Genomic DNA, 55390 nt, shown 5'->3' with positions numbered 1-55390 from the left:
TTCCTGCGAAGACGGTGCAAGGTGCAAGGACGCGGCACACGAAGGTTCCCCGCTGACCATGTCTTCGGGCCCGCCGGCGTGCTGCGGCTCCGCCGCGTGCATCTGGGGCCGCTGCCGCGTGCCATGTGATGAAACCAGTCGGAAAGCCGGATGCCGGAAATCGGCACGTCCGGTTTGATGAGCGGGGAGAGGAAACGGGACGTTGCCGCACGGCCCAAGTCACCGCGCCTCTCCTCGACTCTACTCGCTCCATCCGGGCTACGGCACTACGGCACTACGGCGAAGAAGAATATTACGGCGCCGGGATCGATAGCAGGCTGGAAATGCTGCGGCCGCGGATGTCGTAGACGCGGGCGAACACGACGTCGTCGCGCTTGATCTCGACCATGACCGGCGCGGTAAGGCCCTTACAGTAGAACTCGCCGAGCGTCATCGCGAAATCGGCCGCATTGGAATCCCAGCCGATGGTGAAGTCGGGCCCGAGCGCGACCTGGGCCGGCCGCTGCGGGCCGCACACCGCGACCTTCCATTTGCGATTGCCCGGCGCGACTTCCTGCCGCTCGATCAGCTGCTCGCGCAATTCGTCGGAGGCCTGCTTCAGCGCCAGGCCCCAATAGTCCAGCATGAAGCGATCGTCGGCGCCGCGCACGGTGCCGGCGATGTGGTTGAAGTGTGTGTACTGATAGGGATGCAGCCGGATCATCTCGGCGAGCGGCAGTGCAAGACCGAAGCAGAAGGTGGCGAGCACGACCGGCTGCCAGGTGCGGTGGGTGGCACGCAGGCGCTCCATGACCCAGCCGAAGGCGACGCCGCCGAGCACCGCCATCGGCGGAATCACGAAGACGAAATGGCGGATGCCGTTGTAGAGCGCCGGCCGTTTCACCATCGCGATCGCGAGCGGCAGGGTCGCTGCGAGCGTCAGCATCAGCAGGATGGTCTTGCGGCGCCCCGAGACGTCGGGTCGCGGCAGCAGTGCGAAGGTGCCGACCACGGCGCCGACCATCAGCACCAGCATCACCTCCGGAAGCTGAAGCGCGAACAGCGTCGGCAGATAGGACCAGGGCATGTCGGGCACGGACACGATCGCGCCGTCGAACATCTCCTTCCAGGGCTTTTCGAAGAAGTGCGAGAAGTAGGTCAAGGCCTCGAACGGATTGCCGGGCTCCATGATCGACCAGGGCCAGATCAGCCCCATCACGAGGTAGCCGAGCACGAGGCCGGGCAGCAGGATATAGACGACATGGGCGAAGCGGCGGACCGACTCGCGAAGGCCCTCGGTGCGCAGCTCCTCCAGGAACAGCGGGATGAAGCCGATCATGGCGTAGACCAGCGCGAGCCCGCCGAGAATGCGCGAGCCGATCGCCAGGCCGGCGCCGAGGCCGACGATCAGGATCGTGCGCGGCGAAGGCTGCGGATATTCCTCGGCGAGCCGGACAAGGCCCAGCATCAGGATGATCATGGCGACCGCGAAGGGGGCGTCCTTCGGATTCATGAACATGTGGCCGTAGAAGATCGGGCAGAGCGCGAGCAGCAGCAGCGCCGCGAGGCCTGCCAGCGGCCCGCCGACGCGGCGGCCGAGCCGCCAGGTCACGGCAAGGCCGATCACGCCGACGATGGCGCCGACCAGACGGCGCGTCTCGAACAGCTCGAGCGGAATGATCTTGTGCAGCAGGGCCGCGACCAGGTCGAAGCCGCCGCCATACATATAGAGGTTGGCGAAGGAGAGCGCCGCGGTGTCCTTGAAGCCGGAACCGAACATGCGCAGCAGCAGGTCGGCATATTCGGCGTGGGTGTAGTCGTCCCAGCCGAGCCCATAGTCACGGAAGGTCAAACCCGCGGTGACGGCGACCGCGGCCAGCACCAGCATGGCGAGATCGTCGCAAGTCCGTTCGATCGAGCGCCGCAGAGGCGTATCGATCGCCGAAGTCGTGATGGATGTCATGGCTATTGGTGACCCGGAAACCCCTCTTGGCCCTGCTGGTGCGCATGAGCCTCAACCCCGGTCTCCCTATAGCGCAGTTCCATTACCAAGTAATTGGGCATTATGGCTAAATTCCTGTGCGACGCAGCAAATCCGGGAAACTCCACAGCACGCCATAGCTAGCGGGCCGTAGCTGAAGGGAATGTGAATAAGTCACTGATATCCTTTCCTTTAGGAACGCTGCCTACAATTGGACGTTGGCGAGGAACACAGTATGACGGTATCGTAGCGTAACGGGTGTCGCGTGTGGGTGTGCGGCCGGGGGTTGGTTAGATGATCTTGGCATTGCTGATCGCGGGGATCGTCGCCGTTGTGGCGGGCCTCCTTGCGGTCCTTTTCGGCTACACCGTCAGGGATTTCAGCCTCGGCAGTACCCTCATAATCTCAGGCACGATCGGCGTCTGCTCCGGGATGTTACTGGTCGGCCTCCACGTCGTGGCGCTGGAGCTGAAGGGTATCGCTTGCCGGCTGGCCGGTTCGACGGCGCCATCGGACGTTCGGGTCCGGCCGGTACTGCCCTCGGGGCTCGCGATGCCTGGGCCGGGTGCGACCGAGCCCACGCCTGCTGCGGCGATGCAAGTCGAACCACCGCCGCCATCGACCGCCGCGCCGCCGCCGTGGCAGAGCGAAGCAGCCGCTCGCGAGCGGCCGCGCGGCGAGGTCCCAGCAGAGCCGGAAGCACCTCCGCCGGTGGCCGAAGTACCGCGCCGGCGCAATCTGCTGTTCGCCTCGACCTCGCGCAAGGAGCGCGAGCGCGCGCAGGCGAAAGGGATGGACGGCCTGCCGCCGCAACTGCCTGAAGAGTCCGGGGAGCCTGCTGCGCCGGAGGTCCCGCCTGCGAGCTTCGATGATGCCTGGCCGAAGCAGGACCGTGCCCGGCCATCGGAGCCGGCCGTGGCGCGGCGCCCGCCGCCGCGTACCCCCTCGACCTTCGAGCCCGCTCCGCCTCAGCCCGAACCGGAGCTACCGCCGGCCGAGCAGCCGCAGGTCACCGTGCTGAAATCCGGCGTTGTCGATGGCATGGCCTATTCGCTCTATTCCGACGGCTCGATCGAGGCGCAGATGCCCGAAGGCATGATGCGCTTTGCCTCGATCGACGAGCTGCGCGCCCATCTCGACCAGCGGTCTTGAGCAGCCCGCAGGCCAAGTAAAGCGTCGTCTTCGTACAGCTTCACCAGTCATCGGCTCATATTGGTCAGTCGTCACGGTTCAGCCGAACGTATTGTTGACACGGAATACTTTGGCGTCGTCAATCCGATGCGACAGACGCAAGGCGGAGAAAGGTCGGGTCCATGTCGGATGCCGGGGCTAAGAATTTCATCGAGCTGACGGCGAACATCGTGTCGGCCTACCTCAGCAACAATCCAACGCCGGCCGCCGAGATTTCGAACCTCATCAGCCAGGTGCATGGCGCGCTGGTGCGGGTCTCGTCGGGGCGCACGGAAGCGGCACCGCTCGAGCCGGCGAAACCGGCGGTTTCGCTAAAGAAGTCGATTGCGCCGGACTATCTGGTCTGTCTGGAAGACGGCAAGCGGTTCAAGTCGCTCAAGCGCCATTTGCGTACCCAGTACAACATGACGCCGGAACAATATCGCGAGAAGTGGGGCCTGCCGGCCGACTATCCCATGGTCGCGCCGAACTATGCGGTGGCGCGCTCGCAACTGGCGAAGAAGATGGGACTGGGACAGCAGCAGCGGAAGCGGAAGTAGTCGGGCCTTGTCATAAGCCGGCGTTCGGCAGGGTACAGGGTGGGCAAAGGCGCTCTTGCGCCGTGCCCACCAGCATTCATCGATCGCGCTCCGTGCGGTGGGCACGCTTCGCTTTGCCCACCCTACGCAGTGCTCACCAGGAGGTCTTCACGAAGCCTCCGCCAGCGCCTCTTTTGCGTCGGTCTTTATGCGCTCGACCATCGAGCGCAGGCCGTTGGAACGCTGTGGCGTCAGGTGGTCGCGAAAGCCGAACTCGTCGAACACCGCGAGGGCGTCGGTCGCGAGAATCTCCTGCGGCGTGCGGCCGGAATAGAGCGAGAGCACGATCGCCACCAGCCCGCGCACGATATGCGCGTCGCTGTCGCCGAGATATTTCAGGCGCGGCGCGCCGTTGCTGCGCTCGATGTGCTTGGCGAGCCAGACCTGGCTGACGCAGCCCTGCACCTTGTTTGCGGCGGAATGCTCGGCCTCGGGCATCGGTTCCAGGGTGCGGCCGAGCTCGATGACGTACCGGTAGCGGTCGTCCCACTCGTCCAGAAGCTCGAAATTGTCCCTGATTTCGTCGATTGTCGTCATGCTGGCCTGGGTTCCCGTTCAGACCAATATAGGGACGCAGGCGCGTGAAATCGATAGGGTTTGGGCCCTAATTCGCGCCCTGCGGGCCGCGCCATTCCAGCGCGAGGTCGTCCTGGGTCAGGGTATCGCGCGGCGTCTCGCTCGATGCGGTGTCGCCGTCGCCGGCCAACGCGATCGAGCCGGTGTGGTCGGGCGCCTTCTTGTCGTTCTTATCGGTCTTGTCGTTCTTGTCGTTGGTGATGTGCTCTTTCTTGTCGTTGATGATCTGGTAGATCTTGCGCGCGCCGTCCTGCGCGCGCTGGCCGATGATGGTCGCGGCCTGGCCGCCGACCTCGCAGGCCGCCGGCTGGCGCTTGCAGAACTGGCTCACGTCGGAGACGGCCGCGGTCGCAGCCTGCACTGCATCGGCGGCGCCGATCTGCGGCAGCTTGTCCGATTCAGGCGTCTTGTCCCGCGGCAGGAGCACCAGCACCAGCCCGAGCCAGAATGTGATGCGGAGCAGAAAGCGCATCTTGCGACCTGTTATGTTAGATCCCGCCGCGGCGATCCCCGCAGGCGTCCGACCTAGCAATCCTCGATAAATCGCAAGTGATTGCCTTCCGCTTAATTCGCGGAAAATTTGCGCAAAATTCTTTGCAATCGGCAGCCTTGTAAATTTTCGGTTGACGCGCCCGCCTGTGATCGTCCGCTCGCGCGCGTCTACCAATTCGAAACCATGACGCCGGGCGCGAAACCCTGTGTTCACCATCCCCGATGAAGACCTCGTCGAATTATCTAAAATGGTGCGTGATGGCGCGGGGGTTCGACGGCAGGCCGGACGGCCTTAGCACTCGTTTAAGGTCGCTCTGACACGGTGGCTCGACGATAAGGAGGCGTTCTGGCGCGTCTTCCAGACGATTGAGCCGAAGCGCGAGACCCGTGACAGTTTTGAGTATCATCCGCGATTGTCTCGATGCACTGCTGCATCCCTCCGCGCGTTACGATGCGCTGACGCGGGCGCGTCATCGTGCCTTCATGGCGCCGAGGCTGCTCGGAAGCCTGGCGGCGTTTGCCGCATTTCCGGTCTATCTTGCCATGCGCGGCGCGCCGAGCGCGATCGAGGTTGCCGCCTTCGCCTGGCTGATCGCGCCGATCCTGTTGTCCTGGTTCCTGTCGCGCACCGGCCGCTACGAAGGTGCGCATGTATTGTCGTCGCTGGCGCTCGCCGGCCTGATCATGGCGATCGCGGCCACGACCGGCGGGATCGAATCGTTCGCTGCGATCTGGCTGGTCGTGGTTCCATTGGAAGCCGCGCTGTCGGCCTCGCGCCGCGTCGCGGCCTTCGCCTCGCTGCTTGCGCTGTCCTGTGCGGGGATCCTGATCCTAGTCAGCCAGCTCGGCTGGTTGCCCGGCGACACCAGCGCCGCAGAACGCGGCGCGCTGATGGCGTTCGGCGTCGCGTCGGCGACGCTCTACGCCGCGGGCCTCGCCTTCGGTGCGGAGTCGCTTGCGCGCACCAGCGTTGCGCTGCTGTCGCGCGAAGAAGACCGCTATCGCCTGCTTGCGCGCAATATGAGCGACGTCATTTCGCGGCATCAGCGCAACGGCGCGGTCCAGTTCATCTCGCCTGCGGTCGAGAGCATGCTCGGCTTGCCCGTCGCCCGACTGCTCGGCCACGGTCTATTCGACCGCGTCCACGTCGCCGATCGCCCGGCTTATCTCACTGCGCTATCGGACGCTGCGCGCGGCGACGTTCGCAGCGTCGAATTCCGGCTGCGCCAGGAAAAGGCCGCTCCTGAGCGCGGTCAGGTCGACTTTATCTGGGTCGAGATGCGCTGCCGGCCGCTCGAGCTGGATCCGGGTCGCCAGAATCTTGACCAGCAGAATCTTGACCGGAAATTCGTGGGCGAGGTCGACGTCGTCGCCGTGATGCGCGACGTCACCGATCGCAAGCTTGGAGAGCAGGCTCTCGATCAGGCACGTAGCGCCGCGGAGTCGGCCGACGCTGCCAAGACGCGGTTCCTCGCCACCATGAGCCACGAGTTGCGCACGCCTCTCAACGCCATCATCGGCTTCTCCGAGATGATCGCGCAGGAGCAGACCTTGATGTTAGGGGCGGCTCAGCGCAAGGAATATGCCCAGCTCATCAACGATTCCGGCCAGCATCTGCTGTCCGTCGTCAACGGCATTCTCGACATGTCGAAGATGGAATCGGGCAATTTCGAGATTGCGTCGGAGCCGTTCGCGCCGCGCGCCTCGCTCATGCACTGCTGCAATCTGCTGGCGCTGAAGGCGCGGGAAAACGGCATCGATCTGATCACCGATGCGCCGCAGGATTTGCCAGTGATGACCGGCGATCCGCGCGCCTTCAAGCAGATCGTGCTCAACCTCGTTGCCAACGCCATCAAGTTCACCGAGCGCGGCGGTCTGGTCACCGTTAACGCGGCGGTATCGGGTTCGCAGCTCACGCTGCGCGTCAGCGACACCGGTGTCGGCATCGCGCCGGACGATCTCAAGCGTATCGGCGCCCCGTTCTTTCAGGCCGGCAAGACCTATCAGCGCCGCCACGAAGGCACCGGCCTCGGACTTTCCATCGTGAAGAATCTGGTGGCGTTGCATCTCGGCGAATTGACGGTACAAAGCAGGCTCGGCGAGGGCACTGCCGTCACCGTCAGACTGCCGCTCGTCTACACCCCGCCGGAGGCCAAGACGCCCGACAGGAAGGCGGCCGAAAACAAGATCGCTACGCTGACGACGGTGCTGCGTCAGGAACAAGACCAACTCCAAGACCAACCTGCGCTGGTGAAGAAAAGTGCCTAAGAAGTCTGCAAAGGATGAAGCTGCTCCGCGCCGCCGTGGCGCCAAGGCTGCGGTCATCGATGTCGAGACTGAGCGCAATCTGGTGATGCGGATCCTGCTGCACAGCCCCAAGGACACGCTGGCCGGGCTCGTCGCGGTTGCGGCCGTCAGCGCGATCGTCGCCAATGCGCTGTTCCTTCAGACCGGCCGGCATCCGGCGCCGATGTTCGGCACCGTGATCAATCTTCCCATGCCGTCGTCCGTTCCGCAGCCGAATCCCTTGCCACGCCCGCGCCCCGTCGGCGCCGATACGTCGCCGCTGGAGCCGAAGGCGACCGAGTTCCGCGTTGAGCCCAAACCTGCCGAGAGAGCGGCCGAGAAGGCCGTCGAGGCGACCGCGTCGACGCCGCGATCCGGCGATGCCATGACCAATCTGGTCAAGGCCACGACATCGCCCTCCGTCGCCGTGGCGCGTCCACCGGCGCCGATCCCCGTGCAGCAAAGCCCCGCTGCGCGGCGCATCTCCGGCGTGCAGCGCGCGCTGTCCGAATATGGCTATGGCCAGTTGAAGGTCACGGGCACGATGAGCGGCGAGACCCAGTCCGCGATCCAGAAGTTCGAGCGCGAGCACAAGATGCAGGTCACGGGTCAGGTATCCGATCGCCTGCTGCGCGAGCTCGGGGTCGCGATCGGCCATCCCGTCGAGTGATCGTCATTGGTGCGTGGAGGCTGGTGCCGATTGCAGCACTGGCCTATCGTCCGCCTCATGCGATTGAAATCAAACATTTGGGTCTCGGCCTATCTGCGCCGGTGCCAGACCGAAGGTGTGTTCGGCGCGGTGCGCCGTCGCGGCGCCGAAGAGGCGGGCGCGGTGTTCGTCAAGGTCTCGTTGCTCGACGGCCATGCGATGCTGTACGTGCCGGCGCCGCAGACCGTCTATGACGAGGGCCGGCCGGTCGATCGCTTCTTCGTGCCGGCCGCGCCGCAGCCGCTTCCTGAGCCTGCCGTCGAAGAGCGGCTGACCAAGGAAGTCCGCTTCGATCCGGATGCCTGGATCGTCGAAACCGAAGACCGCGCGGGACGGCATTTCCTCGAGCTGGCGAAGACCTGACTAGTGGTCTGATCCGTCCGTGCCCGTCCGCACCGCAGGCGCGGAGCCGGGCTGCACGCCCGGCCGCGGCTGGTGCGCGCTGACGCGCGCGCGCTGGCGTTCGCTGTCATGCAGCGACGGCTGGTATTTCGCGCGCGTCACGGCCAACGTCGAACCGCGCCAGGCGGCGAGCATGATCAGCGCGGAGCGCTCGCTGAGGCGATCATAGAGCCGCGACAGGCGGTACACGCTGTTCACGGACGTGCCGATCTCCGGCTTGAAGAACAACAGGATGCGCTGGAAGTTCGGGCTCGGCATGTCGAGCGCGCGGGCGGCGACCGCGAGCGCTTCGCCGCCGGGATCGTCGACGATCTCCGTTGCAACCCGCGAGGGCAGGATCAGGCTATCGCCGAGCTCGAAGGCAAAATTCTCGACATCGCCCGCGATAGACGCCATTTCCAGGATCTGGATTGCGCGCCTGGCGCGCACCGTCGGAATCCGCGGGGCTGCCTTAAGCGGCGTCTGCTCCAGATCTTGCAGGATCTGGGCGCGCTCGGATGGGCCGGCGCGGAAGAACAGGTCATGGATCTCGGCCGCGTCCTTCGGCTGCATCGCCATGTTCGAGGCCATGCGCCGCTCGGCCTCTGTGGGTGCGCGGAGCGGGGCGGGGGCGGGGGCAGGCGGTGTGGGAATCTCCCGCGCCAGCGGAACCCTGCGGCCCTCCAGGGCGGCCGTCAGCCCCAGCTTCTGCATGATCGGAGCGGGTGTGGATGGGTAGATCGCAAGCCGTGCCTTGACGGCGGCGCGCGTCGCGTCGTCGACCTGGTCGATCAGCCGGGTGGCAAGCTCGACGAACTGGCGTTGCTCGTCCTCGCTGTGGCTGCTCGCATGTACATAGAGGTCGGTCAGCACCCGCAGCAGGGTCGGACGGATGTCGACGCCCTCCCGACGGGAGAGGGTCATCAGCCCGTCGAATCCGGGAAACGGCGACTTGGTCATGGAGGCGTACGCAACTTGAAAGAGACTGTTGCCGCAGCCTATCGCACCTTCGTTTAAAGCCTCGTTAAGGAAAACGAGACGTGAAACGAGGCGCATCATTTGGGCCGTTGTCGTGCCGCAACGGGACTTTAGGGCGCGCCCGTGCGGTTACGGTCCGAGTGCGCATGTTTACACCCCGTTAACCATGAACTGATCTTAATGAGCCCATGTTGCAGAAGCGCGCTTGGTCGCGCGGCAATTGAAGAGAGCTGACATGGGGACCATCATTGAATTTCCGGTCGGTCGCCGGGTGGGCTCGTCGGGGGACGTCGCACCGCGCCCCGGAATGGGAACGATCCTGATCCTTCCCGCGATCCGTATCGAGCGCGAGGCGGACGAAACCAGTGGCGATCACGAGCCGGAAGCGGGCACAGCGCCGGGGCGCCGTCGTCGCCGCCGTTGACGTCCGGCTTTTTGCAATGCCGGGACCCATTCGCCAGATCCGGCCTTTCTTGTCGGCCATCCTGCTCGCGCTGTCAGGCGCGATGTTGGCTGCCTGTAGCGGCGGCGATTTCGGTCGCACCCGCGCCGACATGCGCAGCGACGACATGCATCGCTGGCTGGGGGCCGAGGTCACCGCCAGCGTCGGCCTGAAGCCGTCGCAATTCCAGCTCACCGACGAAGAGCGCCAGCTTCGCGACCTCGCCTATCCCTTGATCGAGCCGCCGCTGTCGCGGCCGGCCTGGAAAAGCGTGTTCGGCGACTACAAGGCCTTGCCGTCGCCCTGGCGCCAGAAGGTGGTGTTCGATCGCACCATGTACGGTCGCACGTTGATCGACGAGCCGCATCGCTCGCATTCTTCGCGCTATGCGCAGCTGATCGAGGACGTGCGCAACGACATCACCCGCTTCGAGCCGTTCTTCGGCTCAGCGATCCGCGTCATCGATCTCGACAAGAAGCGCAATGCCAGCATGGCGCGGGTCTCCGAGCTCTCGCCGAAGGAGAAGGCGGACGCGGTCGAGCGCATGCAGGAGAACTCGCTGATCGTGCAGTGGGTGCAGCAGTGCCTGGAGCAGCGCGTCGCGTCCTATCGCTGGGCCCTGGAGCGTCTGGTGATCCAGGCGCCCGACGGCATGGCCGCCGACGCCGATCGTCTCATCGGCGAACTCGCCGCCCAGACCGCCAACCCGCCGGTCGCGGCGCAGCCTGTCTACGGTCGCTCGGTCAGCGTTCGCGGCTGATTGCGCCCGTCTGCTATTGCCGCCTCGCCTGCGATAGATGGCATCGGCACCACCCCAGACGTCGGTCGTCCATTCCGGCCCTCCAGCGCGCACGCATGACCCATGCCTCAGCCCGCGACCAATCCTGAAACCAGCGCAGTGTGCGTCGACCCGGCGCATGAGCGTTGGCAACCGGTACCTGCCGCAGCCGCTAACTCTCTCGAGCATATTGTGATACCGCACTGATTGGTACTTGTCCTCCCAAGCCATAGGGATAGGATTATTTCGTTGCATCAAGTCATTTTGTCCAAAGGTCTTTCAAGATGAGCTTAGACGCCACAAATCCGTTTGAAACCCATCTGGAATTCACCCTGCCGCGGAAGCTGCTGGCACTTGCCATTCTGCTCGGAACGACCGGTTCAGCCGCCGCGCTGACCAAGGAGGCGGCGCTCGAGAACTGCCGGATGACGGTCGGCAAGCCGATCGTACAGGCATGCATGCGCGCCGGCGGCGGTCCAGCGGGAGGGGCCAATCTCGAAGCCTGCCGCGCCAAGGCTACGCCTCAGGTCAGGGCCTGCGTGATGGCGGCCCTCAACGCCGCCAACGGCCGCGCGAACGTCGCGGTCGAGCCTCCGAAGGAGGTGGCGCCCAAGCTGGATCCGGCGGCTGCTTTGCCGAAGGGCTTCGTCGCGCCGCCGCGCAGCATCGCCGACATCTCCGCTGTCCTCGACGGCGAGAAGCCCGACGAGAAGATGCTGGCAGAGCTGAGGTCGGACGCCGACGACGCGCCCACGGGGAAGGAATCGCGCCAGGACCTCGCGCAATTCTATTTCGATCGCGGCAATGCGCGCGCGCAGCTTGGCCGGCTCGCCGAATCCATCGCCGATGCGGACAAGGCCGTGGACGTGGGCCGCGGACTCGTCAGCGCGAACATGCTCGGGCGGATGATGCAGCTCCAGTCGCTGCAGCACTCCCTTGCGGGCGATCCGAAGCGTTCGCTCGAGATCATGCAAAGGCTGCTGCGCGAATCGGCCAGCATGCCGGGCGCCAAGGGATTGCAGTTCAATACCAACCGCGGGATCGCGTCCGTTCTCATCCAGATGGGCGACGTGGCGCAGGCCGAAGCGTATCTGCGCCGCAGCCTGACCGCGATTCAGGAAGCGCGCACCAGCGGTCATCCCAATTGGCGGTCGTCCTATGCCAAATTCGGCCAGAGCTGGGAAGGTGAGCTGGAGATTTCTCGTGCCCAGATCTTCGAGGCGCGCGGCCAGTTTGCCGAAGCCGAGGCGGCCTATCGCACCGCGGAGCTGCGCAAGCGGTCGAGCACGAAGGCCGTCCTCGACGCGGACAACCCGCCGGCGGAGACCATTCTGCTGCAAGCCATCGACGGCATCGTGCTGAATCAGGCCCGCATGAAGGCAAGGCAGGGGAGGCTTGCCGAAGCCGAGGTCGACGCGCGCCGTGCGCTGTTGTCGCGCCTGAAGGACACCGGCAAGTACAATCCCGTCACGCCGCGCTTCGTGATGGGGCTGGCGCGCATCCTGGTCGATCAAGGCCGTTACGACGAAGCCGAGAAGCTCGGCCGTGTCGCGCTGGAGATCAACAAGACGGTCGGTGTGCCCGAGGACTCGCAGGCGACCGTGCAATTGTTCTCGCAGCTTGCCGGCATTCTGACGCTTCAGCGCAAGAACGCTGAAGCGGGCGAGATGTTTGCGAGCATCGACAAGGCGATCGCCAAGTGGGAGCCGCAGCGCCGCCAGGCATTCGAGCTGAACCCGTCCCGCATCATGTCGCTCTACGGCGCCGGGCAATTGGACGCAGGCATCGCCGCCGCCGAGCAATTGGTGAAGAAGCAGATTGGCCGCGTCGGCGAGAACCATTTCGATACCGCTTCGGCACGCGGCACGCTGGCGGTCGGTCTGATGCGGGCGCGGCGCGATGCCGACGCGATCCGTGAATTCAAGGCGGCCATACCGGTGCTGATGGCGAGCGCCAACGAGAATGCCGATGACGAGAACACGAGCGTGGTGGCCGCGCGCAGTCAGCGGCTGCAGGCGATCGTCGAAAGTTACCTGCTGCTGCTCGGGCGTTCCGACGGAGCCGGCGGGATCGGCGAGGAAACCTTTGGCCTCGCCGATGCCATCCGCGGCCGGTCGGTGCAGCAGGCGCTTGCGGCCTCCAGCGCGCGTGCGGCCGCAAAGGACCCGGCGCTGGCCGAGCTCGTGCGCAAGGAGCAGGACCTGACCAAGCAGGTCAACGCCCAGCTCGGCACGCTCAACAACGTGCTCGCGCTGCCCTCTGCCGAACGCGACGAGAAGGGCGTTCAGCAGATCCAGGTACAGATCATGGCCCTGCGCCAAGAGCGTGACAAGGCGCGCCAGGAAATCAAGCATAAGTTTCCAACCTACGCGGATCTCGTCTCGCCGAAGCCCCCGAGCGTCGCCGAGATCCGCGCCACCCTCGGCGACAGCGAGGCGATGTTGTCCTTCTATTTCGGTCAGAGCGGCAGCTTCGTCTGGGCCGTGCCGAAGTCTGGACCGGTGGCATTCGCCGCGGTCAAGGCGAAGATCGGCGACATCGAGACCAAGATTCGCAAGCTGCGCGAGGCGCTGGAGCCGCAGGCCGCGATGATCTCCGATATTCCGCCGTTCGACCTCAAGCTCGGCTACGAATTGTACGAGCTGTTGCTGAGGCCGGTCGAGAGCGGATGGAAGCCGGCCAAGAACCTCATTGTCGTGACCAACGGCGCACTCGGCCTGTTGCCGCTGTCCTTGCTGCCGACGGCACCGGCGGAGGTGGCCGAGGACGAGGATCCACTGTTCATCGGCTATCGCAACGTTCCATGGCTGGCGCGAACCCATGCCGTGTCGACAGTCCCGTCGGCGGCGGCCCTGCGCACGCTGCGCCAACTGCCGCCGGGCAAGCCCGGCCGGGGCGATCTCGTGGCATTCGGCGATCCCTACTTTAACAGCGATCAGCAGGCCGAGGCGGAAGCCGTTGAGGCCAAGGTCCAGGTCGCCGACGCAAGCGCAAGCGTGATGCGCGGCGTGCCGCTGAAGCGGCGCAACAGTCCGAAGCTGGAAGGTGTGGACAGTGCCGAGCTCGGTCTGCTGCCCCGCCTTCCCGACACCGCGGATGAGTTGAAGTCGATCGCGCTAGCCCTGCAGGCGGATCCCTCGAAAGTGTTGTTTCTCGGCAAGAGCGCGACCGAGAGCGCCGTCAAGACCATGAATCTTTCCGGATTCAAGATCCTGGCCTTTGCGACCCACGGTCTCGTCCCCGGCGAACTGAATGGATTGACGCAGCCGGCGCTTGCCTTGTCATCCCCGGCGGTGACCGGAGAGAGCGGCGACGGCCTCCTGACCATGGAGGAGATTCTGAGTCTCAAGCTCGATGCCGACTGGGTGATCCTGTCGGCCTGCAACACCGGTGCAGGTGCTGGTGCTGGTGGCGAGGCGGCATCGGGGCTTGGCCGCGCGTTCTTCTACGCCGGAACGCGCGCGTTGCTGGTCACGAACTGGTCGGTGCATTCGCAATCGGCGCGGCAATTGGTGACCGACCTGTTCAAGCGCCAGGCGGATGATCCGAAGCTGTCGCGGAGCCAAGCGTTGCGCGAGGCTATGATGGCCCTTGTCGACGGCCCCGGTTATCTGGGCAGCGAAGGCAAGACCGAGTTTGCCTATGCGCATCCGCTGTTCTGGGCGCCGTACACCATCATCGGCGATGGCGGCGTACGTTGATTGCAGGTGAGGGTAGGTGAGGAATGGGTGAATTCATAATGAAGCGTCACATTCTGCTTGGGTTTATTGCTGCAGGTCTGCTGTTTTCGGGCGCATCGCGGGCGACGCCATTGATCACGGAGGAGGAGGCCAAATTGCCGCCGCCAAAGGGCGCGGTTGCGGCGGACCGGCGCGGCATCATGCGCGGCCCAAAGGTGGAGTTTGTCTCGCCGGGTGACTCCGTCAGCTCGCCTATGCGGCTGGTGTTGAAGTTCGAGTCGTATGGCGGGGCAAAGATTGATCCGGACTCGGTTAAGGTGCTGTTTCTTCGCACGCCGAATGTCGATCTCACTCCGCGGGTGAAGCCGTTTGTCCAGTCCGACGGCATCAACATGCAGGACGCGGAGTTGCCGCCCGGCGAATACACGGTTCGGGTCGATATCAAGGATAGCGACGGCCGGCCGGGCACGGCCATCTTCACCCTGAAGGTCGCGCCCAAGTGATGTGTCCGTACTGCCAATCCGTGAATGCGGATGGTGCGCTGGTCTGCGCGTCCTGCGCGCGCGACATCGCCGTCCCCGCGACGCTGATCGCGGAGTGCGACGATCTCCTGCGCAAGCGCGATGAGCTGCGTGACGAGCTGAAGCGGGCCAGAAGCGAGATCGAGGCCATCATGCTGCGCCGGAAGTCGCCCTGACGATGGAATGTCCGTTCTGCGCCGAGACGATCAAGGACGAAGCCATCGCGTGCAAGCACTGTTCGCGCGATTTAAGGGTCGTGCGCCCGACGCTGGTCGAGATCAACGGCATTGTTGCCGAGCTGGATAAACTGAGGCGCGATCTTGACCGGGCCAATGCCCGGCTGGAGCGATACAGGAACCCGCTGCGATATTTTGCAACGCATGCGGTTCTGTATGTCGTCATTCCGTCGATCCTGCTAACGCTCGCGCACATCCTCGTGACCATCACTTTCAACCTCTCCCCGATCCCGCTGCGGATTGCCTCGATTGCGGTGCCCCTGCTGTTCGGGTTCGTCGCCTATCCCCTGCATAGGGTTTCGGCGATGGGAGCGTTCCTGCTGGCGTTCCTGGCCGCGAGTGCCAGCATTCTGGCAATGCTGACGGTCACCGGGATCCACGATCGTGTCCCGATTCTGCCGACGGTGTGGGTTGAATGGCGCGAAGTGTTTGAATACGGATCGAGCATCCTGCTCGCTTTTGTCTCCGGAAACATTCTGGGCGTCCTGATCTTCCAGGTGCTGCCGCATGTGCTTGCGCAGGGAGGCAAGCCGAACGCGTTTGCCTTCAGGATGGCGCGCTTCCTTGGACAGCATGTCGGCGAAGAGCAATTGCGCCGCCGGGCGCGTTTGATCCAGGACCTCATGCAGACAGTGGGCCCGCTGGCCGGCATCGCCGCGACGGCCGTCGGCTCCATTTTCGCCGGCTTGAAGGGCTTGCTGGGATAGCTCCGTTCAGCGCCGTCGCCTGCTTCGGTCGGCCTTGCGTCGCGGCTTCTGTAACTTCGCGACAAAATCCTTCAGCGCGTCCGCCAGCGGCGCCGACGCGCGATAGGCAAGCCCGACCTCCCGCCTGACCTTGACCTCGATCTCGCGGACCGCGACGTCCGGATTGCCCTTCGCCACGCCTTCCGGAACGATGGCGATGCCGACGCCGGCCGAAACCAGCGCCATGGCCCAGTCCTCCGATTGCGCGATTGCCGCGGGCTGGCGGCGTTGCGCGGTGCGGCCGAAGAATTCGCTTCTCTCGCAATGACAGCGGTCGATCAAGGCAACGTCGGCGAGATCGGCGGCGCTGAGCTTGTCCTTGAGCGTGAGGGGGTGCGACGGCGGCAAGGCGGCGACATAGCGCTCGCTCCAGAGTGCGACGAAATGCTCATCTGCGCGCAGCATGCTCTTCGAGATGATCCGTGCATCGGCACGCTCGTCGCTGCCGACGAGGCGAAGCGCGATGTCCGCGCGCGCCGTCAGCGGCTTCAGCAGCGCGATCGTCCGGGGCACGTCGAGCGTACGCATCAAGCCGAGCGTCAGCGTGGTCTTCGTGCTAGGTTTCCGGAACAGGCTGCGCGCAGCATCGGCTTGGTCGATGATGCGGCGGACGAGGACGTGAAACTGCTCGGCCGAGGCGGTGGGCGCCACGCCCTTCTTGTGCCGGATGAACAGCGTCGTGCCGAGCTCGGCCTCCAGATTGGTGATCGCGGTGGAAATCGACGGCTGGGATACGAAGCATGCGCGCGCAGCCGCGGTGAGATTGCGCGCAACGTAGACGGCGGCGAAGTAGCGAAGCTCGCGGATGTCCATAGGTATGTCCTAGAGATATCATCAATAGTTGATAGTTTACCTATGGATAGGACGATGGCAAGAAGCCTTGCTGACAACGCGAGGATCTTCCATGAAAATCCATCATCTCAACACCGGCACGATGTGTCCCATGGGCCGCCGCCTGGTGAACGGCACCGGCGGCCTGTTCCAGCGCGCGCGCGCATGGTCTGCCACTGCCTGTTGATCGAAACCGGTGAGGGGCTTGCGCTGGTCGATACCGGCATCGGCCTGGGCGATATCGCAGCGCCCGACCGGCTGGGACGGCGCTGGCTGAGGCAGACTGCGCCAAAGCTCGATCCATCCGAGACAGCGGTCCAGCAGGTGAAGGCGCTCGGCTATTCGCCCGCCGACGTGCGCCACGTGCTGTTGACGCATCTCGACCGCGATCACGCCGGCGGTGTGCCCGACTTCCCACATGCCGCGGTCCATGTGCATCGCGCCGAATACGACATGGCGGTGCTGCGCAAGCCGGCACCGCCCCAAGGCCGCTATGTCACGGGGCAATGGCAGCACGGGCCCGGCTGGAATTTCTACGACGAGGCCGGCGAAGACTGGTTCGGCTTCAAGGGCGTTCGTGCGCTCGGTGACAAGGAAGCGGACGTCCTGATGATCCCACTCGCCGGGCACACGCTCGGCCACTGTGGCATCGCGGTGCGCTCAAACGACGGATGGCTGCTGCATGCCGGCGACAGCTATTTCCATCACGGCCAGCTCGAGGCATCGCCGCGCATGCCGTTGGTGCTCGGCTATTTCCAGCGCCGCGCCGACATGGACCGGAAGGCGCGGATCGCCAATCAGGAACGGTTGCGCGCGCTGAAGCTCGGCCACGGCGACCGCGTGACGATCTTCAACAGCCATGATCCCGTCGACTACGAGAACTGCCGGTGCGGGGAGCATTAGGTCGAAGGACCGATGCACGGACAACGTGAGCCTATCGGGCTTCGATCACCTCGCCGTCCTCCTTCACGAACCGCCCGATTGGATTGCTCAGGAGATCGATGACGGCCTCGGAAGGACGGCACAAACGCGTGCCCTTTGGCGTCACCACAATCGGACGGTTGATCAGAATCGGATGCGCCATCATGGCGTCGAGAAGCTCGTCGTCCGTCCGCTTGGGGTCGTCGAGCCCGAGCTCCTTGTACGGTGTCCGCTTCTCGCGCAACAGCTCGCGGATCGTGGTTCCCATCGCGGCCACCAGTTGCTTGAGCGTTTCGCGCGATGGCGGCGTCTTGAGATATTCGATGACAACAGGCTCGACGCCGCTCTGCCGGATCATGGCGAGTGTGTTGCGCGAGGTTCCGCAATCCGGATTGTGGTAGATCGTCACGGTCATGTTTGTGTCTCCGCGATTGGGACGGGGCCGCGCGCCCGGGGACGTCCGAGCAGCCAAGTCATCAACAGCATGCCGGCCAGCGCACCGCAGAGCTCCGCGACAATGAATCCGGGCAAATCACCGGGGCGAATACCTGCAAAAGTGTCCGTCAGGGACCTTGCGATTGCGACGGCAGGATTGGCAAACGAGGTCGAGGCCGTAAACCAGTAGGCCGCTGTGATGTAAAGGCCGACCAGCCAGGGGACGGCCGTCCTCTGAAAGCGAATGCCGGCCAGGATCGTCGCAACCAGCCCAAAGGCAGCGACCGCCTCGGCAAACCATTGTGGTCCTCCGGTCCGAACCTTCGTCGAGAAGTCGAGCAGCGGCAGTCCGAACATCAGGTGCGCAGCCATTGTTCCGGCGATGCCTCCAGCGATCTGCGCGATCACGTAAAGCGCGGCCTCGTTCACCGGCAGCTCGCGCTTGCCGGTGAAGACCAGCGTGACCGCCGGATTGAAATGCGCGCCGGAGATCGGACCGAGCACGGTGATCAGTACGACCAGGATGGCCCCGGTCGGCAAGGTATTGCAGAGCAGCGCAAGCGCGACGTCCCTGGTCAGCGTTTCCGCCATGATGCCAGAGCCGACAACGGTGGCGACGAGAATACCCGTGCCGAGCGCTTCGGCCGCAAGGCGCCGCGAAAGGTCGAACGTGTCCATCACCCGGCCTTCGGCGTTGAATGTGTTGCGCCCTCGGAGCGGCCAATCTCGCGCAGCTTGGTACCAAGCGAAAGTTTATCGATACTCCTCAGCGGGAGGTTCACAAAAGTATCAATCCGATTCTTGAGATAGCGGAATGCAGTGACGAACGCCGCCTGTTTTTCCAGATCGGTGCCTTCGGCGGCGGCAGGGTCCTCGATACCCCAATGTGCGGTCATCGGCTGTCCCGGCCAGATGGGGCAGGCCTCACCGGCGGCATTGTCACAAACGGTGAAGACGAAATCCATCACCGGCGCATCGGGAGCAGCGAACTCGAGCCAGCTCTTCGAGCGCATTCCGTCAACCGGGTAGTCCATGCTTTCGAGCGTGCGCAGCGCCAGCGGGTGTACTGCGCCTTTCGGAGTGCTGCCGGCGGAGAAGGCCTGATAGCGACCGGCGCCGTCCTTCCGCAGGATCGACTCGGCGAGGATCGAGCGGGCCGAATTGCCCGTACACAGGAACAGGACATTGTAGATCTGGTCAGGCACGATTTAGCTCCTTTCGTTTTGGCAAGCAGCAGGCTTGCAGGCTTTCGACGACCGGCTCGCAAACGTCCGGCCGGCCGCCGCAGCAATCCCGAAGCAGGAACACCGCAACGTCCCGGAATTCGGCGAGGTTGGCGCGATAGACGATGGACCGGCTTTGCCGCTCGGAAGTCACGAGGCGCGCGCGCGTCAAGATCGACAGATGCGCCGAAAGCGTATTCGCCGGGACCTCCAGCTGGCGTGCAAGATCTCCGGCCGCGACGCCGTCGGGCTCATGTCTGACCAGCGTCCGGAAAGCCTCCAGCCGGGTCGGTTGAGACAGGGCCGCGAGGGCGAGGACAGCTTCTTCGGTTTCCATATATCCAGATTTATGGAAATAATGGGGTACGTCAATCGAAATTTCGGAGTGGCCAAGTTTGCCCTGGATTTAATACGATACTCATATGCAAACCCACTCGATTATTACGTGCCCGGTCTGTCATCACGCTTCGGCCGAAACCATGCCGACTGACGCTTGTCAGTTCTTCTACGATTGCAAAGCCTGCGGGACACGCCTCAAGCCCAAGAGTGGCGATTGCTGCGTCTATTGCTCGTACGGATCGATCCCTTGTCCGTCGATCCAGCAGCACGGAAAGTGTTGTTAGGACGGCTTGAGTTTAGTCGATATTTCCAATATTCTAGAAATACGGTTGACAACGGAAGTGACCCGGCGCATGGTGTCGGTCATGAAGATCGATGACGCAGCATCACGCCTGGAAGCCCTGGGTAACCGGACGCGGCTCCAGATTTATCGGGCTCTGGTTCGGGCTGGCCGGCTCGGCATGCCCGTAGGTCGCCTGCAGGACAAGCTGAAGATCCCGGCATCAACGCTCTCGCATCACATCAAGACTTTGGTCTCGGTCGGGCTTGTCAGTCAGGTTCGCGAATCCACGACGCTGATCTGCCACGCGAACTTCGATGCGATGCGGGGCCTGGTCGATTTCCTAGTGGCGGAGTGCTGCGCGGACGAAGCCGAATGTGGGGATAAGCGAACGGCGGCCTGATTCTTTCGGGCTAGTTTATTCGATAGTTCTAGAAAGAAAGGAGAAGTAAGATGGCTGATGAAAAGACGGTTGCGATCATCGGGGCAGGTCCCGTCGGCCTTGCCGCCGCCGCGCACGTGCTCGAACGCGGGATGTCGCCCATCGTGCTGGAGGCTGGGCCAGAAGCCGGACACGCGGTCCGCCAGTGGCAGCACGTCCAGCTGTTCTCGCCATGGGAATACAATGTCGACAAAGCCGCGGCGCGCCTGCTCGCGCCCACGGGATGGAATTCGCCGGACCCGCAGTCCTATCCAACCGGCGGCGAACTGCTCGAGCGATATCTGACGCCGCTCGCGACGCGGACGCCGCTGCGCGAGACGATCCGCACGTCGAGCCGCGTCACGGCGATCAGCCGCGTCGGTTTCGACAAGGCGAAGACGAAAGGGCGCGAGCAAGCACTCTTTGAAATCCGCTACCAGAACGGCAAGGGCCCCGAAGTCCTGCGCGCGGATGCCGTTATCGATGTGTCCGGCACCTGGTTTTCGCCCAATCCCGCCGGCGGCAACGGCTTGCCGGCGATCGGCGAGCAAGAGCGCGCTGACCGCGTCGCCTACGGTATGCCGGACGTGAGGGGCGCGGATCGTGCGAGATATGCAGGGAAGATCGTTGCCGTGCTCGGTGCCGGCCACTCCGCGGTGGGCACGCTCATCGAACTCGTGCATCTCGCCGATGAGGTGCCGGGCACGCAGCCGATCTGGCTGTTGCGCGGCGCCGATCCCGTGAAGGCCTTCGGCGGCGGCCGCAACGACAAGCTGGCCGCACGTGGCGAATTGGGCTCCGCCTTCGCCGCGCTCGTCGCCGCCGGAAAAATCAGGGTAGAGACCAAATTCGCCGTCTCGCTCCTTTCGCAATCCGAAGGCCGCCTGAGACTCGCGGCCGGCTCTTGCTGCGGTGCGCGAAGCGTGATCGTGGACGAATTGATCGTTGCGACGGGTTTTCGCCCCGACTTTTCGTTCCTGTCGGAACTGCGCCTGCGGCTTGATCCGGCGATCGACGCGCCAGTCGCCCTGGCGCCTCTCATCGATCCCAACGAGCACAGCTGCGGCACGGTTCGCCCGCACGGTGCGCGCGAGCTCGCGCATGATGAGCCCGGGTTCTACCTGGCCGGCATGAAATCGTACGGTCGCGCGCCGACCTTTCTCATGATAACCGGCTATGAGCAGGTCCGCTCGATCGCGGCCGATATCGCCGGCGACAAGCTGGCCGCGGCAAGAGTTGAACTCGTGCTGCCGGAGACCGGCGTCTGCACGCGCGGTGGCGTCGAGTTCGCTGTCGCGTCGGGATGTTGCGGCGGGTCAGCAAAGGAGGAAGCGTCGGCCTGCTGCGCTGCCGACGAAACGGCGAAGGCGTCAGGCGCTTCGGGGTGTGGCTGTTCATGAAGCAAGTCTTCGCGCGCCGAGCCACAGGCCCGCTCGGCACCGTCGTCGCACTCGGCACCACGCAAACCATTGCGTGGGCGTCGAGCTACTATCTTCCGGCCATCCTCGCTGTGCCGATTGCGCGGGATCTCGATCTCGCGCCGACTTACGTGTTCGGGGCACTCTCAGCTGCGCTCGTTCTCTCGGGGCTTCTTGGCCCGCGTGTCGGTCATGCGATCGACAGGTTTGGGGGACGCAGTCTGCTGGCGATCTCAAATGCCGTCTTTGCGACAGGCTTACTGTTGCTGTCCGCTGCTCACGGCGTGACGGTGCTGATCGCGGCGTGGATGATGCTCGGGATCGGGATGGGCATGGGTCTTTATGAGACGGCATTCGCGACGCTCGCCCGCATCCACGGCACCGGCGCTCGTAAATCGATCACCGGCATTACCTTAATTGCCGGCTTCGCGAGCACTCTCGGCTGGCCGCTCACGACTTGGTTGGATGCCGAGTACGGCTGGCGTGTGGCCTGCCCGATCTGGGCAGCGATCCACATCTGCTTCGCGCTGCCGCTCAATCTTTCGTTGCCGCGTGCGATGCCGCTGGAACAGGATTCTCAATCCGCTTCAGGCGCGAGCCGATTTGCCGAGCGCCGAAACGAGACCTTTGCGATGGGCGTGCTCGCCTACATGTTTGCGGGGGCAAGCTTCGTCAGTTCTGGAGTTTCGGCAATCCTGCCCTCGATGCTGGTGGCGTTTGGAGCGACGCCCGCTCAAGCTCTGCTCGCAGCAACATTGGTCGGTCCTGCCCAGGTCGGCGCTCGTCTTATCGAAGCCGGATGGCTCGGCCGGTTTCATCCGCTTCTCTCGGCGCGGCTGGCGGCTCTGATGAATCCGATCGGTGTTGTCGCGCTGATCGCAGGTGGCTCTTTCTTCGCGCCGGTCTACGCCGTCCTCTACGGAGCGGGCAACGGCATCATCACAATTGCGCGTGGCACCCTGCCGTTGGTATTGTTTGGACCCCTCGGATTCGGAAAGCGCGTCGGCATGATTTCGCTCCCGTCTCGACTAACCGGTGCCGTCGCGCCGTTGACACTGGGACTGATGGTGGAGCACATCGGCAGCGCTGCGCTGTGGATCAGCGCGCTAGCCTCGGTTTCCGCATTCTTTGCGCTGATGCTGCTTCGTACAGACCGGGCAAGGCCTCCGCAGGCGTCGCCTCGCATCGAGGACGGATAGAGCAACCACCGAAATCATAGTTAAAAAATGGCTTTCGGGTCCACTTTGTGCCTGTGACACCGCGGCAAACGTCAGCTCACGGATGCTTGACCGGGATCAAGGACTGTATCCGGGGCCGGGATATGCTAATCAGGCTCTGTCCCGGTCCGAGAGGTAAGTAGTTAACGATGCGGTTCGTCCGTACCATCCTGGCATTCGCGATCGCCGTCTCGCTGGCGATGCTGCCGGTCGGCACGTCGGCTGCGGGCCTCGCGATGGCGCCAGATGACATGCAGACGGGCATGCACATGAGCGGCGACGCCGCCATGTCGATGGATGAGTGCTGCCCGCACGACATGAAGGGAACGAGCCCCCCCGCCGGCAGCCATAAATGCGGAATGGGTTTTTGCTGCGCCGGCGGGACGCTCGCGCTCGACGACGTCAGGGCCCTTGATTTCGTGTTTCTCGCCATTCCCGCGAGCAAGGTCGCCATTCCCGCCGATCAGGTCGTCTCCGTCCGCGGCGGCAGTCCTCCCTTCCGACCTCCTCGAGTCTGATCTCGCAAGACGCGACGCGCGCAGCACATCTGCGTGCGACGACGACTGACGTGCGCGCTGACGGCGCCACGGCCGAGAACAGATCATGAGGAAAAATCGATGCTTTCGAAACTGAGCACCGCGGCTGTTGCCGCCACCCTTTCGCTTGTCGCTTCCGCCGCCATGGCGGGCGCCGGCGACTATGCCTTCGAGCCCGTCAATCCGGACCTGAAGAAAGGCAACGACGTCACGCTGTCCGTTCGCCTGACCAACAAGCAGACCGGCAAGCCGGTGCCGGATGCGGTCATCTTCAAGACGCGCGTGGACATGGCTCCGGACGGCATGGCCGAGATGGAGTCCGCGGTCGCCCCGCTGCCGTCGAAGGAGCCCGGCGTCTACGCGTTCAAGACCGATTTGCCGATGGCTGGCCGCTATCAGGTCACGTTGTCGGCGAAGGTGCAGGGCGAATCCGAGACCGTCCTCGGCAAGGTGATCGTCAAGGCGACCAAGTGATCGACCAAGTGATCGTTCGGGCGCCCGACGGCGCCCGACATCCCCCTTTCACATGGACGCGCTCCCGGGCGCGCGGATACACGCCATGAAAACGCTGCGTCTCCTGATGGCGCTCACACTGGGCGGCGCCCTGGCTCTGGGCGCCACCTGGCACTTGAACGGCGGTCGCTGGCCGGCTCATGCCGAGGCAATTACGGCTGCGGCAGCCGCGGACCGAACGCCGCTCTACTACCGCGATCCCAGCGGCGCGCCGCTGTGGTCGGCCGATCCGAAGACGGACGAGCGCGGCCGCGATTACCTGCCGGTCTACGACGACGACCAAATGGCCCCGCAGCCTGCGAAGCCGAAGCAGCAGGCCGCCTCGTCGCGCAAGATCCTGTACTACCGCAATCCGATGGGCCTGCCCGATACCTCGTCGGTCCCGAAGAAGGACGCGATGGGGATGGACTACGTCGCGGTGTACGAAGGCGACCACGCAGACGACGGCACCGTGAAGCTTTCGCCCGGCAAGATCCAGCGCACCGGAGTGAAATCCGAGCCCGTCGAGCGTCGCAGCATCCGCGTCGCCGTGAAGGCGCCCGGTACGATCCAGCTCGACGAGCGGCGTGTATCCGTGATCGCCATGCGAGCCGAAAGCTTCGTCCAGAAGGTCGCCGACGTGACCACCGGGAGCCGCGTCAAGGCGGGCCAGCCTCTGATGGAGATCTACAGTTCGGCCGTCACATCCGCCGCCGCCGAGTATCTTGCAACGATTACCTCCAGGACCGTCGGCGGCCTCGAGCTTTACGGCCGGGGCTCTCGGCAACGGCTGGTCAATCTCGACGTTCCGGAGCCGGTCATCGCGGAGATGGAGAAGACGCGGGCCGCACCCGTCACCGTCCGCTGGTCGGCGCCACGCGACGGTATCGTGCTCGAGCGCAACGCGATCGAGGGCATGCGAGCCAACCCAGGCGACGTGCTGTTCCGCATCGCGGACACTTCGGTGGTCTGGGCGCTCGTCGACATCGCCGAACGCGATCTCGGCAACATCGCGGTTGGCCAGGCTGTGGCGGTCCGCGCGCGCAGCTTTTCCGGCCGAACCTTCACGGGAAAGATCGCCGTCGTCTATCCGCAGGTGAACCGTGACACGCGGACCGTTCGCGTCCGCATCGAATTGTCAAATCCGGACGCGGCGCTGCTGCCGGATATGTATGTCGATGCCGAGATCGACACCGCCGATTCGGCACCGGTGCTGGCCGTGCCCGACAGTTCGGTGCTCGACACCGGCACGCGCCAGGCCGTGCTGGTCGACAAGGGAGAAGGGCGCTTCGAGCCGCGGGAGGTGAAGCTCGGCCGGCGGGGCGGCGGCTACATCGAGATTCGGGAGGGCCTTGCGAATGGCGAGGCGGTGGTCACCTCGGCCAATTTCCTGATCGACGCGGAAAGCAATTTGAAAGCCGCGCTAAAGGGCTTCGCGGCCGCGGCGCCGCAGGCTTCCGACGCCGCCCAAGCGATGGGAGAGCACAAATGATCGCCCGCATCATCGCCTGGTCGGCTCGCAACCTGCTGCTGGTGCTGTTCGGTACCGGTTTTGCGGCCGCGGCAGGCCTCTACGCGCTGATCCACCTTCCGCTCGATGCGATCCCGGACCTGTCGGACACGCAGGTGATCGTCTACACGGAGTACCCCGGCCAGGCGCCGCAGGTGATCGAGGATCAGGTCACCTATCCCTTAACCACGGCCATGCTGACGGTGCCGAAGTCCAAGGTCGTGCGCGGGTTCTCGTTCTTCGGGGTCTCGTTCGTCTACGTGATCTTCGAGGACGGCACCGACATCTACTGGGCGCGCTCGCGCGTCATGGAATTCCTCAACAGCGCGACTTCGCGGCTTCCCACCGGCGTGACGCCGACCATCGGTCCGGACGCCACCGGGGTCGGCTGGGTTTACCAATACGCGGTGGTCTCCAAGGAATTGAACCTCGCCGACACCCGCACCATCCAGGACTGGAATCTCAAATTCGCGCTCGCCAAGGCCGAAGGCGTTGCCGAGGTCGCCAGCATCGGCGGTTTCGTCAAGCAGTACAACGTCATCCTCGACCCGCAGCGGATGCGCGACCGCGGCATCAGCATGCAAAAAATCCGCGAGTCCATCCGTGCCAGCAACGCCGACGTCGGCGGGCGAACGGTGGAGTTGTCGGAGTTCGAGTACGTCATCCGCGGCAAGGGCTACATCAAAGGCATCAACGATCTCGGCAACATCGTGCTGAAGACCAGCAACGGCACGCCCGTGCTGCTGCGCGACGTCGCCCGGGTGGAGCTCGGTCCCGACGAGCGGCGGGGCATTGCGGAACTGAACGGCGAGGGCGAGGTCGCGAGCGGAATCGTGCTGCAGCGGTTCGGCCTCAACGCGCTCGACGTGATCGAGAACGTCAAGAAGCGGTTCGCGGAGATCGCGAGCAGTCTGCCCAAGTCGGTCGAGATCGTACCGGTCTATGACCGCTCGAACCTGATCTATGCGGCCATCGATACGCTTAAGCACACGCTGGTCGAAGAGAGCATCGTCGTCGGGCTGGTCTGCATCATCTTCCTGTTGCATGTCCGCAGCGCGCTGGTCGCGATCCTGATGCTGCCGGTGGGCGTGCTGATGGCGTTCGGGGCCATGAAGCTGCTCGGGCTCGGGTCCAACATCATGAGCCTCGGAGGGATCGCGATCGCCATCGGCGCCATGGTGGATGCGGCGATTGTCATGATCGAAAACGCCCACAAGCATCTCGAGCGTGCCAAGCCCGATCAGTCCCGCGTCCAGGTTCTGATAGGCGCCGCCTCGGAGGTCGGCCCGGCACTGTTCTTCAGCCTGCTGATCATCACGGTGTCGTTCATGCCGATCTTCACGCTGGAATCGCAGGAGGGACGGCTGTTCAGCCCCCTGGCGTTCACGAAGACCTTCTCGATGGCCGCTGCGGCCCTGCTGTCCGTCACGCTGGTGCCGGCGCTCATGGTGATCTTCGTCCGCGGCAGGATCGTCCCCGAGCGCAACAACTTCGTCAACCGCTTCCTGATCTGGATCTACCGTCCCGTGATCAAGGGCGTGCTGCGCGCCAAGACGCTGGTGATCCTCATCTCCGTTGCCGTACTCGCCGTCTCGATCTGGCCGGCTCGCCAGCTCGGTACCGAGTTCATGCCGTCGTTGAACGAGGGAACACTGCTCTACATGCCGACGACCCTGCCGGGCATCTCGGTGACGAAGGCGGCCGAGCTGATGCAGATCCAGGACCGGATCATCAAGTCGTTCCCCGAAGTCGCATCCGTCTACGGAAAGGCGGGGCGGGCAGCCACGGCAACCGACCCGGCGCCGACGGAAATGTTCGAGACGGTCGTCAATCTCAAGCCAAAGGATCATTGGCGCCCCGGCGTCACCATCGACAGCCTTGTCGCGGAGATGGACAAGGCGCTGCAATTCCCGGGCGTCTCCAACGCCTGGACCATGCCGATCAAGGCGCGCATCGACATGCTGTCGACCGGCATCCGCACCCCGATCGGCGTCAAGATGATGGGCACGGACCTGGTCGAGATCGATCGGCTGGCCAGGCAGATCGAGCGGGTGGTCAAGTCCGTCCCGGGCACGTCTTCGGCTTACGCCGAGCGCGGCATCGGCGGTTACTATCTCGAGATCGTCCCGGACCGCGAGGCGCTGGCGCGTTATGGCGTTCTGATCCAGGACGTCCAGGACACCATCGCAGCGGCTCTTGGCGGCCAGACCGTGACCACGACGGTTGAAGGCCGGCAGCGGTTCACGGTGAACATGCGTTATCCGCGCGATCTGCGCGACAATCCGAAGGCTATCGCCAGCGATATCCTGGTGCCGATGCCGGCGGGCGGCGCCGTGCCCCTCGGAGAGCTCGCCACGGTCGAGCCGGCGCGGGGACCGACCTCCATCCGGACGGAGAATGGTCAGCTTGCGACCTACATCTACGTCGACATTCGCGATCGCGACATCGGCAGCTACGTTGCGGACGCGCAGGCCGCGGTCACCCAGAGCGTCCAGTTTCCCGCCGGCTACTACGTCGTCTGGAGCGGCCAATACGAATATATGCAGCGCGCAGCAGCCCGCTTGAAGATCGTGGTTCCGGTGACGCTCACGATCATCTTCCTGCTGCTCTATCTGAACTTCAGGGCGATAACCGAGACCCTGATCGTGATGCTGTCGCTGCCGTTCGCGTTGATCGGCGGCATCTGGATGATGTGGGCGCTCGGCTTCAATCTGTCTGTCGCCGTCGCTGTCGGATTCATTGCGCTCGCCGGCGTCGCCGCCGAGACCGGCGTCGTGATGCTGATCTACCTTGAGCAAGCCCTTGCCGAGCTGAAAGCGAAACGAACTGCGGTGGGTCGGCCCCTCACGCGCCAGGACCTGCACGATGCCATCATGGAAGGTGCGGTCGAGCGCGTCCGGCCCAAGATGATGACGGTAGTTGCCATCATGGCAGGCCTGCTGCCGATCATGTGGAGCACCGGCACCGGGTCGGAGATCATGCAGCGCATCGCCGTGCCGATGATCGGCGGGATGATGTCATCGACGCTGCTGACCCTGATCGTGATCCCGGCGTTCTTCGGGCTGGTGAAGGGCTTCGGATTGCCGCGTGACGACCGCTGGCCTCAGCCGCCGGCGAGCAAGCCGATCAAACGTCTCAAACCAATTCCGGAGCCAGCCGAATGAGGTGAACCATGATGCAAGACATGATGCCGGGGATGATGTGGGGAATGGGACTTCTGTGGCTGCTTGCGATCGTCGTCCTGGTCCTCGCAGCCGCAGCGCTGATCAAATATCTTCGCTCCTGACGCACGGAGGCCAAAAATGAAGAGACTTGTCGTCATCGTGCTCGCCGCAACGGCCTTGCTGTCGCCCACGTTCGCGGAAGGCGATCGGTCGCGAGGTCGGCAGGAGTTCCGGGCGTGTGCTCCATGCCACTCGCTCCAGCCCGACCGCAACATGACCGGCCCCAGCCTTGCTGGTGTTTGGGGGCGCAAGGCCGGCTCACTGCCGAGCTTCGAGCGCTACTCCGACGCGCTGAAGTCGTCGGGAATCATTTGGGATGACCGCTCGCTCGACGGATGGCTCACCGATCCGCATGCGATGGTGCCGGGCAACGACATGCCGTTCGAAGGCATCAAGGATTCCCACGCCCGCGCCGACCTCTTGGCCTTTCTCAGGGAAGCCACCAAGCCGGGCGCGCAACAGACGGCTCAGCAGGGCGGCATGAAAGGCATGGGTGACGGTGGCATGATGGGTGGGATGATGGGCGGCGGGCATGATCCCAGCCTCAAGGGCCTCGAACCGGCCAAACAGGTGAAGGCGATCACCTATTGTCATGACACCTATCGCGTCACCACCGCAGACGGCAAGACGCGCGCTTTCTGGGAACGCAATCTGCGCTTCAGGACCGACTCCAGCCAGGACGGACCGGAGAAAGGGGCGCCCGCCATCATGCCGGCCGGCATGATGGGAGATCGCGCCTCGGTGATATTCGCCGACCCGGACGAAATCGCCAAGCTCATCGCCAGACAGTGCTAGGCGACTCGCCCGGCGATTTCTCACGAACACCGCCAAGGGCGAGAGACTTCGCCTGGTTTGAAGAGCTTCGGTAATGAACAGCCCTGAACTGGAATTGAAGGCGCTGATGTTGGCCGGCCTGCTTGGAGATGCCGCGGCCCATCGTATGCTGCTGAACCGCCTCAGCCGTCATCTGCGGGGCTACTACAAGCGACACCTGATCCGGAGCGGACGGGGAGCGGAGGAGGCGGAAGACCTCACGCAAGAGGCGCTGCTTGCCATTCACCTCAAGAGGCATACTTTCGATGTCGAGCAGCCGTTCACGCCATGGGTCCATGCGGTCGCGCGGTATAAGCTGGTGGATCACCTTCGGCGCAACCGGTTTTCGGTGGCAAGCGTTCCCATCGGCGACCATCGGGATCTGATGGCAACGGACGACGAGGCCTCGATCGAGAGTACGCATGACGTGGGGCGGCTACTCGACAGCTTGCCGGAAGTGACCCGCCTGACGATCGCGGCTGTGAAACTCGAAGGTAGGAGCGTGGCTGAAACGGCAGCTCGGTACCGCATTTTGGAATCCAACGTGAAGATCACCATCCATCGCGGATTGAAGGCGCTGGCGGCGCTCATCGGCAGAGAGACGCGCACATGAGGATCGAAGATCTGATCGACGCTCTCGCACGCAGCGCTCGACCAGTCGACCGGACGATTGTTGGGCGCAGGTTCAGCGCTGCCTTGCTGATCGGCGGAGCTTTCACCGTCTGCATCGCACTCGCTTTGCTCGGGATGCGCCCCGACCTCGCGACGTCGGCTGCCGTGGGTTTCGTTGCCGCCAAGCTGATGTTCGGTGCCGCCATCTTTGTGGTCGCGGCATTCTATCTGATACGGGTCGCCCGGCCCGGAGGCGAGGCAAGGATATCCTTTGTCGCGATGAGCGCGCCGTTTCTTGCGGCGGTGACGATCGCCTCAACCGTTTTGGCAAGGGCGCCGGCCGGCCGTTGGGACCGGATGGTGTTGGGAGACGAATGGGCCGAGTGCCTTGTGTCCATACCTCTGATCGCGATAGTGCCGCTCGCGGTCGTGATCTGGGCTACCCGTAGGGCGGCCCCCACCGATCTCGTTCGAGCGGGTGCGTTCGCGGGCCTGGTCGCCGGCAGCATCAGTGCGATGGCTTACGCGCTGCACTGCACCGACGACTCCCTGCCGTTCGTGACAGTCTGGTACGGGGGCACAATCGCGCTGTGCACGTTGGCAGGCGCGCTCCTGGGGCCTCGATTGCTGAGATGGTGACGCCGCGGCCGTCAAGTCCGCGTGATCTTGTAACCGATACCGCAAAAGGCACGAACTCCATCATGAAGCACATCAAGTGCGATTTCGAAAATGGAGCCGGACCATGTTGAAGAAAATGATTGCGACAACGTCGCTTCTGCTGCCGCTTATTGTCGCTGCAGGCGCGGCGCAGGCGGGTGCGACGATCAGCGACAAGAGCTATTGGCCAAACGAGGTCAGGAGGTCCGAAGCGTTCGCGACGCGCCCGAACCCTAATACGGCTTTCGCGTACGAAGCGTACGCACCGGATTTCGCGCGCCCAACGACATTCTCCGGGGTAGATGCCCGGCGATATCAGGGTGGACCTAAAGGGCGCTAAGCAGTTCTCCTAGTCCGCCGTGAGCGGGACTGCGGCCGTTACATGCCGCTGGCGCCGTGGCGCTACACCTCGCGGCGCTGATGAGTTTGACCGGATGATGCAAGCGAAGTTCGAATCTAGAACCATGGGAGCCGTGCGGCGTTGTCGTTCGACCGGGAAAGGGGAGTGATCTGCGGATTACGGTGCCGACGATCGGGGGCATGATGTCTTCGACGCTGATCGTGATTCTGATGATCTTCTGGGAATGCAATCTCCGCTTGAAAACGGATTCCGGCAGGGACCGGTCCGCAGACTGGCGCGCCGGCTCTGGCCCCCGCCAGTATGCTGGGCGACCGCGCGGACGTGATCTTTGCCGCACCCGAACAGATCAGCAAGACTATTGAGCGGCGATGCTAGGAGATGCGCGCATGGGCTTTTACAACGACGTCATTTTTCCGCGGCTTTGCGACCTTGCGATGCGCAACAAGGAACTTGCGCCCTACCGGCAGCGCGCGGCCGGTGCGGCACAGGGCCGGGTGCTCGAGATCGGCATCGGGTCCGGCCGCAACCTGCCGTTCTACGGGGCCACGGTGGAGCAGGTTGTGGGGCTTGAACCCGGTCCAAAGCTTATCGAGATGGCGCGACACGCTCCACATCCGGAAACTCCAATTGAGTTTGTCGAAGCGTCGGCCGAGGCGATTCCGATCGAGGACCGCAGCATCGACACGGTTGTGACCACCTGGACGATGTGCAGCATTCCGGATGTCGATCGCGCGATGACAGAGGCGCGGCGTGTGCTGAAACCGGGAGGGAAGCTGGTGTTCGTCGAGCACGGCCGCGCGCCCGAACCGCGCGTGCGCTGGTGGCAGGATCTCCTGACCCCCGCGTGGACGCGCATCTCGGGCGGTTGTCATCTCAATCGGGACATTGCTGACGTCTTGACCAGGAACGGCTTTCGCATCGACGAGATGCGCACCGGCTATATGAATGGGCTGAAGCCCATGACCTTTATGTACGAGGGACAAGCGAGCGCTCGTTGAGGCCCGTGGCGCTCTGACATCAAGAGATCCAAAGATGAATGCCGATGGCAACGACCGCGCATGTGACAGCGAAACGAAAGGAAGCCGAAGATGAAGGGACGCGCACATTTGATGACCCGCCGGTCGCTTGTAGGGCTGATGGCCGCGGCGGTCCTTGCCAGGCCTGCGGTTGCGGCGCAGGCCGAAGAAGCCACCTTCACGGTGCACAAGGATCCGAACTGCGGCTGTTGCACCGGCTGGGTGCAGCATCTCCGAGACGCAGGATTTGCCGTAGAGGTGGAGGAGACTGCCGATCTCGACGCCGTTCGGAGCCGTCTCGGCATCCCGCCGGATTTGGTCGCGTGTCACACGGCGGAGGTCGCGGGTTATCTCGTCGAAGGGCACGTGCCGGCTGCGGCTGTGCGGCGCCTCCTGTCGGAGCGTCCCATTGCAAAGGGGCTCGCCGTGCCCGGCATGCCGGTCGGATCGCCGGGGATGGAAGGCGGCAAGCCGCAGCCCTACGCGGTCGTGCTGTTCGTTGCTGACGGTCATCAAAGGACATTCATGCGCTTTATCGGCTCGCAGGCGATCGGTTGAGAGCCCTTGATGAAGGAGCGCTCCAAGACTCCGCCTACCGCCGGGCAGATTGCCGCAGCGTGAGGTGCATGGAGGAGCGTCTACGCCGGAAGCGCTGATCGTCGAGCTGGAACAACACGGGCATGATGTGGCTCTGGGCCAGATCGGAGCCGTGATGACGACCGAAGCGTTTAAGTGGACTTTTCAGTGGGAATTCGATCGAGGCGTAACCGATGTCGATGATCGGTGAGAAGGCGAGCGCCTCCCATCACGGCAGCGAGAGTTCCCAATCCCGTCCCACCGGCGATCAAAAACATGATCAGGAGCTGATACTTGACAGCATCGATCGGTTCGACGCCCGCAAGGATTTGACCGGTCATCATCCCCGGCAAAGAGACAAGGCCGATCGCAGCCATCGCATTGATGGTCGGCATCAGCCCGCTCCGCATTGCATCCCTCACGACGGGCAGCAGCGCCTGATGGCGGGTACCGCCAAGAGCAAGGCAAGCTTCGACGGCGGCCCTCTCACGCACCAAGCCATTTGTCAGCACGTCCAAGCCCAGGCTTATTCCTGTCATGGTGTTGCCCAGGATCATACCCAACAATGGCAGCGCATAGCGCGGATGATACCAAGGATCCGGGCGAAGCTCCGTCATAAGCGAAAAAATCGTAACGGTACCGGCCGCGAGCAGCGTGCATCCGGCCCCCAAGCCGTAGCTCCAAATACCTGGTAGGCGCCGCTTTTGCCGTGCGACGATTTCCCGTGATGCGAAGAGAACCATGATGACGGCTGCGAAGCAGTCCAGAGCAGCGAGACTGCCGCAATCAGGAACGTCAATACGTATCCAACGAGCACCAGCTGAAGCACCATCCGCACGGTCGCGATGGCCAGTTGTTTTTCAAGCTTGAGGCGGAGAGCAAGCGAGAGAGCGCCGTCCATGACAACAAGGAGCGCGGGCAGGGCTAAGTCACCGTATGCCAGTTGGATGTAGGTCACGGCCGATTTTCCTCGATGCTGCCATCGGCGCTCATCATTAATACCCGTGACCCTACACGGCTGGCCTGGGCGCTATCGTGGGTGCTCCAAACGACACTCGTTCCGTTCGACATGCGTTCGACGATCAAGGATTCCACGGCCGCAGTCGATGCCGAATCGAGGGCCGAAGTTGGCTCGTCCAGCAGAAGCACCCGCGATTGCAGCATCAGCGCCCGCACGAGCCCCAACCGTTGTCTCTCTCCGGTCGAAAGTCTTTGGACCGGCCGAGGACCGCAACTGCACGGCAACCCCAATCTTGTGACCAGCGGTAAGGCGTCGTCCCAGCCGCTGAAGTGATCTTGCACGATGTCTGACCACCAGCCCGGCTCGGTAGCAAGGTAGGTCACTCGCTTTCGCCAGGCGGGGGCGGGCATCGCTTCCCTGAGCGTTCCGTCCAGTTTGACCACTCCTTCGTTCGGATCGAGATCTGCGATGGAGCGAAGCAGCAGGGTCTTGCCGACGCCGGAAGGGCCCTGCAGGGCGACGCATTCGCCGTCCTGCAAGTCGAATGAGACGCAGATGTGCAACCGCTTGAGCCCGCTGACCGTCAGCATGATGTCAAAGCTTACACTGCAGCCGATAGGCGACCTGCCGGGCAATCTCTGCCGGCGCCTGGTCCGGGAAAGGAAACACGGAGCTGACATTGATCTCGCCAAGTACGTAGCTGTCGCTCCCATCGGCCTGGACGGGGCCAAGCATGAAGTCGGCGTCCCAGATCATCGGCAGGTCATGTCGCGGAATGTCCAGCAACGACGTTAGCTGGGGCGTCCACTCGTCTTCCATCAGCCGGCGCAGCCGCTGGAAGCGCGAGTCTGCGTTCGACGTGTAGAGCCGGGGTCCGGCCTCGGAACGTGCGGCCGGCGAGTCAACCAGGGCTTTGACTTTGTGATGGCCAAAGCCGGCACAGCGATCGCCTGCCATATAGCAGCGCATGACGCCTTCGCTCAAGCGAGGCTGGAATGGCTGATCGACCACGCTGTCATTTTGGAAATACTCGGCGCAGCGACGGAGAAAATGATCGAGCGTCAGTTCCTCGGACCCATCCTTGGTCGCGTCCAGCACCCTTATCATCGGGGAAGTCGGCAGCCTCTCGACCTTCCAGACGCCCTGGCCACCGTTGCCCCGGTTACGCTTGATCACGCGCGGACCGGTGGCGAGCCGTGTCGGCAACTCGGCGCGCATGGCCTCGGCGGTTTGATATAAAACCGTGTCGCATCCCCACCCCATCGAGCGGGTACGATAGAGTACCTCCTTGGTGCCCATCTTGTGAATGACGTCCGGATGAGCGCTGACCCACACGCCCCGTGCGGCGACGTCGCGCAGCACGGCGTCGAGACTGGCGCGATTTCGCCCGTCTTGAATTGGGTTAACCCAGACGAGCACGCCGTCCACCGCGAGCAATTGTTCGCGGACCTCCTCGGCGAAGCTTTCGTCGTAGATGACCGGGTGGGCTTCGATGCCGACGGCGGCGAGGGCTTCGAAGACGTGCACGAAGCGGCTGTTCTGCGCGGTCGCATCCCGGCGCGCGGCAGCGTCGCCTCGCGAGAGAATGGCCACGGAAGGTCGGGAAGAGGGCTGTCGTTCGGTGTCCATGCGCAAGCTCCACGAGTGGCATGCTGCGCAGAGCTTGGACCGAGGCCTCACGGGGAGTCTGCTTTGTCCCCACGCGAGGAACAATAATGGGGCCGCCCGCGAGTTTCAAGACGGCGGCGCGGTTCCGTCGGAGCGGTGAACTCTTCGTGACGCGCGCTGGCGACTTCGGTAGGCCGCCCAAAGCACACGCTGGTTGACAGCTCCCGCCCTCGGGTTTTTATTTGGGGTTCGGGGATGTGCGATCTCCCCGTGAGGCGACATGCCCAAGCATCGCGTCCTGATCACCAAGGGCGCAGCATGTCTTCATACAGCCCCGATTTCATCCGGCAGATTGTCTCCGTCTTTCCGCACGGCGCCCGCGCCGATCGAATTGATGCGCGCGCTTTGTTGCGCCTCGTGGGCATCGAGTCCGGGCAAGATCGTGAAACGGACTCACCTGGGGCAGAGGACATAACCAGGAGAACGATCATGCGAACACGAACTACCTTCCGCACCGTTCTATTGCTTGTGACCGCGGCCGGGCTGTCGAGCGCACACGCCCTGACTCAAGAGGAACTCGTTACCAGGATTCAGGCGGCCGGCTACTCGCAGGTCAGCGACATCAAGTCGACCGCCGAGGGCACGACGGCCAAAGCCGTGAAGGACGGCAAGGAGGTGCGGCTCGTCGTCGACAGCAGCGGCCAGATCAAGGAGCGAAAGTGAGACGCCGGCTGCTGAGGACCCCAAATTGAAGAAGGGAGTAGATCCATGAGAAAGACAATCTCGGCGTTGATAGGCATCGGCGCGTGCTTCTGCGCGACCAGCGCAAGCGTTCAGATCGTGGATTGGCGAGCGTTCACCGGACTCTTCGTCGCGACCGCTCACGCGCAGGATGCCGATTGGCAGAAGATCGATGAAACGCTGGGCCGCAAGGCGGCCGTGACCGGCGACGTCCACCGCTATGGCTTTCCCCGCACCGACCTCACGGTGACGCTTGACGGGGTGACCATCAAGCCGGCACTCGCGCTGGGCGGCTGGGTCGCATTCAAGCCCGCGCATGGCGGCGTCATGGCGATGGGCGACCTGGTGCTGCTCGAATCGGAAATCAATCCGGTCATGCTGAAGATGATCGCGAGCGGGCTCGATATCACCGCCGTTCACAATCATCTGCTCGGCGCCAGCCCGGCAACGTTCTACATGCACGTGGCCGGGCACGGCGATCCGGTCAAGGTCGCGACCGCCATCAAAGATGGGCTTGCCGAAAGCAAGACGCCGATGTCGGCGGCGGCTCCGGCGGCCCCTCCGCCCGCCGTCGATCTCGACACTGCGCAACTCGACCAGATCATCGGCGCCAAGGGGCAGGCCAACGGCGGCGTCTATCAGTTCAACGTTCCCCGCCGCGATCCGGTGACCGAGGAAGGGATGCAGTTGGGCCCCGCAGGTCCGCTGGGCGTCGCAACCGGCATCAATTTTCAACCGACCGGCGGGGGCAAAGCGGCTATCACCGGCGATTTCGTCATGACCGGCGACGAGGTGAACCCCGTGATCAAGGCACTGCGATCGCATGGCATCAGCGTGACGGCCCTCCATAGCCACATGCTGGATGAACAGCCGCGTCTCTTCTTCATGCATTTCTGGGCCAACGACGACGCCATCAAGCTTGCCAACGGCTTGCGGGCCGCACTCGACAAGACGGCCAGCACGAAGAGCTGAGGCGAGGTGGCTGGGGTTGTTCTGAAGAGGTTTGTTTCGCTGCCGAAGCGGCGGCGTCGTCGAGTGCGGCAAGCCGCAAGTCGCTTCCACCATCTGAACGTCGACGAAGGACAGCCGATGATCTGTACCGCCCCAGCCTTTCCGTCGCGACCTTCTGCCTGGGCGAGGCTCGCGCTGATGTCGATGCTGGCCTTGTCAACGGGAGGTAACGCGATGGCCGAGACCCTGAATTTCGACAGCGCTGCCGCCGGAACATCGCCTGAAGGGTGGACTTTGACGATGACCGGCAAGGGAGAACCGAAATGGACCGTCGAGGCCGAACCCACGGCGCCGAGCAAGCCGAACGTTCTCAAGCAGTCCGGACGGGCGACTTTTCCGGTGGCCATCAAGCGCGACACCTCCATCCGCGACGGCTTCGTCGAGGTGAAATTCAAGGCCGTGGCCGGGTCGCAGGATCGCGCCGCGGGAATCGTCTGGCGCGCGAAGGATGCCAACAATTACTACGTGGTCCGGGCTAACGCGCTGGAGGACAACGTCGTGCTGTACAAGACAATCAACGGCATTCGAACGTCGGTGGGGATCGTGGGTCGCAGAGGCGGCTATGGCGTCAGCGCGCGGGTGCCGTCCGGGCAATGGCACGTGCTGCGTTGCGACTTCGCAGGAAGTCGGTTCAAGGTGACCTATGACGGAAAGCAAATATTCGAGGTGGAGGACACCACGATTGCGCAAGCGGGCATGATCGGCCTGTGGACCAAGGCGGATAGCGTGACCCTGTTCGACGATCTGACATATGGTGAGATCAAATAGGCGTAGATCGCAGCGGTCACCTCTCGCTGCTATGGCTGCGGAGGATAGCGGTCGAACGTCGGCAGTTCGTGCGCATGCTCCATCCAGCGAAGTCGCTCGGCGACCTGGATGTGCATCGTCGCCGGTACGGCATCGGGATCGTCGTAGGTCGCGCTCTGGATGTCGATGACTCCGGGCAACATGTTGGCATTGACGTAGAACAGGCCGGTTCCACAGTCGCCGCAAAAGTGCCGCCGGCCATCTTCGGAGGAGCGATACACCTTGGGCTCGCCCTTGGTCACCTTGACGGCATCATCGGCGTACATCGTCCAGCCCACCACCGGGGCGCCGGCGTGAAGTCTGCAATCGCGGCAGTGGCACAGCGCGTGCACGATGGCTTCGCCATCGGCTTGATAACGGATTGCGCCGCAGTGACAACCGCCGGTGATGGTGCTCATGCGTTCCTCCCGCTTGACGGCAAGTTTCGCAGATCGATAACTCCAGAGATTTGCGGCTTCAACGCCGCACATCGATTTGCGATTGCGTCCCACTGTCGCGTGACAACTCCCGCCATCGCCGCCCCGGAACAGTCGCTTGGTTTGTGAACCGCTTCGCGGCACACTGGCAGAGGAAATCGATAGTTCCGGCGGATCGATGGTCCAGATGAAGCATCGCGCCGGGGCTTCGCCTGGAGCGGCGGCCTGTTCGGCGCCATCTTCATTGCACTCGGGATATTCCTGGTCCCTCAGCTCGGCGCGGCGACCTTCTTCGCGCCCCTGATCGCCGGTCAGATGCTCGGTTCGATCGCATTCGACCATTTCGGCTTGTTGGATGTTCCCGTTCACCCGATCAGCGCCATCAGGGTCGCCGGGGCCGCCCTGCTCGTGGGCGGGGTGGTCCTGATCCGGATGTAGAACGCGGGACACGCGATTTCCCGTCATTCGAAGAGCGCGGTGCCAAGGTGGACCATCAAGGCCGAAAGATCAGAGATTCTCAGATGCGTCGCTTCCTCCATCTTCGTCCTCCTGGAGGATGGTTTCCGACAGCAGCGCAGCGGCTTTCTGGAGTGGAGCTATAAACCGGTCCAGTTCGGCGAAGCTTACGCGTGCCACCGGAACGGAGACACCGAGGCACGCGATCAGCTCGCGATCCGGAGACAGGATCGGAACGGCGCAGCCAACGACGCCCCTCACATATTCTTCATTGGTCTTGGCCCAGCCGCGCTTGCGGGTCTGATCGAGGACCTTCATCAGGCTGTCGACGTCGACGATCGTCGTGTCGGTATATTTGGTGAGAGCGAGTGCGTGGCACAGCTTCTCACGCGCCCGCTCTGGCAGCCGGCTCATGTAGATCTTGCCGGTTGACGTGCAGTGGAGCGGCGCGGCTTCACCCGGATTGAACTGCAGACCTTGCGGTTGCGACACGCGGACGCTGTCGACATAGGCAACGACATTGTCGCGCACGACGCCGATCTCGCACTGCTCGCCGATTTCCGCGGCGACGGCGCGAAGCACGGCATGCCGGCGCGCGGTACGAAAGGCTGCGCCGATGACCTTGGCCGACAGCGTGACCAGTTGATTGCCGACCACGTAGCGCTTCGTTCCGAGCGCCTTCTGAAGAAGCCCACGCTGCTCGAGATTCCCGATGAGCCGATGTGCTGTCGGCAGCGGCAGAGCGAGCGCGTTGGCGATTTCCGCGACCGAGACCGCTCTGATCTGACTGGCGACGTGGCCAACAATCGCGAATGCGCGGTCGAGGGGGCCTTCGGTCTTAGTCTGCGGCATCTGCTTCTCTCCGCCTGCCTAGCATGGTTACATAATTATCATTTTTCGGAACAAAAAGTACAATAATATGAAATTTAGGTTGGATACGCTGGCGTGTTGCCCATATCGTTGGCGTCGCTGAGAGATGAGCAGGATTTGTGCAGCGCGCATCGAGCCCGGCGGACGCGCGCAATCAGGAGAGTGGGATGTCTCGACACTATGACGTGGACGCCGTGCGGAAGGAGTTTCCGGCTGTCGAGCGGATCACTTATCTCGACTCCGGCTTCCAGACGCCCCTCTCGCGTCCCGTCAAAGCGGCGATCGACCTTTTCCTCCGCGAAGGTCTCGATACGGCCGGTCCAAAGAGCGTATGGCTCGATCGCGTCGAGCAAACCCGCGAAAAACTGGCGCGGCTGCTGGGTGCAGCGGCCGATGAAATCGCGTTCACCAAGAACACCTCGGAAAGCATGAACATCGCCGCCAACGCGCTGCCTTTGCGCGCCGGCGACAAGGTCCTGATGATCCACGGCGATCATCCGAACAACGCCTATGCGTTCCTCAATCTGCAGCGGAAGGGCGTTGCGGTCGAGTTCGTGCCGATGACGGAAGTCGTGAATGCCGAGAGCATTCGTCCGCACATCGATCCGAGGACCCGGGCGATCTCGATGTCGCTGGTGACTTTCCACGCCGGTCATCGATTTGACGTCGAAAGCATCGGCGCCTTGTGCCGGGAGCAGGAACTCTATTTCGTCGTCGATGTGATGCAGGCGATTGGCGTCGTGCCGATCGATGTGAAGGCCGCGCGAGCGACCTTCATCGGATCGGGCAGCCACAAGGGATTGCTCGTGCCGCAGGGGTTGGGGCTGCTGTATTGGGATAAATCCAGGACCGAGCTGGAGCCCGCCTATCTCGCCGCTTCGAGCCTTGCAGAGATCCCGGCCGATCTCATCGCGCGCCCTGACCAACTCGCGCTAGCGACGAGCGCGCGCCGCTTCGAGCTTGGCAACTTCAACCTTCCGGCGATCCACGCGCTCGGCGCCTCGCTCGACATGATCGAAGCGCTAGGCGTGCAGAACATCCAGAATCATTGCCTCGATCTCGGCGATCATCTCATCGCGCAGCTCGATGCACTGGACATTCGCCTCGTCGGTCCCCGCGACCGGCAGCACCGTGCGCCGCACATCTACGTCGTCGCACTCCCGGCCGCCGAGTGGCTTGGCCATTTCGAGCAGAATGGTGTGCGCGTGTCGCCGGAGCGGGATGGCATTCGCGTGTCGTTCGCGATGTTCAACAATTTCGCGGATGTCGATCGCCTGATCGATGTCATCAAGCGGCGCGGAGTAAAGCCATCGTCGAGGGCCGCCTAGGCTGTCCATCAGAGGAGATATCCATGATGAAGTTTGCGCGCGTATTGGGCGTTCTGTCCGGCCTCGCGGCCATCGGCGCCGTTGCGGGGCCATCGACTGCGGCCGACAGTCCGACGCTCGCCAAGATCAAATCGAGCGGAGCCATCACCATTGGCTATCGCGAGGCCTCAATTCCGTTCTCGTATCTTGGTCCTGACCAAAAGCCGATCGGCTTTTCGCTGGACCTCTGCGCCGAGATCGTCGAGCGCATCAAGGCAGACCTCAATCTGCCCAATCTCGCCGTCAACTACACGCCGGTGAACTCGTCCAACCGGATTCCGCTTATTCAAAGCGGCACCGTCGATATCGAATGCGGCGGTACGGCAAACGACAGGAAGCGGCAGGAGCAGGTCTCGTTTTCGGTCGCAACCTTCGTCAGCCAGCCGCGCTGGCTGATCAAGGCGGACAGCGGCCTGGAGACGGCTGGCGATCTGAAGGGCAAGACAATCGTCGTGACCCAGGGCTCCAATGCCGTTGGCTTTGCGCAAGCGGTGAATGCGAAGGGGCAACTCGGTTTCAATATCGTCCAGGCGAAAGACCATGCCGAATCTTTCCTGATGCTGAATACCGGCCGTGCGGCCGCCTTCATGGAGGACGATATCCTGCTTGCCGGCCTCAAGGCCGCAGCTCCAAATCCGAACGCGCTGATATTTCTCCCCGAAGGTTACGCCAAGATCTATTACGGCCTGATGTTCACGAAGGGCGATGCCGGTTTCAAGGCGCTCGTCGACGACGTTCTTTCCAAACAGATGGCCTCGGGCCAGTTCGAAAAGACCTACACGAAATGGTTCACCCGGCCGATTCCGCCCAAGGGCGAGAATCTCGCGTTCCCGCTCACAGACGAGCTCATGGGACGGATCGCGCATCCCAGCGACGCAGTCGATTAAAACGATGCTTGAGAGTTGTTCCGCAAGCTGATCCTCCGTCATTTGGAGCCCAAGGTTCGCGATGTTCGCAGTGCTTCTTGAGCAAACGGCCGATGGCCAGCGCTACATCGACTGGCTTCTGTCGGGCCTCGGCTGGACCCTGGCCCTGGCTTTCTTCGGCTGGTGGATTGCTTTTGCCATCGGGGTTGTCATCGGGGTCGGCCGGACCGTACAGAACCGGATCGTTGCAGCGCTTGCGCGCGTGTATGTGGAGATATTCCGCAACATTCCGGTCCTTGCGCAGATGTTTCTCTGGTACTTCGTCTTGCCGGAGATTGTTCCGCCTGCGCTCGGAAACGCCATCAAGCAGATCCCGCCGCCCTGGGGATCATTCTTCCCGGCGCTCGTGTGCTTGGGCCTCTACACCGCTGCCCGGATCGCCGAGCAGATCCGGGCCGGGATCGAGGCCCTGCCGAAGGGCCAAACCGAGGCGGCAAGCGCGCTCGGGCTCACCGGATATCTGACCTATCGCCATATCGTCCTGCCGCAGGCGTTGCGCTTGATCTTGCCAAGCCTGACCAGCGAGGTGATGGGCATCTACAAGAATACCTCCGTTGCGCTCACGATCGGGTTGATGGAGCTCACCGCTCAGGCTCGCCAGATCAGTGAGGCGACTTTCCAGACCTTTACGGCGTTCGGCGCCGCGACACTGATTTATCTCGCGCTGGCGCTGATCGCCTACCAGGGGATGGCGATGATCGACAGGGCGGTGCGGATTCCGGGCGCCGCACGGGCAGCGGATGCGATCGAGCCGGGCATGGCCGATGACATGCAACAGGTCGGCGCTTTGCCTGAGACGATGGAGGTCGCGAAATGAACAGCCTCGATTTCTCGATTGTTCTGCAGGCGTGGCCCTATCTCTGGTCCGGTTTGCTGTTTTCGCTGGCGCTGACCGCAGTGGCTTTCGTCGTCGGCATGATCCTCGGCACCTGCTTTGCGCTCTTGCAGCAATTCGAGGTGCCCGTGATCGGGAAGATTGTGCGCGGCTACATCGCCTTGATCCGCTCGATTCCCCTCATCCTCGTCCTGTTCTGGTTTTTCTTCCTGGTACCGATCGTGCTTGGCCATCTCGCCGGCAATGGCCGTCCGATTCCGATCGGCGCCACCTGGACGGCCTTCATCACTTTCGGCCTGTTCGAGGCGGCCTACTATTCGGAGATCATTCGCGTCGGATTGCGCGCCGTGAACCGGGGACAGTTCGAGGCGTGCCAGGCCCTCGCATTGTCCACCTTCGAGACGTATCGGAGCGTGATCCTGCCGCAGGTGCTCCGCGTGGCCAGCCCGATCATCCTGAGCCAGACCATCATCCTGTTCCAGGACACCTCGCTGGTCTACGTGCTTTCGCTGACTGACCTGCTCGGTGCAGCCTCGAAACTTGCGCAGCTCAACGGCCGTCTCGTCGAGATGTACCTCGTGGTTGTCGTGGTCTACCTCGCCATCAGTTCGGCGGCATCCCAATGCGTCGCGTTGTTGCGCAAGCGCTATGCGATCGCCGGAGTGCGCTGATAGGGGCTCGTACGAGAAGCGCCGTCCTTGGAGATGAAGATGCATCAAAAGACTGCCGTGACCAAGACGAACCGATCCTTGCCCATCGTCGCTGTGGAGGGCGTGGTGAAGCGGTTCGGACGTTTCACCGCCCTCAGCGACATCAATCTCAGTGTTACGATGGGCGAGAAGATCGTGCTTTGCGGGCCCTCCGGCTCGGGCAAGTCGACGCTGATCCGCTGCATCAATCATATCGAGAAGCACGATGGCGGCCGGATCGTCGTCGATGGCGTTGAGCTGACGAACCGGATGGGCGACATCAACAGCGTCCGCCGCGAGGTCGGCATGGTGTTCCAAAGCTTCAATCTGTTTCCGCACCTCACGGTCGCCGAGAACTGCATGCTGGCGCCGATGAAGGTGCGCGATCTGGCCCGCGCGGAGGCACACGAGCGTGCGATCGGGTATCTGCGAAAGGTGCGCATTCATGATCAGGCGAATAAATATCCGGGGCAGCTTTCAGGAGGGCAGCAGCAGCGCGTTGCCATCGCGCGCGCCCTCTGCATGAAGCCGAAGATCATGCTGTTCGACGAGCCGACCTCTGCGCTTGATCCGGAGATGGTCAACGAGGTGCTCGAGACCATGGTGGAACTCGCGCGGGATGGGATGACCATGGTCTGCGTCACGCACGAAATGGGCTTTGCCCGCGAAGTCGCGGATCGGGTGATCTTCATGGATCGTGGGTCCATCGTCGAGGAAGCCGACCCCGAGACCTTCTTCCGCGCGCCCAACACTGAACGAGCGAAAGCCTTTCTGAGCCAGATCATCCACTAGGAAAGGCGTCCGTGTATGGTTTCACTGGTGGCATTGCTGACTGCGGCGGACGACAGCGATACTTCGATCATGGCAATCTGTGCTCCGACATGAAAAAACCCGCGGCGGATTGCTCCGCGCGGGTGTCACGAACTTTCGATGTTGCCACTCTGCCAGTGTTTTGCCCGACGAGTCAAAGGCGCATGCGCGCGGTCGATCTGTATCGCCGACCGAACAGCGTTAGTCGAATGATTCCAATGCCTCGGCTACTGTGCATGGGGTTGTTTTGCAGCTTTTTGTTTCAGGCCGCAAAAACGTTCCGCATCACCGCCGGCCGCGCGGAGCTTCGGCCTTGGCCGGCGGCTCGGTCTGCGGCGCGCAGGTCGCAGCTGCCAGCGAGCCTTGCGCCTGCTGCATCAGGCCCGGCTCGGGGGCGAGCGCTTTCATCACGATCAGGCCCGTGGTGCTCGGGGAGTCGATGATCAGGCGGTCGGCCGCGGTGACTTCTTCGTCCTCGGGCAGCTCGTTGTGCTGCGCCTCCGTCATCAGGTCGAGCTCGATCACCTTCCTGCCCGCCGAGCGGTCGTTGATCGCGTAATAGGCGATCTCGTTGCGGGTGTAGAACGACACCGAGGTGTAGGCCTGGCTGACGGGCACGGTGAGCTTGATCGGCCCGCTCGACAGATCGTAGCGGCAGATCGCCAGCGCAAAAGCCGGATCCATGAACGGCATCGGCGAGGTGTTGGGATCGGCAAGCGGAAGCTGGGTGACGCCGTTAAGCTTGGTCATCGGCGTCAGCCGCGAATAGGCGTCCTGCGTCGCGATGCGCGGCAGCGCCAGCACGCTGACGAGATGGACCACGAGGCCGAGGACAATGCCGGCAACGATGGTGAACAGCAGCCGGATCATGAGCAGCCCACCGTCGTGATCGTCGGCATCGGCGCATCGCGCTGGGTGCGCGTCGCAACGCCCACCGGCGTGTCGTAGAGCCGAAGCATCAAGGCGTAGCGCTCGATGCCGCCGGTCGGCAGCCAGTTGCCGGCGCGCGAGCGCGAGGCGATGCGGATCTCGAACGAGCCGTCGGACTGGCGGACGATCTCCTGGCTGGTGAAGCCGTAGCGCTGCAGCGAATTGGCGACGAGGTGTCCCTTGCGGTCATAGAGCGTCAGCGTCCAGAACCGCGCCGGCGGCGTCACGCCGGAGACGAGGACATCGCAGCGGCCGTCGAGCGCCTTCCTCTTGTCGTCGGCGGTCGCAGTGAAGGCAACGCCGTCGCCGGTGCCGATCGGCAGCTCGCCGTTGCGCACGATGGTGGCGCGCGAATAGGGATCGACGTCCGCGGTGCCGGTGCGCGGACGGGCCTTCCAGGGGCCGATCGTCAGCGTGCCGATCTCGGTACCGCGCGTCGTCGTCATCCAGGTGGTGCCGACGCCGACGACGGTGGCGAGCAGCAACGCTGTCAATGTGATGAGGATCAGCCGCACGGGATCTTGTCAGTTCTTGCGCGGGGCGGAGGAGTTCGCGTTCTCTTCCGCGTAGTTCTGCGGAAAGGCGAGCGCGCTCGAGGCCGCCGCGGGCCCGCCAGGCTTCGTCGTGTCGTCGGCGGCCGCCTTGGTCGCGGTCCTCGCCGCATCGTCGAGCAGCTTCTCGACGCGCACCAGGATATCGGCGCCGCGCTTGGTCAGCACCGGCGGTGGACCGGGCTTGGTCTCCAGCACCTTCGGCGCCGCATTGGCCTGCGCTGCCGTCGGGTGCGGCGGCAGCTTCTGGCCCATGCCGATGCCGGGAATTTCCCTGACCTCGACGCCTTGATGGGCGGCGACCATGATGTCGTGCCAGGTCTGCGCCGGCAGCGAGCCGCCGGTCATGCGGTTGGTCGGTGAATAGTCGTCATTGCCGTACCAGACCGCGCAGGTGAAGTTGCCGGTGTAGCCGACGAACCAGGCGTCGCGATAGGCGTTGGTGGTGCCGGTCTTGCCCGCGGTCGGAATGCCGTCGAGCGCGGCGCGGCGCGCGGTGCCTTCGCTGACGACGTGGCTCATCATGCCGGCCATGTCGGCGGCGATGTTCGGCGGAATGGCCTGTCGCGGCTTCGGACCATCGCGGTCCCAGCGCCAGACGAGGTCGCCAGCGCCGGTGCGCACCTCCAGCACCGAATGCGGCGTCACGGCGCGGCCCCTGTTTGGGAAGGTCGCGTAGGCCACCGCGTGCTCGAGCACGGTGACTTCATCGGAGCCGATCGGCAGCGACGGCGTGTCGGGCAGGGGGGCCTTGAGGCCGAAGCGGCGGGCAACCTCGACGATCTTGGCCCGGCCGATCTTGGCCGGGTTCGGCGCCTTCGGCTGTTCCTTCTGGCCGATCGCGATCGACAGCTTCACCGGCACCACGTTGATCGATCTCGTGATCGCCTGGGTCAGCGTCACTGAGCCGGAATAGGAATGGCCATAGTTCTGCGGGCACCAATTGCCGATGCAGACCGGGCCGTCGACCACGATCGAATTTGGCGTGAAACCGTTCAGGAGCGCGGTGGTGTAGACATAGGGCTTGAATGACGAGCCAGGCTGGCGGTAGGCGTCGACGGCGCGATTGAACTGGCTTGCGCCATAGTCGCGGCCGCCGACCATCGCGCGGATGCCGCCGTCGAGATCGGACACCACGGTCGCAGCCTGAGTCGCATGATAGTCGCGGCCGAACTGGCGCAGCTGGTTCTCGATCGCGTCTTCGGCGGCCTTCTGCACGTTGGTGTCGATCGCGAGGCGGACCACGAACACGCGTTCGGTGTAGGACTTCGGGAAGGTGTCGACCAGCTTGCGCATCTCGTCGAAGGCATAGTCGAGGTAATAGTTCGGCGAGGCCTCGTCGCGGCGGTCGACGGCGAAGGCCGGGTTGCGGCGGGCGCCGAACACCTGACCCTCGGTCATGAAGCCGGCATCGACGAGGTTGTCGAGCACGACGTTGGCGCGGGCGCGCGCGGCGGGCAGGTTGATGTGGGGCGCGTATTTGGTCGGCGCCTTGAACAGACCGGCGAGCATCGCGGCTTCCGCCAGCGTCACGTCGCGCGCGGACTTGTTGAAGTAGAAATGCGCCGCGCCGTCGACCCCGAAGGTGCCGCCGCCCATATAGGCGCGGTCGAGATAGAGCTTGAGGATCTCGTTCTTGCTCAGCCGCCATTCCAGCCATACCGCAAGGAAGGCCTCGTTGACCTTACGCTCGATGGTGCGCTCGTTGCTCAGGAACAGGTTCTTGGCGAGCTGCTGGGTGATCGAGGAACCGCCCTGGCGGACGCCGCCGGCCTGGGCGTTGGTGACGAGCGCGCGCGCGGTGCCGGCGATGTCGATGCCGAAATGCTCGTAGAAGCGGCGGTCTTCGGTCGCCAGCGTCGCCTTGATCAGCACGTCCGGAAAGTCTTCCAGCGGGATCGAGTCGTTGTGCTTGATGCCGCGGCTGCCGATCGGGTTACCGTAGCGGTCGAGGAAGGTGACCGCGAGATCGGACTTCTTCAGCCAGTCCTCATCCGCCGTCTCGCGGAAAGCGGGAATAGCCAGAGTGAGCATCAGCACCAGGCCGCCGAGCCCGAGGGTGGCGGCCTCCGACAGCGGCTCGATGAACACCCAGCGCTTCCACCGCCCGACATAGAAGCGGTCCATGAAGGTCGAGTAGCGCTCGTAGAGCTCACGGATGCCCTTGGCCGAGGAGAACAGCGAGGAGTCGATGCGCGCATCGAGGTCCAGGAAGAAATTCCGGACCCAGGCCTTCCAATGCGGTGGTATGATCTGGCGCACCTAGAACCCTTGAGGCTCGGTTCGAAAGCGTTCAAGCACCCGGCCGGGGCGGCATCGAGACGTCTTGCGGGAATGTTGCGGCAAACCCAAGGCGCCCGGTTCGCGTCCGTGGGGACTTACTGTTCCTTCTAGCCGAGCGGGGCCTATAAACCAATGGTCAGGCTCGGGATTTTGAACAACAGGCCTAATTGACCCCGGTTCAATACGGGCCTTACTGGAGGGCCGCTTGCGGCTTCATGGCCGCACGCCCTAGATGACCCTAGCCGTAGCTCTTTCGAATCTTGTTGAGGCGCATGACCGCAGCTCGCAAACGACCTTCAGACCAGGAAGGATTCTTCTGGAAAACCAAGACGTTGGAAGAGATGTCGGGGCCCGAATGGGAAAGCCTGTGCGACGGCTGCGGGCGCTGCTGCCTGAACAAGCTCGAGGATGAGGACACCGGGCAGATCTATTTCACCCATGTCGGCTGCAAGTTGCTCGATGGGGCGACCTGCGGCTGCAAGGACTACCCGAATCGCTCCGACAAGGTTCCGGACTGCGTCCGCCTGACCCCGGCCAATGTCCGCACCCTGAACTGGCTGCCGCCGAGCTGCGGCTACAAGCTCGTCGCGGAGGGGCGCGATCTCTATTGGTGGCATCCGCTGGTGTCCGGCGATCCCAACACGGTGCACGAGGCCGGCGTCTCCGTGCGCGGACGGGTCGAGGGCAGCGAGGTGGAAATCCCGGACGACGAGCTCGAGAACCACATCGTGCAATGGCCGGCGCAGCTGCCGAAGCGGGCGCGCCTAAAGCGACGTCCAAAGGACTGACCCGTCGTTCTTCCTGGGGTCACGTCTTCGCGATGACCCCAGGGCGGGATGCTCCCATGCGCCATGGTGCCTGCCTGAGAAGGACTTTGCTGTTTAGATTGTTTCGATAGAACGAATCCTTCGTGGCATTGCGCCGCAACCCCGACGTCCGATCGAAATGAACAAATTCGAACGGCAGAGCCGTCAATCTGCCGACGCCCAGACATTGCCCGACGACATCGCCGAAGAGCTGTCCCGCCTTCCGACCGAGGTCTTGAGCGTCGATGACGCGCCGTCCATCGCGCCGCCGGCACCGCTGACCTCGGACGAGGTCCGCACCATTGTCATCAGCCTGATGCTGACGATGTTTCTGGCAGCGCTCGACCAGACCATCGTCGCGACCGCGCTGCCGACCATCGGGCGCCAGTTCAACGACGTATCCAATCTCTCCTGGGTCATCACGGCCTATCTGCTCGCCTCGACCGCGGTCGCGCCGGTGTTCGGAACCTTGAGCGACATCTACGGCCGCCGCGTCATGATCATCATCTCGCTCAGCCTGTTCGTCGCCGGCTCGGTGCTGTGCGCGGTCGCGCCGAACATGCCGATGCTGATCCTGGCGCGCGGGCTCCAGGGGCTCGGTGGCGGCGGCATCATGCCGGTGGTTCAGACCGTGATCTCCGACGTCGTCAGCCCACGCGAGCGCGGCCAATACCAAGCCTATTTCTCCAGCGTCTGGATGGTCGGCGGCATCCTCGGGCCCGTCATCGGTGGCGTGTTTGCCGAACATCTGCACTGGTCGATGATCTTCTGGATCAACCTGCCGCTCGCCGCTGCGGCGATCGCGATGCTGCTGCCGAAGATGAAGAAGATCCCGGTGTTCCACCGCAAGCGCAAGGTCGATTGGCTCGGCGGCGTGCTGCTGATGGCCTCGGCTGTGGTGTTCATGCTGGTGCTGACCTGGGGCGGCACGCGTTATCCGTGGCTCTCGCCGACCGTTCTGTCGATGGTGGGCGGCGCTGTCGCGCTCGCTGTCACCTTCGTCTGGCACGCGCGCCGGGCGGACGAGCCGTTCCTGCCGCTTCCGCTGCTGGGCGGCAAGGTCGCGCCGTTCGCGTTGACGGCCGGCGGCTGCGGGCTCGGTGCGATCACCGGTCTCACCGTGCAGCTCCCGCTCTACTACGAGGCGGTCTATCACCTCAGTGCTAGCGAGGCTGGGCTTGCGCTGATTCCGCTCGCCGCGGTCTCGACCTGCGGCGCGGCGATCGCCGGCCGCACCATGGCGCGCGCGAAGCACTACAAGCGCGTCGCCATCATCGGCACGTCATGGGCCGCGATTTGCGCACTGGGCCTCATGCTCACCACGCTGCCGCTGTGGGGGCTCTTGACCTTGATGGCGGCATTCGCGCTCGGGCTTGGCACGACCTTCCCGGTCTGCGTGGTCTCGCTGCAGAATTCGGTTGCCCGTCCGCAAGTCGGCACCATCACCGGCGCGATGAACTTCTTCCGCTCGCTGATGTCGTCGTTCACGGTCGCAGCGTTCGCCGCCATCCTGCTGATCGCGCTCGGCGCCGACGTCCCGCTCGCCGGCGAGCATCACGCCGCCGGCGCGGTCAATGCGATTCCCGCCGACGACATGCGGCACGCATTCCGCTACGTCTTCGGTGCCGCAACCGCGCTGATGACCACCGCCGCGCTCTGCCTGATTGCGATGGAGGAGCGGCCGCTCGCCGGCCCCTCCACGACGCAACCCGTCGAGATGGCGGAATAGCGGCCGCTAGTCGCGGCCACTATCCGAAAAGCTGCTGTTCCGCGGCAAGCGGATGATGAACTCGGTGAACTCGCCCGGGCGCGTATCGACGTCGATCGTGCCGCCGTGCTGCTTGACGATGATGTCGTGGCTGATGGAGAGGCCGAGGCCCGTACCCTCGCCGGCGGGTTTCGTCGTGAAGAAGGGATTGAACATCTTCTCTTTTACGTCGGGCGCAATGCCGGCGCCGTTGTCGCGGATGCGGATCTCGACGTCGGCGCCGCGGTCGCGCGTCGCGGCGCTGAGCGTGGGCGCGACGCCTTCGCGGTTGCCGCGCCTTTCCAGTGCGTAGAAGCCGTTTGAGATCAGGTTCAGCAGTACCCGGGTGATCTCCTGCGGAAACAGTTCGGCGGTGCCGGCGTTCGGATCGAGCTCGCGTGCGAGCGTGACGTCGAACTGCGGCCTCTCCGCCCGCGCACCGTGATAGGCGAGGTCGAGGCTCTCCTCGACCAGGGCGTTGATGTCGGTTAGCCGATGCTCGCCCGCGCCCTCGCGCGAATGCAAAAGCATGTTCTTGACGATCGAGTCGGCGCGCCGGCCGTGCTGCACAACCTTGTCGAGATTGCCCTTCAGTAGCCCCGTCAGCTCGTCGACCTCCGCGCGCACATCGTCTGCGAGCGGGACGGGCGCAAGCGCCTCGTTCAGCTCGTCCGTCAGCTCGGCGGAGAGCGATGCAAAATTGTTGACGAAGTTGAGCGGGTTCTTGATCTCGTGCGCAATGCCGGCGGTGAGCTGGCCGAGCGAAGCCAGCTTTTCGGTCTGGATCAGCCGGTCCTGCGCGGCGCGCAGATCATCGAGCGATTTGGCAAGGTCCCTGGTGCGGTCCTGCACCTCGTTGAACAGCCGCGTGTTCTCGATGGCGATCACGGCCTGGTCGGCAAAGGTCTTAAGCAGACTGATTGTCTTGTCCGGGAACGGACCTGGCTGAGGTCGCGTGACACCGATGGTTCCGATCGCAAGGCCATCGCGCAGCATCGGGACGACCAGGATGCTGCGATAGCCTCTTGTCCGCGCCAGCTCCTTCATCGCCTCCGTGAGGTCGGCTTCGTTTTGCATGTCGCTGCGGAACGCGAACACACCGCTCCTCGCCACCCGGCTGTGAATGCCAGATGCCGCCAGCGGTGTCGGGAATGAGCTGAGCAGATCGGCGTTGCCGGCCTCCGTGTCGGTGGTGAACGCCGCCAAGTGCAGCATGCCATCGATGACGCGGGTGACGGCGGAGGAATGCCCACCGGCCAGCGCCTTGGCACTGTCGGAGATGGCCTGAAACACCGGGGTCACATCGGACGGCGAGGCGGCGATCACCTTGAGGATATCAGCGGTCGCGGTTTGCCGTTCCAGCGCCTCCCTTGTCGCGTTGAACAGGCTGACATTCTTGATCGCGATCACGGCCTGGTCGGCGAAGGTCTGCAGCAGCCGGACATGGTGCTCATCGAAGCTGCCGGTCGCCCGGCGCGTGGCGATGATGATTCCGATGGCTTCGCCCTCGCTCATCAAGGGCGCGAACAGCATGCTGCGATAGCCGCGGGCGCGCGCGATGTCGCGCGCGGCCGGCTCGAGCTCCGTGTCGGGCAGCTGCGCCGCCATGCCGCTCGCCACCAGCCCATACGGTGGGAACCGGGCGAACGGCACGGGAAACGAAGCCTGGAGCACGCGGTCGCCGGCCGGATCCGTCGGCGTGAACGCCGCCAGATGCGCGGCGCCGTCGACATAGCGAAGGACCGCCGTGGAAAAGCCGCCGATCAGACGGTTGGCATTGGCGGCGATGGCATCGAACACCGGCTGCACGTCGGATGGCGAGCCTGCCATCACCTTGAGGATATCGGCCGTAGCGGTCTGGCGCTCCAGTGCCTCCTGCGTCTCGTTGAACAGCCGCGCATTCTCGATCGCGATCACCGCCTGATCGGCGAAGGTCTGGAGGAGTTGCACGTGGTCGGGTGCAAACGCGCCGGGCTCGGCGCGCGTAACGCTGATCATGCCGACCGGCGTGCCCCGGTTCATCAGCGGCATGAACAGGACGCTGCGGAAGCCGCGCAGCCGCGCCAGATCCCGGTTCAGCTCCGGGACGTCATCGGCTTCGCTGTCGGGAAACTGGATCGTCTCGCCGCCACGAACCAGCGCGAAGGTCGGAAATTCCGCGATCCGCCGCGGGAACGATGCCTTCAGTCCCGCGTCCGCCTCCGGGCTGGTTGGTGTAAACGCCACGAGGTGCAGCTCGTCCCCAATGAACTGAAGCACGGTGGCGGAGAAGCCGCCGAGCAAACGTTTAGAGCTGGACGCAATCGCTTCGAAGACCGGCCGGGCATCGGAAGGCGAGGCCGCGATGGTGCGCAAGATCTCGGCACTGGCGCGCTGACGATCGCGAGCAATCGCAAGCTCGCTTCGAAGCTGCGCGTTCTCGGCGGTGGCCGACTGCAATCGGCGCTCGAGTTTCTCGATTTCGTTGGAAGGGGTGGTCATTTGCAATCCGGCCTGATGCCGCAACGTGCGCGGCACCAGGGCGGATTATCACATCTCCTGCGGCCGGAGCCAGCGCACGCGACAGCAAGTTTTGCCGCCAAACCGCGTTACGTTCCCGGCCGCGACACCTCCGTCTCCTTGCTGGTGATGAACTCCAGCAGCACAGGGGTGCCTTCCTGCGTCTTCTGGATACCGCGCTTGATCGCCGGGATAATGTCCTCAGCCTTCGTCACCTGTTCGCCATAGCCGCCGAAGGCGCGCGCCATCGCGGCATAGTCGCCGGAAATGTCGGTCGAGCGATATTTTTCGGTCGAGACCGGCATCACCTTCAGCTCGATCGCCATCGAAAAATTGTTGAGCAGGATCGACATGATCGGGATGCGCTCGCGCACCGCGGTCTCGAAATCCATTCCGGTGAAGCCGATCGCCGCATCGCCCCAGACGTTGATGCAGAGCTTGTCGGGTTTTGCGAGCTTGGCGCCCATCGCAAGCCCGAGGCCGTAGCCGAGCTGCGTCGTCTTGCCCCAGCCGAGATAGGACAGCGGCTCGACCGCCTTCCAGAACGGCGAGAGCTGGTCGCGCGGGCTGCCGGCATCGTGGGTGATGATGGTGTTGCGGATGTCGACGGTGTGCTGGAGGTCCCACAGCACGCGATAGGGGCTCAAGGGCGCATCATTGCTGGTGAGCTTCGGCATCCATTTCGCCAGCCACTCTTTGTGCGAGGCCGCGATCTCGGCGGCAACCGCCGAGGCATCCCGATCGGAAGTGATGGTCTTGCCGATCTCGTCGAGCAGGGCATCGAGCACGAGGCCGGCATCGCCGACGAGGCCGATCTTCGCCTCCACATCCTTGTTGAGATGGTTCGGATCGAGCGTGGAGTGGATGATGGTCTTGCCCTTCGGCATGGCGATGCCGAAGCTGGTCTCGGTGAAGGAGCAGCCGATGCCGAAGATGACGTCGGCTTCAGCGAGAAACTTCGGCACGGCGCGCGGCACCGCAAGGCCGCCTGAGCCGAGCGAGAGCGGGTGCGTTTCCGGAAATGACGATTTGCCGCCCAAGCTGGTGGTAACGGGAATGGCCAGCCGTTCCGCGAGCCGTTTCAGTTGCGGCCAGGCCTGCGCGTAATGCACGCCCTGGCCGGCGTAGATCACCGGACGCTTTGCGTTGACGAGCAGGGCAGCCGCTTCCTTCACATGCACGGGATCGGCGCCGCAGCGGGTGCGCAGCACCGGCGTGTAGTCGAGCGGCTCCGGCACCTCCTCGTTCCACATGTCCGCGGGGATCTCGACGATGACGGGACCGCCGCGGCCGTTCTTCAGTTTTGTGAAAGCACGGCGGAAGATGTTGGCGACCTCGCTCGCCAGGATGATCGGCTCGGACGATTTGGCAAACGCCTTCATCACCTCGCTGGAATTGAAGTTCGGCTCGATATGCGACAGCCGGCGCGGATAGCCCATCGGCAGCACCAGCACGGGCACGGATTCGCCAAAGCACTGCGCAACCCCGCCCATGGCATTCTCGGCGCCGGGCCCATGCTGCATACAGAACGCGCCGATGCTGCGTCCCGACGTCACGCGCGAGATCGCATCCGCCATGTGAATGCCGACGCGCTCCTGCCGCACCATCACGGGCCGGATCTCGGCGCTCGCCGCATGCTCGATCAAATGGTTGACGGGGTAACCGCAGAGGATCTCGATCCCCTCACGCTTCATGATTTCCGCAATCGCGGTGCCGAGCTTCATGGCGTCTCTCTCCCTGGCGAGGCCGGTTGGTCCGGCCGATTGAGGAGAGAGGATCAGGAAATTGGAGAGGCGTAAAGCAGGGGCACGTGAGGGCTGCGGTAGGTCAGGTATGCAGCGCGAGCGTTCAGCAGCTCAGGCTTGCCAGCCGTAGGTCGGCCCTTGGCCAACGGTGAAAAACCTCCTACTTGCAGCTTTTGCAGATCGTCAGCTTACGTTTCAACGCCTCATCTTCCTGATCGATCGATTGCTGCGCGGTGGTGCCATTCGTATCCAGATCGGGCTTTGAGCCCTTTGCTGCACGTGCCCTGATCGATCGCTTCGGCTGGTCTGGCGTGTCATCGTCTTCGACGGTGCCGACGCTAAAGCCATCGTAGTCGGCGGTAGGATTGGGCAACGATGGAGGTCCGCTGGCGGCCGGTGTCGACGGCACTCTGTCGGACGCTGCAGGGGAATTTTTGGCGCCCACTTGTGGTGATGCTTTGGGCGGAGCAAGCGAAACCGGCGGAGCGACTGAAGCCTGTCCTCTCGCGCTGTCCTGCAAACAGGCGCCAACAAACACAAAGCTAAAAGCCAGGAGCGTCGCGCTCTTCATCCGCATCCTTCGAACAGGTTGGTTCCGCGATTTATAGCATGACTCTCTGAGCCATGCTGGATTGAGAATATCCAGCATCCACATGGAGATCAAATGGGGGAGCGGATTAAGCGGGATGGTCGCGGCCGTAGGATGGGTAGAGCGAAGCGAAACCCATCAAAGACTGGACAATCTGTTCGTTTTCACGTGATGGGTTTCGCTTTGCTCTACCCATCCTACGAGCTAACCCGCATTTCTCACAGTGTTGAGGCGCATCGGGGCGCGAATCAGCGAAAGTTCTTTTGCGAGAAGGACTTTTGTCTGATCCAAGGAGCGCCCCGATGCC

Annotated in this window: 56 protein-coding genes and 2 pseudogenes (1 of these 58 cut by a window edge); 38 read left to right on the top strand and 20 right to left on the bottom strand. The window is 63.7% G+C overall.

All coding sequences use genetic code 11. From position 1 onward, the window contains the following. Positions 1–129: part of a group II intron maturase-specific domain-containing protein coding region (locus IVA82_RS17020; RefSeq protein WP_276578786.1), annotated on the top strand (this coding region is incomplete at its 5' end). 201 nt of the annotated region lie to the left of the window's left edge; the window shows 129 of its 330 annotated nt. Between the two features lie 163 nt (positions 130–292). On the opposite strand, the gene IVA82_RS17015 is transcribed toward IVA82_RS17020, so the two are convergent. Further along, the gene (locus tag IVA82_RS17015) at positions 293–1942 is read right to left on the bottom strand and encodes a glycosyltransferase family 39 protein (protein WP_247381274.1); all 1650 of its coding nucleotides are present in this window, start codon (positions 1940–1942) and stop codon (positions 293–295) included. 312 nt (positions 1943–2254) lie between these two features. Here IVA82_RS17015 and IVA82_RS17010 point away from each other — a divergent pair, with 312 nt between their 5' ends. Both IVA82_RS17010 and IVA82_RS17005 read left to right on the top strand, forming a co-directional pair. After that, complete coding sequence (locus tag IVA82_RS17010) at positions 2255–3112, top strand: DUF308 domain-containing protein (RefSeq protein WP_247381273.1); 858 nt, start codon at positions 2255–2257, stop codon at positions 3110–3112. Between the two features lie 161 nt (positions 3113–3273). Then, positions 3274–3690 carry a MucR family transcriptional regulator gene (locus IVA82_RS17005; RefSeq protein WP_148739609.1) on the top strand — a complete coding sequence of 139 codons (417 nt, stop codon included), beginning with the start codon at positions 3274–3276 and terminating at the stop codon, positions 3688–3690. 147 nt (positions 3691–3837) lie between these two features. On the opposite strand, the gene IVA82_RS17000 is transcribed toward IVA82_RS17005, so the two are convergent. Both IVA82_RS17000 and IVA82_RS16995 read right to left on the bottom strand, forming a co-directional pair. Continuing rightward, on the bottom strand, positions 3838–4266 hold the full coding sequence (locus IVA82_RS17000) for a SufE family protein (protein WP_247381271.1): 429 nt from the start codon (positions 4264–4266) through the stop codon (positions 3838–3840). Between the two features lie 67 nt (positions 4267–4333). Next, the gene (locus IVA82_RS16995) at positions 4334–4777 is read right to left on the bottom strand and encodes a DUF5330 domain-containing protein (protein ID WP_247381269.1); all 444 of its coding nucleotides are present in this window, start codon (positions 4775–4777) and stop codon (positions 4334–4336) included. A gap of 407 nt (positions 4778–5184) precedes the next feature. On the opposite strand from IVA82_RS16995, the gene IVA82_RS16990 reads away from it, so the two are divergent. The 3 genes from IVA82_RS16990 to IVA82_RS16980 are packed head-to-tail and all read left to right on the top strand — an operon-like array spanning position 5185 to position 8155. After that, positions 5185–7065 (top strand): ATP-binding protein, encoded by a 1881-nt coding sequence (locus IVA82_RS16990; protein ID WP_247381267.1) that lies wholly within the window; start codon positions 5185–5187, stop codon positions 7063–7065. Further along, complete coding sequence (locus IVA82_RS16985; RefSeq protein ID WP_247381265.1) at positions 7058–7753, top strand: peptidoglycan-binding domain-containing protein; 696 nt, start codon at positions 7058–7060, stop codon at positions 7751–7753. The genes IVA82_RS16990 and IVA82_RS16985 overlap by 8 nt, the downstream gene beginning before the upstream one ends. Before the next feature lie 57 nt (positions 7754–7810). Beyond that, positions 7811–8155 (top strand): DUF1491 family protein, encoded by a 345-nt coding sequence (locus tag IVA82_RS16980; protein WP_247381263.1) that lies wholly within the window; start codon positions 7811–7813, stop codon positions 8153–8155. On the opposite strand, the gene IVA82_RS16975 is transcribed toward IVA82_RS16980, so the two are convergent. Then, a complete protein-coding gene (locus IVA82_RS16975) occupies positions 8156–9133 on the bottom strand; it encodes a DUF2336 domain-containing protein (RefSeq protein ID WP_247381261.1) in 978 nt (325 codons plus the stop codon). Between the two features lie 253 nt (positions 9134–9386). On the opposite strand from IVA82_RS16975, the gene IVA82_RS16970 reads away from it, so the two are divergent. From IVA82_RS16970 to IVA82_RS16945, 6 genes are all read left to right on the top strand, one after another. Further along, complete coding sequence (locus IVA82_RS16970; RefSeq protein ID WP_247381259.1) at positions 9387–9575, top strand: hypothetical protein; 189 nt, start codon at positions 9387–9389, stop codon at positions 9573–9575. A gap of 16 nt (positions 9576–9591) precedes the next feature. Continuing rightward, entirely contained in the window at positions 9592–10353 is a 762-nt protein-coding gene (locus IVA82_RS16965) for a hypothetical protein (RefSeq protein ID WP_247381257.1), read from the top strand. A 302-nt stretch (positions 10354–10655) separates the two neighbouring features. Beyond that, a complete protein-coding gene (locus IVA82_RS16960; RefSeq protein ID WP_247381255.1) occupies positions 10656–14072 on the top strand; it encodes a CHAT domain-containing protein in 3417 nt (1138 codons plus the stop codon). A gap of 38 nt (positions 14073–14110) precedes the next feature. Then, positions 14111–14554, top strand: coding sequence for a hypothetical protein (locus IVA82_RS16955; RefSeq protein ID WP_148739599.1), 444 nt, complete (start codon positions 14111–14113; stop codon positions 14552–14554). A gap of 20 nt (positions 14555–14574) precedes the next feature. Then, positions 14575–14748, top strand: coding sequence for a hypothetical protein (locus IVA82_RS16950; protein WP_247381253.1), 174 nt, complete (start codon positions 14575–14577; stop codon positions 14746–14748). A gap of 80 nt (positions 14749–14828) precedes the next feature. Then, positions 14829–15515, top strand: coding sequence for a hypothetical protein (locus IVA82_RS16945; protein WP_247381252.1), 687 nt, complete (start codon positions 14829–14831; stop codon positions 15513–15515). 6 nt (positions 15516–15521) lie between these two features. Here IVA82_RS16945 and IVA82_RS16940 read toward each other — a convergent pair whose 3' ends face one another. After that, complete coding sequence (locus IVA82_RS16940) at positions 15522–16367, bottom strand: LysR family transcriptional regulator (RefSeq protein ID WP_247381250.1); 846 nt, start codon at positions 16365–16367, stop codon at positions 15522–15524. 183 nt (positions 16368–16550) lie between these two features. Between IVA82_RS16940 and IVA82_RS16935 the strand changes: the two genes are divergently transcribed. Beyond that, a complete protein-coding gene (locus tag IVA82_RS16935; RefSeq protein WP_247381248.1) occupies positions 16551–17288 on the top strand; it encodes an MBL fold metallo-hydrolase in 738 nt (245 codons plus the stop codon). Between the two features lie 31 nt (positions 17289–17319). On the opposite strand, the gene arsC is transcribed toward IVA82_RS16935, so the two are convergent. The 4 genes from arsC to IVA82_RS16915 are packed head-to-tail and all read right to left on the bottom strand — an operon-like array spanning position 17320 to position 19301. Continuing rightward, on the bottom strand, positions 17320–17721 hold the full coding sequence (gene arsC / locus IVA82_RS16930) for an arsenate reductase (glutaredoxin) (RefSeq protein ID WP_247381246.1): 402 nt from the start codon (positions 17719–17721) through the stop codon (positions 17320–17322). Next, entirely contained in the window at positions 17718–18419 is a 702-nt protein-coding gene (locus IVA82_RS16925) for an MIP/aquaporin family protein (protein WP_247381244.1), read from the bottom strand. The genes arsC and IVA82_RS16925 overlap by 4 nt, the downstream gene beginning before the upstream one ends. Beyond that, positions 18419–18946 carry an arsenate reductase ArsC gene (locus IVA82_RS16920; protein WP_247381233.1) on the bottom strand — a complete coding sequence of 176 codons (528 nt, stop codon included), beginning with the start codon at positions 18944–18946 and terminating at the stop codon, positions 18419–18421. The genes IVA82_RS16925 and IVA82_RS16920 overlap by 1 nt, the downstream gene beginning before the upstream one ends. Further along, complete coding sequence (locus IVA82_RS16915) at positions 18939–19301, bottom strand: metalloregulator ArsR/SmtB family transcription factor (protein ID WP_247381230.1); 363 nt, start codon at positions 19299–19301, stop codon at positions 18939–18941. Before IVA82_RS16915 ends, IVA82_RS16920 begins: the two co-directional genes overlap by 8 nt. 85 nt (positions 19302–19386) lie before the next feature. Between IVA82_RS16915 and IVA82_RS16910 the strand changes: the two genes are divergently transcribed. From IVA82_RS16910 to IVA82_RS16845, 14 genes are all read left to right on the top strand, one after another. Further along, the gene (locus IVA82_RS16910) at positions 19387–19587 is read left to right on the top strand and encodes a GDCCVxC domain-containing (seleno)protein (RefSeq protein ID WP_247381217.1); all 201 of its coding nucleotides are present in this window, start codon (positions 19387–19389) and stop codon (positions 19585–19587) included. 81 nt (positions 19588–19668) lie between these two features. Then, positions 19669–19986 carry a metalloregulator ArsR/SmtB family transcription factor gene (locus tag IVA82_RS16905; RefSeq protein WP_247381215.1) on the top strand — a complete coding sequence of 106 codons (318 nt, stop codon included), beginning with the start codon at positions 19669–19671 and terminating at the stop codon, positions 19984–19986. Positions 19987–20036: 50 nt separating this feature from the next. Continuing rightward, complete coding sequence (locus IVA82_RS16900; protein WP_247381213.1) at positions 20037–21404, top strand: NAD(P)-binding domain-containing protein; 1368 nt, start codon at positions 20037–20039, stop codon at positions 21402–21404. Beyond that, on the top strand, positions 21401–22621 hold the full coding sequence (locus tag IVA82_RS16895; RefSeq protein ID WP_247381211.1) for an MFS transporter: 1221 nt from the start codon (positions 21401–21403) through the stop codon (positions 22619–22621). Before IVA82_RS16900 ends, IVA82_RS16895 begins: the two co-directional genes overlap by 4 nt. Before the next feature lie 167 nt (positions 22622–22788). Beyond that, complete coding sequence (locus tag IVA82_RS16890) at positions 22789–23157, top strand: hypothetical protein (RefSeq protein WP_247381209.1); 369 nt, start codon at positions 22789–22791, stop codon at positions 23155–23157. A gap of 99 nt (positions 23158–23256) precedes the next feature. Then, positions 23257–23649, top strand: coding sequence for a FixH family protein (locus IVA82_RS16885; RefSeq protein WP_247381207.1), 393 nt, complete (start codon positions 23257–23259; stop codon positions 23647–23649). Positions 23650–23734: 85 nt separating this feature from the next. Further along, positions 23735–25159, top strand: a complete 1425-nt coding sequence (locus IVA82_RS16880; protein ID WP_247381205.1) for an efflux RND transporter periplasmic adaptor subunit — start codon at positions 23735–23737, stop codon at positions 25157–25159. Beyond that, the gene (locus tag IVA82_RS16875) at positions 25156–28341 is read left to right on the top strand and encodes an efflux RND transporter permease subunit (RefSeq protein ID WP_247381204.1); all 3186 of its coding nucleotides are present in this window, start codon (positions 25156–25158) and stop codon (positions 28339–28341) included. Before IVA82_RS16880 ends, IVA82_RS16875 begins: the two co-directional genes overlap by 4 nt. Positions 28342–28479: 138 nt before the next feature. Then, on the top strand, positions 28480–29196 hold the full coding sequence (locus tag IVA82_RS16870) for a cytochrome c family protein (RefSeq protein ID WP_247381202.1): 717 nt from the start codon (positions 28480–28482) through the stop codon (positions 29194–29196). Between the two features lie 73 nt (positions 29197–29269). Further along, a complete protein-coding gene (locus tag IVA82_RS16865; protein WP_247381200.1) occupies positions 29270–29827 on the top strand; it encodes a sigma-70 family RNA polymerase sigma factor in 558 nt (185 codons plus the stop codon). After that, a complete protein-coding gene (locus IVA82_RS16860) occupies positions 29824–30465 on the top strand; it encodes a DUF1109 domain-containing protein (RefSeq protein ID WP_247381198.1) in 642 nt (213 codons plus the stop codon). Before IVA82_RS16865 ends, IVA82_RS16860 begins: the two co-directional genes overlap by 4 nt. A 103-nt stretch (positions 30466–30568) precedes the next feature. Next, positions 30569–30823, top strand: coding sequence for a hypothetical protein (locus IVA82_RS16855; protein WP_247381196.1), 255 nt, complete (start codon positions 30569–30571; stop codon positions 30821–30823). Between the two features lie 407 nt (positions 30824–31230). Further along, complete coding sequence (locus IVA82_RS16850; protein ID WP_247381194.1) at positions 31231–31842, top strand: class I SAM-dependent methyltransferase; 612 nt, start codon at positions 31231–31233, stop codon at positions 31840–31842. Positions 31843–31932: 90 nt separating this feature from the next. Then, complete coding sequence (locus tag IVA82_RS16845; protein WP_247381192.1) at positions 31933–32418, top strand: DUF411 domain-containing protein; 486 nt, start codon at positions 31933–31935, stop codon at positions 32416–32418. A 170-nt stretch (positions 32419–32588) separates the two neighbouring features. Here IVA82_RS16845 and fetB read toward each other — a convergent pair. From fetB to IVA82_RS16830, 3 genes and pseudogenes are all read right to left on the bottom strand, one after another. Beyond that, positions 32589–33394: pseudogene (gene fetB, locus IVA82_RS16840) on the bottom strand (iron export ABC transporter permease subunit FetB). Beyond that, entirely contained in the window at positions 33391–33987 is a 597-nt protein-coding gene (locus tag IVA82_RS16835) for an ATP-binding cassette domain-containing protein (RefSeq protein ID WP_247381190.1), read from the bottom strand. The pseudogene fetB and the gene IVA82_RS16835 overlap by 4 nt, the downstream one beginning before the upstream one ends. Before the next feature lie 4 nt (positions 33988–33991). Next, on the bottom strand, positions 33992–35026 hold the full coding sequence (locus IVA82_RS16830; protein WP_247381179.1) for a Cj0069 family protein: 1035 nt from the start codon (positions 35024–35026) through the stop codon (positions 33992–33994). A gap of 468 nt (positions 35027–35494) precedes the next feature. Here IVA82_RS16830 and IVA82_RS16825 point away from each other — a divergent pair, with 468 nt between their 5' ends. The 3 genes from IVA82_RS16825 (at position 35495) to IVA82_RS16815 (ending at position 37525) form a co-directional block, all read left to right on the top strand. Continuing rightward, on the top strand, positions 35495–35728 hold the full coding sequence (locus tag IVA82_RS16825) for a hypothetical protein (protein ID WP_247381177.1): 234 nt from the start codon (positions 35495–35497) through the stop codon (positions 35726–35728). Positions 35729–35773: 45 nt separating this feature from the next. Next, positions 35774–36718 (top strand): DUF1259 domain-containing protein, encoded by a 945-nt coding sequence (locus IVA82_RS16820; RefSeq protein ID WP_247381176.1) that lies wholly within the window; start codon positions 35774–35776, stop codon positions 36716–36718. A 213-nt stretch (positions 36719–36931) separates the two neighbouring features. After that, positions 36932–37525: a family 16 glycoside hydrolase gene (locus tag IVA82_RS16815; protein ID WP_247381174.1), complete on the top strand. Its 594-nt coding sequence runs from the start codon at positions 36932–36934 to the stop codon at positions 37523–37525. Between the two features lie 29 nt (positions 37526–37554). Here the strand turns inward: IVA82_RS16815 and IVA82_RS16810 are convergent, their stop codons facing one another. Continuing rightward, a complete protein-coding gene (locus tag IVA82_RS16810; RefSeq protein ID WP_247381172.1) occupies positions 37555–37962 on the bottom strand; it encodes a GFA family protein in 408 nt (135 codons plus the stop codon). A gap of 225 nt (positions 37963–38187) precedes the next feature. Between IVA82_RS16810 and IVA82_RS16805 the strand changes: the two are divergent. Next, a pseudogene (locus tag IVA82_RS16805) lies at positions 38188–38418 on the top strand (DMT family transporter); the annotation flags it as partial. Positions 38419–38487: 69 nt separating this feature from the next. Here the strand turns inward: IVA82_RS16805 and IVA82_RS16800 are convergent. Then, on the bottom strand, positions 38488–39288 hold the full coding sequence (locus IVA82_RS16800; protein ID WP_247381170.1) for an IclR family transcriptional regulator: 801 nt from the start codon (positions 39286–39288) through the stop codon (positions 38488–38490). Positions 39289–39473: 185 nt separating this feature from the next. Here IVA82_RS16800 and IVA82_RS16795 point away from each other — a divergent pair, with 185 nt between their 5' ends. The 5 genes from IVA82_RS16795 to IVA82_RS16775 all read left to right on the top strand — a co-directional run bounded on the left by IVA82_RS16795 (position 39474) and on the right by IVA82_RS16775 (position 43915). Beyond that, positions 39474–40634: an aminotransferase class V-fold PLP-dependent enzyme gene (locus IVA82_RS16795; RefSeq protein ID WP_247381168.1), complete on the top strand. Its 1161-nt coding sequence runs from the start codon at positions 39474–39476 to the stop codon at positions 40632–40634. A gap of 23 nt (positions 40635–40657) precedes the next feature. Next, positions 40658–41560 (top strand): amino acid ABC transporter substrate-binding protein, encoded by a 903-nt coding sequence (locus tag IVA82_RS16790; RefSeq protein WP_247381166.1) that lies wholly within the window; start codon positions 40658–40660, stop codon positions 41558–41560. A 61-nt stretch (positions 41561–41621) separates the two neighbouring features. Beyond that, positions 41622–42416 carry an amino acid ABC transporter permease gene (locus IVA82_RS16785; protein ID WP_247381155.1) on the top strand — a complete coding sequence of 265 codons (795 nt, stop codon included), beginning with the start codon at positions 41622–41624 and terminating at the stop codon, positions 42414–42416. Continuing rightward, positions 42413–43105 (top strand): amino acid ABC transporter permease, encoded by a 693-nt coding sequence (locus IVA82_RS16780; RefSeq protein WP_247381154.1) that lies wholly within the window; start codon positions 42413–42415, stop codon positions 43103–43105. The genes IVA82_RS16785 and IVA82_RS16780 overlap by 4 nt, the downstream gene beginning before the upstream one ends. A gap of 39 nt (positions 43106–43144) precedes the next feature. Continuing rightward, complete coding sequence (locus IVA82_RS16775) at positions 43145–43915, top strand: amino acid ABC transporter ATP-binding protein (RefSeq protein WP_249815295.1); 771 nt, start codon at positions 43145–43147, stop codon at positions 43913–43915. A gap of 303 nt (positions 43916–44218) precedes the next feature. On the opposite strand, the gene IVA82_RS16770 is transcribed toward IVA82_RS16775, so the two are convergent. From IVA82_RS16770 to IVA82_RS16760, 3 genes are read right to left on the bottom strand one after another with little or no spacing between them, the layout of a single operon-like run. Then, positions 44219–44803 (bottom strand): DUF1254 domain-containing protein, encoded by a 585-nt coding sequence (locus IVA82_RS16770; protein ID WP_247381152.1) that lies wholly within the window; start codon positions 44801–44803, stop codon positions 44219–44221. Further along, positions 44800–45378 (bottom strand): DUF1214 domain-containing protein, encoded by a 579-nt coding sequence (locus tag IVA82_RS16765; RefSeq protein WP_247381150.1) that lies wholly within the window; start codon positions 45376–45378, stop codon positions 44800–44802. Before IVA82_RS16765 ends, IVA82_RS16770 begins: the two co-directional genes overlap by 4 nt. A 9-nt stretch (positions 45379–45387) precedes the next feature. Next, positions 45388–47676: a PBP1A family penicillin-binding protein gene (locus IVA82_RS16760; RefSeq protein ID WP_247381148.1), complete on the bottom strand. Its 2289-nt coding sequence runs from the start codon at positions 47674–47676 to the stop codon at positions 45388–45390. A gap of 293 nt (positions 47677–47969) precedes the next feature. Between IVA82_RS16760 and IVA82_RS16755 the strand changes: the two genes are divergently transcribed. Both IVA82_RS16755 and IVA82_RS16750 read left to right on the top strand, forming a co-directional pair. Next, positions 47970–48485, top strand: a complete 516-nt coding sequence (locus IVA82_RS16755) for a YcgN family cysteine cluster protein (protein WP_148740006.1) — start codon at positions 47970–47972, stop codon at positions 48483–48485. Positions 48486–48642: 157 nt separating this feature from the next. Continuing rightward, positions 48643–50232: an MDR family MFS transporter gene (locus tag IVA82_RS16750; protein ID WP_247381146.1), complete on the top strand. Its 1590-nt coding sequence runs from the start codon at positions 48643–48645 to the stop codon at positions 50230–50232. Between the two features lie 6 nt (positions 50233–50238). On the opposite strand, the gene IVA82_RS16745 is transcribed toward IVA82_RS16750, so the two are convergent. The 3 genes from IVA82_RS16745 to IVA82_RS16735 all read right to left on the bottom strand — a co-directional run bounded on the left by IVA82_RS16745 (position 50239) and on the right by IVA82_RS16735 (position 55065). Further along, positions 50239–52731, bottom strand: coding sequence for a GAF domain-containing protein (locus IVA82_RS16745; RefSeq protein WP_247381144.1), 2493 nt, complete (start codon positions 52729–52731; stop codon positions 50239–50241). Positions 52732–52838: 107 nt separating this feature from the next. Further along, on the bottom strand, positions 52839–54527 hold the full coding sequence (locus IVA82_RS16740; protein ID WP_346658668.1) for a thiamine pyrophosphate-requiring protein: 1689 nt from the start codon (positions 54525–54527) through the stop codon (positions 52839–52841). Positions 54528–54654: 127 nt separating this feature from the next. Beyond that, positions 54655–55065: a hypothetical protein gene (locus IVA82_RS16735; protein ID WP_247381140.1), complete on the bottom strand. Its 411-nt coding sequence runs from the start codon at positions 55063–55065 to the stop codon at positions 54655–54657. Positions 55066–55390: the final 325 nt, after the last annotated feature.

The organism is Bradyrhizobium sp. 142, assembly GCF_023074015.1.
In the GTDB taxonomy this organism is placed as follows: domain Bacteria; phylum Pseudomonadota; class Alphaproteobacteria; order Rhizobiales; family Xanthobacteraceae; genus Bradyrhizobium.
Note: the sequence above shows the minus strand (reverse complement) of the source record. Positions and strands in the feature narration are given on the sequence as shown.

Excerpts from the sequence above, each read along its gene's own strand:
- IVA82_RS17015 (WP_247381274.1), bottom strand. The coding sequence starts at position 1,942 with ATGACATCCATCACGACTTCGGCGATCGATACGCCTCTGCGGCGCTCG.
- IVA82_RS17010 (WP_247381273.1), top strand. The coding sequence starts at position 2,255 with ATGATCTTGGCATTGCTGATCGCGGGGATCGTCGCCGTTGTGGCGGGC.
- IVA82_RS17005 (WP_148739609.1), top strand. The coding sequence starts at position 3,274 with ATGTCGGATGCCGGGGCTAAGAATTTCATCGAGCTGACGGCGAACATC.
- IVA82_RS17000 (WP_247381271.1), bottom strand. The coding sequence starts at position 4,266 with ATGACGACAATCGACGAAATCAGGGACAATTTCGAGCTTCTGGACGAG.
- IVA82_RS16995 (WP_247381269.1), bottom strand. The coding sequence starts at position 4,777 with ATGCGCTTTCTGCTCCGCATCACATTCTGGCTCGGGCTGGTGCTGGTG.
- IVA82_RS16980 (WP_247381263.1), top strand. The coding sequence starts at position 7,811 with ATGCGATTGAAATCAAACATTTGGGTCTCGGCCTATCTGCGCCGGTGC.
- IVA82_RS16975 (WP_247381261.1), bottom strand. The coding sequence starts at position 9,133 with ATGACCAAGTCGCCGTTTCCCGGATTCGACGGGCTGATGACCCTCTCC.
- IVA82_RS16970 (WP_247381259.1), top strand. The coding sequence starts at position 9,387 with ATGGGGACCATCATTGAATTTCCGGTCGGTCGCCGGGTGGGCTCGTCG.
- IVA82_RS16965 (WP_247381257.1), top strand. The coding sequence starts at position 9,592 with ATGCCGGGACCCATTCGCCAGATCCGGCCTTTCTTGTCGGCCATCCTG.
- IVA82_RS16960 (WP_247381255.1), top strand. The coding sequence starts at position 10,656 with ATGAGCTTAGACGCCACAAATCCGTTTGAAACCCATCTGGAATTCACC.
- IVA82_RS16955 (WP_148739599.1), top strand. The coding sequence starts at position 14,111 with ATGAAGCGTCACATTCTGCTTGGGTTTATTGCTGCAGGTCTGCTGTTT.
- IVA82_RS16940 (WP_247381250.1), bottom strand. The coding sequence starts at position 16,367 with ATGGACATCCGCGAGCTTCGCTACTTCGCCGCCGTCTACGTTGCGCGC.
- IVA82_RS16935 (WP_247381248.1), top strand. The coding sequence starts at position 16,551 with ATGGTCTGCCACTGCCTGTTGATCGAAACCGGTGAGGGGCTTGCGCTG.
- arsC (WP_247381246.1), bottom strand. The coding sequence starts at position 17,721 with ATGACCGTGACGATCTACCACAATCCGGATTGCGGAACCTCGCGCAAC.
- IVA82_RS16925 (WP_247381244.1), bottom strand. The coding sequence starts at position 18,419 with ATGGACACGTTCGACCTTTCGCGGCGCCTTGCGGCCGAAGCGCTCGGC.
- IVA82_RS16915 (WP_247381230.1), bottom strand. The coding sequence starts at position 19,301 with ATGGAAACCGAAGAAGCTGTCCTCGCCCTCGCGGCCCTGTCTCAACCG.
- IVA82_RS16910 (WP_247381217.1), top strand. The coding sequence starts at position 19,387 with ATGCAAACCCACTCGATTATTACGTGCCCGGTCTGTCATCACGCTTCG.
- IVA82_RS16905 (WP_247381215.1), top strand. The coding sequence starts at position 19,669 with ATGAAGATCGATGACGCAGCATCACGCCTGGAAGCCCTGGGTAACCGG.
- IVA82_RS16900 (WP_247381213.1), top strand. The coding sequence starts at position 20,037 with ATGGCTGATGAAAAGACGGTTGCGATCATCGGGGCAGGTCCCGTCGGC.
- IVA82_RS16895 (WP_247381211.1), top strand. The coding sequence starts at position 21,401 with ATGAAGCAAGTCTTCGCGCGCCGAGCCACAGGCCCGCTCGGCACCGTC.
- IVA82_RS16890 (WP_247381209.1), top strand. The coding sequence starts at position 22,789 with ATGCGGTTCGTCCGTACCATCCTGGCATTCGCGATCGCCGTCTCGCTG.
- IVA82_RS16885 (WP_247381207.1), top strand. The coding sequence starts at position 23,257 with ATGCTTTCGAAACTGAGCACCGCGGCTGTTGCCGCCACCCTTTCGCTT.
- IVA82_RS16880 (WP_247381205.1), top strand. The coding sequence starts at position 23,735 with ATGAAAACGCTGCGTCTCCTGATGGCGCTCACACTGGGCGGCGCCCTG.
- IVA82_RS16875 (WP_247381204.1), top strand. The coding sequence starts at position 25,156 with ATGATCGCCCGCATCATCGCCTGGTCGGCTCGCAACCTGCTGCTGGTG.
- IVA82_RS16870 (WP_247381202.1), top strand. The coding sequence starts at position 28,480 with ATGAAGAGACTTGTCGTCATCGTGCTCGCCGCAACGGCCTTGCTGTCG.
- IVA82_RS16865 (WP_247381200.1), top strand. The coding sequence starts at position 29,270 with ATGAACAGCCCTGAACTGGAATTGAAGGCGCTGATGTTGGCCGGCCTG.
- IVA82_RS16860 (WP_247381198.1), top strand. The coding sequence starts at position 29,824 with ATGAGGATCGAAGATCTGATCGACGCTCTCGCACGCAGCGCTCGACCA.
- IVA82_RS16855 (WP_247381196.1), top strand. The coding sequence starts at position 30,569 with ATGTTGAAGAAAATGATTGCGACAACGTCGCTTCTGCTGCCGCTTATT.
- IVA82_RS16850 (WP_247381194.1), top strand. The coding sequence starts at position 31,231 with ATGGGCTTTTACAACGACGTCATTTTTCCGCGGCTTTGCGACCTTGCG.
- IVA82_RS16845 (WP_247381192.1), top strand. The coding sequence starts at position 31,933 with ATGAAGGGACGCGCACATTTGATGACCCGCCGGTCGCTTGTAGGGCTG.
- IVA82_RS16835 (WP_247381190.1), bottom strand. The coding sequence starts at position 33,987 with ATGCTGACGGTCAGCGGGCTCAAGCGGTTGCACATCTGCGTCTCATTC.
- IVA82_RS16830 (WP_247381179.1), bottom strand. The coding sequence starts at position 35,026 with ATGGACACCGAACGACAGCCCTCTTCCCGACCTTCCGTGGCCATTCTC.
- IVA82_RS16825 (WP_247381177.1), top strand. The coding sequence starts at position 35,495 with ATGCGAACACGAACTACCTTCCGCACCGTTCTATTGCTTGTGACCGCG.
- IVA82_RS16820 (WP_247381176.1), top strand. The coding sequence starts at position 35,774 with ATGAGAAAGACAATCTCGGCGTTGATAGGCATCGGCGCGTGCTTCTGC.
- IVA82_RS16815 (WP_247381174.1), top strand. The coding sequence starts at position 36,932 with ATGGCCGAGACCCTGAATTTCGACAGCGCTGCCGCCGGAACATCGCCT.
- IVA82_RS16810 (WP_247381172.1), bottom strand. The coding sequence starts at position 37,962 with ATGAGCACCATCACCGGCGGTTGTCACTGCGGCGCAATCCGTTATCAA.
- IVA82_RS16800 (WP_247381170.1), bottom strand. The coding sequence starts at position 39,288 with ATGCCGCAGACTAAGACCGAAGGCCCCCTCGACCGCGCATTCGCGATT.
- IVA82_RS16795 (WP_247381168.1), top strand. The coding sequence starts at position 39,474 with ATGTCTCGACACTATGACGTGGACGCCGTGCGGAAGGAGTTTCCGGCT.
- IVA82_RS16790 (WP_247381166.1), top strand. The coding sequence starts at position 40,658 with ATGATGAAGTTTGCGCGCGTATTGGGCGTTCTGTCCGGCCTCGCGGCC.
- IVA82_RS16785 (WP_247381155.1), top strand. The coding sequence starts at position 41,622 with ATGTTCGCAGTGCTTCTTGAGCAAACGGCCGATGGCCAGCGCTACATC.
- IVA82_RS16780 (WP_247381154.1), top strand. The coding sequence starts at position 42,413 with ATGAACAGCCTCGATTTCTCGATTGTTCTGCAGGCGTGGCCCTATCTC.
- IVA82_RS16775 (WP_249815295.1), top strand. The coding sequence starts at position 43,145 with ATGCATCAAAAGACTGCCGTGACCAAGACGAACCGATCCTTGCCCATC.
- IVA82_RS16770 (WP_247381152.1), bottom strand. The coding sequence starts at position 44,803 with ATGATCCGGCTGCTGTTCACCATCGTTGCCGGCATTGTCCTCGGCCTC.
- IVA82_RS16755 (WP_148740006.1), top strand. The coding sequence starts at position 47,970 with ATGACCGCAGCTCGCAAACGACCTTCAGACCAGGAAGGATTCTTCTGG.
- IVA82_RS16750 (WP_247381146.1), top strand. The coding sequence starts at position 48,643 with ATGAACAAATTCGAACGGCAGAGCCGTCAATCTGCCGACGCCCAGACA.
- IVA82_RS16745 (WP_247381144.1), bottom strand. The coding sequence starts at position 52,731 with ATGACCACCCCTTCCAACGAAATCGAGAAACTCGAGCGCCGATTGCAG.
- IVA82_RS16735 (WP_247381140.1), bottom strand. The coding sequence starts at position 55,065 with ATGAAGAGCGCGACGCTCCTGGCTTTTAGCTTTGTGTTTGTTGGCGCC.